This is a genomic window from Streptomyces sp. SAS_281, assembly GCF_052542855.1.
Window position 1 is genome coordinate 1 of record NZ_JBMNDO010000027.1, and the last position, 55,696, is coordinate 55,696.

Below are 55,696 nucleotides of genomic sequence, written 5' to 3' on the forward strand. Positions count from 1 at the left end.
CTTCCGGGGGCCCTGTTCCGGATGGAGCTCTCGGCGGCGTCCGTCTCGGCCGTCGCGTACTACGCCGACGGCAACGCCTCCGTACGCCTGCTGAACGACACGTCCCACCTGCGGTAACCCGGCCCGGGACAGCACTCGGCCCCACCGGCGGGGGGAAGGCCGGTGGGGCCGATGCGGTTCCGGCGGGTCGGGGGATTACCGGCCGGAACCCGGGTCACCCGGCATGCGGGCTACGTCCCCTACAAGGGTCGTGCCCCGAATACCGGGGAGCATGCGCGGTGATGTGCGACGGGTTTCCCCGCCGCCCCGCTCATCCCCTCAGCGCAGCCGCCTCGGCGGCCAGCCGCTCCACGCGCGCCCAGTCCCGGGCCGCGACCGCGTCCCCGGGAACCATCCAGCTCCCGCCCACGCAGCCGACGTTGGGCAGCGCCAGGTACGAGGGCGCGGAGGCGGCCGAGATCCCGCCCGTCGGGCAGAACCGGGCCTGGGGGAGCGGGGCGGAGAGGGACTTCAGGTACGCCGTTCCGCCCGCCGCCTCGGCCGGGAAGAACTTCATCCCGGTCACCCCGCGCTCCAGCAGCGCGACCACCTCGGAGGTGGTCGAGACGCCCGGCAGGAACGGCAGCCCCGACCCCTTCATCGCGTCCAGCAGCGCGTCGGTCCAGCCGGGACTGACCAGGAACCGGGCCCCCGCCGCCGCGGTGTCCGCCACGTTGCGCGCCGAGATCACCGTGCCCGCCCCGACGACCGCGTCCGGGACCTCCGCCGCGATCGCCCGGATCGCGTCCAGGGCGGCGGCAGTGCGCAGGGTCACCTCGATCGCCGGAAGCCCGCCCGCGACGAGGGCCCGGGCGAGCGGCACCGCGTCGGCCGCGTCCTCCAGGACGACGACGGGCACGACGGGGGCGAGGTCCAGCACGGAGGAGGTCATGCGCCCATCCTGCCCGCGCGCGCCACAGGACGCAACGAGCGTTGCATAGGGTGCAACGTACGACTAGTGGATCTCCGTGACCACCACGTCGAGCTGCCACGGCCGCCCCGGCCGGGCGGGTGCCTCGGCCTCGACGGTGTACCCGAGGTCCCGCAGGGCGGTCACCAGCTCCGCCGGGCCGGCCGGCCGGGCGCCCGCGAGCAGCAGGTCGCGCACCATGCGGCCCTTGGTGGCCTTGTTGAAGTGGCTGACCACGGACCGCTTCTCCACCCCGTCCACCAGCTGCGCGTGCAGCACCCGCACGCTCGCCGTGCGCTCGGCGACCGCCCCCTTCGGCCGCCACGCCGCCGTGTACGCGGACGAGCGCAGGTCCAGCACGAGCCCGTCACCCGCCGCCTCCGGCATCACCTCCGCCATCGGCGTCCGCCAGAACGCCCCGAGAGCGCCGGGCCCCGGCAGCTTCACGCCCATCGAGCAGCGGTACGGCGGAATCCGGTCACCCACCCGCACCGCGCCCCACAGCCCCGAGAACACCAGCAGCGACTTTCCGGCGAGGCGGCGGGCCGCCGGGTCGAGCGAGTCCAGGCCGAGGGCGTCGTACAGGACACCCGTGTACAGCTCCCCGGCCGGACGCGTCCCCGCCGTCCGCAGCTCCGCGTTCTTCGCGACCTCGCCCCGCAGCCCCTCGCTGAGCCCCAGCACCTCCCGCGCCTTCTCCTCGTCGGCCGCGCACAGCTCCACGAGCGCGTCCAGCACCTCGGCCCGCGCCCCCGCGAGACCGGGCAGCGACAGGGACTCGGGCTTCAGGGGTGCCCCGCGCCCCGAGGCGGCCTTTCCTTCGGAGGGCGGCAACAGCACGAGCACGGCGGTTCTCCTTCGTACGTACGGGGAAGAGGCGCCGGCGGTGTGCGGACCGCACGGACGCCCCAGGTCAGCGTACGGGGGCGGAAGGGGCACACCGTACGGGCGGAGCCCTCCGTTCGGAATGCCGTGATCCGCGCCCCGCCCTACGCTCGGGACCATGCCCCGCCGCCATCTGCACATGACCGGCGCAGCCGAGACCCCGCTGCGGGCGGCCCTGCGCGGCCTTCGCTCCGAGCTTTCGCTCCCCGACGACTTCCCGCCCGACGTGCTCGCCGAGGCTGCGGACGCGGCGCGGACCCCGGAGCTCGCCGGGCACGCGGACGCGACGGACATCCCCTTCCTCACCATCGACCCGCCCGCGTCCATGGACCTCGACCAGGCGATGCACCTGGAACGCCGCGCCCACGGCTACCGGGTGCACTACGCCATCGCGGACGTGGCCGCCTTCGTACGCCCCGGCGGGGCGCTCGACGCCGAGGCGCACCGCCGGGTGACGACCCTCTACTTCCCGGACGGCCGGGTGCCGCTCCACCCGGAGGTCCTGTCCGAGGACGCCGCCAGCCTGCTGCCCGGCCGGGTCCGCCCCGCGGTCCTGTGGGAGATCGACCTGACCCGGAGGGCGCGGCGGTCGCGACCCGGGTGCGCAGAGCCCTCGTACGCAGCCGCGCCAAGCTGGACTACGCGGGCGTGCAGCGGCGGATCGACGCGGGCACCGCCGAGGAACCCCTCGCGCTGCTCCGGGACATCGGCACCCTCCGCGAGGAGCAGGAGGTGGCACGCGGCGGCATCTCGCTGGGCGTGCCCGAGCAGGAGATCACCGAGCACGACGGGACGTACGGCCTGGAGTACCGCGCCCCGCTCCCCGCCGACGGCTGGAACGCCCAGGTCTCGCTGCTCACCGGCATGGCGGCGGCCCGCCTGATGGCGGAGAGCGGCACCGGCATCCTGCGCACCCTGCCGGTCGCGCCCGACGGCGCGGTGGCACGGCTGCGCCGCAGCGCCGAGGCCCTGCACATCGACTGGCCGCACCACGTCCCGTACGCCCGGGTTGTCCGCTCGCTCGACCCGGCCCGCACCGACCACGCGGCGTTCCTCCAGGAGTGCACGACGCTGCTGCGCGGCGCGGGCTACACGGTCTTCGACGGCGGCGACCTGCCGGACCCGGCCGTGCACGCGGCGGTGGCGGACCTCTACACGCACTGCACGGCGCCCCTGCGCCGCCTCGTGGACCGCTACGCCTCCGAGCTGTGCGTCGCGGCCTGCGCGGACCGGGACCCGCCCGACTGGGTGCTCGCCGCCCTGCCCGCGCTGCCCGAGGAGATGGCGGAGGGCACGCGGCGCGCCAACACGGTGGAGCGGGAGTCCGTGGACCTGGTCGAGGCGGCGCTGCTCAAGGACAAGGTGGGCGAGGTCTTCGACGGATACGTGGTGGACGTGAAGGAGAACGAACCGGCCACCGGGACCGTCCACATCGACGCCCCGGCGATCGTCGCCCGCGTCGAGGGCACCGCGCCCCTCCCCCTGGGCGAGCGCCTGCGGGTCCGCCTCGCCCAGGCGGCCCCGGGCACGGCGAAGGCCCTGTTCGTCCCGGCCTGACGGCGTCTCGTACGATCGCGAGTTCGGCCCCCGCGCCCCGCGCCCGTACGACGGAAGGACCGGCGTGACCGACCGTGCCCGCCAGCACCAGATCCTGGCCGCCGCCCGCACACTCCTGGAGCAGGAGGGCCCGGAGGCGCTGACCATGCGCCGGCTCGCGGGCCTGCTGGGCATCACGGCCCCGTACCTCTACAAGCACTTCCCGGACAAGTCATCGGTGGTCGGCGCGCTGGCCGACGCGATGCTCACGGAGACCGCCGAGGCCCTGGAAGCGGCGGAGACGGCCGCCCCTGGCTCCTTCCCGGCCCTGGCCACCGCCTACCGCGCCCACGCCCTGGCCCACCCCCACCTCTACCGCCTCACCACGTCCCGCCCGCATCCCCACCACCTGGAGGACCGGGCCGCCGCCCCGCTCTTCCGTGCCCTGGCCCCGGACGAACCCCTGGCCCGCGCGGCCTGGGCCTTCGCCCACGGCATGGTCCTGATGGAACTGAACGGCCGCTTCCCCACCCAGGAGGCCGTCACCACGGCCTGGACGGCGGGCATCACGGCGCTGGCGCCGGGCCGGTTGTGACGTCATGACGCCGTGACGCCGTGACGCCAGAGGCGGGTAGCATGGGCCCCACGGCAGACGAGCCGGGCGGACGGCCGCGTGGGGATCATCGGATCCTCCCGAGGAACGTCCGGGCTCCACAGGGCAGGGTGATGGCTAACGGCCACCCGGGGTGACCCGCGGGACAGTGCCACAGAGAACAGACCGCCCGGGACTCCGGTCCCGGGTAAGGGTGAAACGGTGGTGTAAGAGACCACCAGCGCCTGGGGCGACCCAGGCGGCTAGGTAAACCCCACCCGGAGCAAGGTCAAGAGGGGCCGCCGCAAGACGGCCCTGCGCGAACGCTTGAGGGCTGCCCGCCCGAGTTCGCGGGTAGACCGCACGAGGCCGGCAGCAATGCCGGTCCTAGATGGATGGCCGTCTCCCCGGCCGCCGCGAGGCGACCGGGCGACAGAACCCGGCGTACAGCCCGACTCGTCTGCCGCCACTCACGGCCCTTCCCGGCTCAGCCCGTCCCGAGCAGCGCCGCGGCGGCCGACCGGGCATGCCCGGCCGGGGCCGGGTCGCCGGTGATGCCCGCCGTCACGATCGCGCCCTCGGCCAGCAGGAAGACGGGGTCGGCCACGGGTGCGCCTGTGGCGTCGACCCAGGCGGCGATCTGGGCCCTGAAGGCCCTCTTGTGCTCCCGGACTTCGGCGAGCACTGCCGGTGAGGCCGCGCCGAGCTCGCCGTGCGCGTTGATCCAGGCGCAGCCGCGGAAGCCCGGCCGGGAAAACCACCGGGCCAGCCAGTCGAAGACCGCGAGCACCCGTTCGCCGGCGGCCGGGACCTGTTCCACGTACGCCGCCAGGTCTCCCCGCCACTGTCGGTCGCGCCGCCGGAGCACTGCCACCACCAGGTCCTCCTTCGTGGCGTACGACCCGTAGATCCGCTTCAGCGACAGCCCCGAGGCCGCCCGCACCTCGTCCATGCCGACCGCCTGAATGCCCCGCTCGTAGAAGAGCGCCTCCGCCGCGTCGAGCAGCGCGTCGCGGTCCCGCTCCCGCTGCTCCGCTGGGATCGGCGCCGGCATGCGGACCTCCTTGACGTTGAAAACGATCGTTCTCTACCGTGGTCATCCTAGCGCTGGAGAACGGACGTTCTCCGGCCTGTCGTCGTGGGAGGCACCATGCCAGCCGAGGACCGCCGGTCCGGGACACCGTTCACCCGCGAGACCGCCCTGCGGAAGGTCCAGGCCGCCGAGGACGCCTGGAACTCCCGAGACCCGCACCGGGTCGCGCGGGCCTACACCACGGACTCCGTCTGGCGGAACCGGGACGCGTTCGTCCGGGGACGCGAGGAGATCGTCGCCTTCCTGGCGCGCAAATGGCAGCGCGAGCGGGAGTACGCGCTGCGCAAGAGCCTCTGGGCGTTCGGCGACGACCGGATCGCCGTCCGCTTCCAGTACGAGTGGCACGACGCGAGCGGCCAGTGGTGGCGCAGCTACGGCAACGAACTCTGGGAGTTCGACGAGCACGGCCTCATGCGGCGCCGCGAGGCAAGCATCAACGACCTCGCCATCTCCGAGGCCGCCCGGCGTATCCACGGTCCCCGGCCCCAGGGCCGGCACGGAGCGGACTTCCCCATCCAGTGAGCAACTACTCGCCCAGGTAAGGCATATGAGTCACACGACGGTGAACGGAACCACCCTCCACTACGACGATCTCGGGCCTTCGGACGGGCTGCCGGTCCTGCTGGTCCACGGCCATCCCTTCAACCGCACCCTGTGGGCCCCGCAGAGCGCGGCCCTCGTCGCGGCCGGCCACCGCGTCATCACGCCGGACCTGCGGGGATACGGCGACAGCGAAGTCACGGCCGGACGCGTGTACCTGTCCGACTTCGCGGACGACCTCGTCGGCCTCCTGGATCACCTCGGCATCGGACGGGCTGTGATCGGCGGCGTGTCCATGGGCGGCCAGATCGCCATGGAGACGCAGCGCCGCCACGCCTCCCGCGTGCGGGGGCTGGTCCTGTCGGACACCTCGGCTCCCGCCGAGACGCCCGACGGCAGGGCCTTCAGGAACCGCCTGGCCGACCGGCTGCTCGCCGACGGCATGGCCGGTTACGCGGACGAGGTCATCGACAAGATGCTGGCCTCCTACAACGTCACCGCGCTGCCGGAGGTCGCCGCACGCGTCCTGGCCATGATGCGCGCCACCGACCCGCGCGGGGCGGCGGCGGCCCTGCGGGGCCGTGCCGAGCGCGCCGACTACCGCGACACGCTGGCCGCCGCGCGCTGCCCGGTGCTGGTCGTCGTCGGGGCGGACGACGTCTACACGCCGGTCGCCGACGCCGAGGCCATCGCCCGCCTCGCCCCGCACTCCGTGCTGCGCGTCATCGAGGGCGCGGGGCATCTTCCGGGCGCCGAGCAGCCGGAACGCTTCAACCGGGAGCTGCTGGACTTCCTGCGGGACCGCTTCCTCGATCCGGTCTGATCCGGCCTGATTCGGTCCGATCCAGTCCGATCCGCTGTTCCGGCCTGATCGGGCCCGATCCGGACGACGGGCGCCGCGCACCACGCGGAAGCCCCCCGCCGGTGACCGGCGGGGGGCTCGCGTCGGGCGGGGCTGTTCAGCAGGCGCCCTGGTCCTTCCAGACGCCCCAGTCGCCGGTGCTGCCGGGGGTCTCGTTCTGGGTCCACCACTGGGCCTTGTACGTGTGGCCGTTGTACGAGACCACGTTGCCCGTGTTGTAGACCGTTCCGGCCACGTACGCCGGGGCCGAGCCGCAGCCGCCGGCGGGCGGGTCCGTGGGGCCGGTGGTGGGCGGGGTGGTCGGGTCGGTGGTCGGCGGGGTGGTGGGCCCGGTGGTGGTGCCGCCGATCGCGGTGTTGATCTGGTTCAGCAGGGTCGCCTTCTCGTCCAGGCCGAGGAGGGAGTACATCATCGCGCCGGCCAGACCGCGCTGCTTGGCGTAGTCGGCCCTGGCCTGGATGGACTTCTGGTCCAGGCCCGTGAAGAACTCGCCGTCCTTGTAGAAGTAGGACGCCTTGGCCTCGTCGTCCCAGTACGTCGTCGCCGGGTTGTCGACGATGCCGCCGAGCTCCTTGTAGTGCGCGATGCCGGCCTGCTGGCTCAGCGGGCGGGGGGAGGATCCACCGGTCGCGGACTGGGCCAGGCCGTGGGTGGTCCCCTCCGGGACGCCCTTCCAGCCGCGGTAGTAGAGCTCGTAGCCCAGGGTCAGCTTGTTCGCCGGGAACCCGCCGGCGATGCCGTAGGCCGGCTTGCCGTCGAGCCAGGAGTCGACCGCGTTGTCGATCGAGTACTTCTCGGTGCCGGGCGCGACCGGGTCGGACGGGTCGTTGCCGCCCGAGTACAGCGGTGACTGGTGGTAGGTCGGCCCGTCGCCGTCCCAGGCGCCGTGCATGTCGTACGTCATCAGGTTCGCGTAGTCGAGGTACTGGCCGATCTTGTCGGTCTCGATGTTCGCGATCTTGTCCTGGCCGGCCCCGAAGGCTGCGGTGAGCAGGTACTTCTTGCCGCCGTTGGCTGCGCCGTACGCGTCGAGCTGCTTGCGGAACTCGGCGAGCAGCAGCGTGAAGTTCTGCTTGTCCTCGGGGGCGTAGTGGTTGCCCAGGTGGCCGCCCGCCGAGGCGGGGTACTCCCAGTCGATGTCGATGCCGTCGAAGATCCCGGCCGCCGAGCCGGGGCCGCCGAAGCCGCCCTCGACGGGCAGGTTGCCCTTGATGTACTGGTCGATGCAGGACGAGACCAGCTTCTTGCGGCTCGCGTCCGTCTTCGCCGCGTCGCTGAAGTACTTGGAGTACGTCCAGCCGCCCAGCGAGATGTTGATCTTCAGGTGGGGGTACTTCGCCTTCAGCTCCTTGAACTGGTTGAAGACGCCCACGATCGGCTGGTCCCACTTGTCGGCCACACCGTCGACGCTGTCCGCCGCGCCGAAGGACTTCTGGTAGTCGGCGTACGAGTCGCCGGCACCGTCGCCCGCGTTGGGGTTGTTGTCGTCGCCCGCCGCCTTGTTGGCCTCGAAGCATGTGAGGTCGGTCGGGTGGATGTTGCCGAACGAGTAGTTGATGACGTCCAGCTTGCCCGCGATGCCCCGGGTGTCGAGCTGCTTCGGGTAGAAGGCGTTGCCGTAGACGCTCCACTGGTCGTAGTACGCGATGCGCACGCCGCCCGGCGAAGCGGAAGCCGGAGCGTCGGCCGCCTGCGCGGAGCCGATGCCTACGGTCGCGGCGAGGCCGCCGGTGGCGAGGGCCGTGCTCAGGAGCGCGGCGATCAATGTCTTACGGGGGTGCACGTGCGGCCTCCAGCGGGGGAGCGGGTGGTGCTGTGGATGGGCTGGAGCAGTGATAACCGGCTCGTGACCTGCGCGTCAACGATTCCAACGAGATTAGGACTAGACCAATTTGATGGTGTGTGAGGTGTCCGGAGAGCGTCGTCGCGCCGCGCGGCGACCGGTCGGCACCGATGACCAGCGGCTTAAGGATCACTTAAAAGTGGCGCCGCGAGCGCTTCCGTGGCGAACCACTCGACGCCGAAAAGTGGAGGCGCGAACCGGCCTGCTTCACCCCCTTGACCGGACCCCGTTCGCCATTAAGGTCTAGACCTGCATCGGCCAGGCCCGGACCAGAGGTCCTCGTGTGCCGCAGGTGAACGCCCGGCCTCCGTACGAGCAGAGGAAGTGATGTGGCATGAACGCCAAGCGACGGATGGCCGTTTCCATCGGAGCGCTGGTCGCCCCCGTGCTCGCCCTCGGCGTCCAGGCGGGTACCGCCGGCGCCCACGGCTGGGTCGCCGCGCCGACCAGCCGGCAGGCCCAGTGCGCGTCCGGTGTCGTCGGCTGCGGCCAGATCACGTACGAGCCGCAGAGCGTCGAGGGTCCGAAGGGGCTCAAGAGCTGTAGCGGGGGCAACGCGGCGTTCGCCGAGCTGGACGACGACAACAAGGGCTGGCAGGTCACCCCGGTCGGCCAGAAGTTCACCTTCACCTGGCACCACACAGCCCGTCACGCCACCGAGAACTGGCAGTACTTCATCGGTGACCAGAAGATCGCCGAGTTCGCCGGCAACCACGCGCAGCCGCCCGCCGACGTGAGCCAGGAGGTGGACTTCGGCAGCTTCACCGGCCGCCAGAAGGTGCTCGCCGTCTGGAACGTCGCCGACACGGCCAACGCCTTCTACGCGTGCGTCGACGTCAACATCGGCGGCACCGGCACCGGTGGCGGCGACAACGGCGGCAACCCGGGCGGCGGCGACGGCGGCAACCCGGGCGGCGGCGACGGCGGGACCGGCGAGCCGGGTGCCTGCTCCGTGCCGCTGTGGAGCACCGAGGCCGTCTACTCCGGGGGCGACACCGTCTCGTACGACGGGCACACCTGGCGCGCGAAGTGGTGGGTGCAGGGCGACAAGCCCGGCACCACCGGTGAGTGGGGCGTCTGGGAGGACCTCGGCGCCTGCGCCTGACCGGACGTCCGGCCCGGCGGGGGAGCCCATACCTCCGCCGGGCCGTCTCCGTGGTCTCAGAAGCTCACCGGTTCACGGATCAGCGGGCACGTCATGCAGTGCCCGCCGCCCCGTCCCCGGCCGAGCTCCGCGCCGACGATCTCCAGCACCTCGATGCCGGCCTGCCGCAGCAACGCGTTGGTCTGGGTGTTCCGGTCGTACGTGAACACGACGCCCGGCTCGACCGCGACCGCGTTGTTCCCGCTGTCCCACTGCTGGCGCTCGGAGGCGTACACATCGCCGCCCGTCTCGATGACCCGGAGTCCCGGCAGTCCGAGCGCGCCGGCGACCACGTCGGTGAACGGCCGGGACCCCTCGTCGGTGATGTCGACGGGCACCGGGCCGCCGCCCGGGCGCAGCGAGAAGCTGTGGACGGCGTCCACGATGCGCGGGTAGAGCGTCACGACGTCCCGGTCCGCGAAGGTGAACACGGTGTCCAGATGCATCGCCGCCCGCAGCTTCGGCATGCCCGCGACGACCACGTGTTCCGCCGCGCCCTGCTCGAAGAGAGCGGCGGCCACCTGCGTGATGGCCTGGCGCGAGGTGCGCTCGCTCATGCCCATGAGGACGACGCCGTTGCCGACGGGCATGATGTCGCCGCCCTCGAAGGTGGCCTGGCCCCAGTCCCGTTCCGGGTCGCCCCACCACACCGTGGCGTCCGTGAAGTCGGGGTGGAAGCGGTGGACGGCCTTCATCAGCAGGGTCTCGTCGTGCCGGGCGGGCCAGTAGAGCGGGTTGAGCGTCACTCCGCCGTACAGCCAGCACGTGGTGTCGCGGGTGTACAGCGTGTTGGGCAGCGGCGGCATCACGTACTCGCGAACCCCTGCCGACTCGCGGGCCAGGGCGACGTACGGCGGGCGGTACTCGTCGGGCAGGTCCGTGGTGGCCAGGCCGCCGATCAGGAACTCGGCGAGCGCGCGCGGCTCCAGGGTCTCCAGGAACGCCCGGGTGGAGTCGATCAGCCCCAGGCCCGCCTCGTTCGCGGTGATCTTGCGGTCGAGCAGCCAGTCCCGCGCGCCCGGCACGGCCATCGTCTGTGCCAGGAGGTCGTGGAGTTCGACGACCTCGACCCCGCGCCCGGTGAGCGCGTCCACGAAACCGGCGTGGTCCCGCTGGGCGTTCTCCACCCACATCACGTCGTCGAAGAGCAGATCGGCCGCGTTGGTCGGGGTGAGCCTGCGATGGGCGAGGCCCGGCGCGCACACCAGGACCTTGCGGAGCCGGCCGACCTCGGAGTGGACTCCGAGCGGGGTGCGGGAAGTGCTGTCACCGGTCATGTGCGGTCCTTCGCATACGGGTCGGGGTGCGGTACGGCTCAGAGGCTGATCCAGCCGGCCGCCAGGGCGATCACGCCCATGACCGCACCGGCCACCGATACGACGCAGATCAGCAGCTCGCGGGGGGAGAAGGGGCGCCGGCCCTGCTCGCGGCGGGACATCACGAAGAGGATGGTGGCAGGGGCGTAGACGATGAACGAGAGCAGGACGAACCGGAGCCCGGCCGCGTACAGCAGGAACGCCGTGTAGACGGTGGCGAGCACGGCGACGACGAGGTCGCGCCCGGTCGTCCGCCCCTGGGCCAGGGGATCCCGGGTGAGCGAGATCTTCAGCGCGAACGCGGCGGCGAGCAGGAACGGGATGAGCGTCAGCGCACTCGTCATGTCCAGCGCGAAGTTGAACGCGTCGTCGGAGAGCAGCGTGACGACCAGCACCACCTGGACCAGCACGGTCGTCATGACCAGGGCCGGGACCGGCACGTCGTCGGCGGTGGCGCGGCGCAGGAAGCGCGGCATGTCGCGGTCCTGCGCGGCCACGTACAGCACCTCGGCGGCCATCAGTGTCCAGGCCAGATAGGCGCCGAGGACCGAGACGATCAGGCCGACGCTGACGAAGGCCGTGCCCCAGGTGCCGACGGCGTGCTCCAGGACGCCCGCCATCGAGGGCTGGCGCAGCGCGGCGATCTCGCTCATCGGCATGATGCCGTACGAGACGATGGTGACCGAGGCGAAGACGGCGAAGACGCTGAGGAAGCCGAGGACCGTGGCGCGCCCGACGTCCCTGCGGCGCTTCGCGTGCCGGGAGTAGACGCTCGCGCCCTCGACGCCGAGGAAGACGAAGACGGTCGCCAGCATCGTGCCGCGCACCTGGTCGAACAGCGGACCGGCGTAGTCGGCGCCGCCCCAGTTCTCCGCGAACACGTCCGTGTCCAGGTAGAACAGGGCCAGCACGACGAAGACCAGGATCGGGACGACCTTGGCGACCGTGACGATGCGGTTGATCGCCGCGGCCTCCTTGACGCCCCGGCGGATCAGCAGGAAGAAGCCCCACAGCCCGACCGAGGACAGCGCCGCGGCCAGGACGGTGTCCCCGTCCCCGAGCGCCGGCCAGACCGTGCCGATGGTCGACATGATCAGCACCCAGTACGTCACGTTGCCCACGCAGGCGCTCGCCCAGTAGCCGAATGCCGAGAAGAACCCCAGGTATTCACCGAACCCGGCCTTCGCGTACGCGTACACCCCGGCGTCCAGGTCCGGGCGGCGCACCGCGAGGGACTGGAAGGCGAAGGCCAGCATCAGCATCCCGGTGCCCGCGATGGTCCAGGCGATCAGCGCCCCCGCGACACCGGTCTCCTCGGCGAAGCGGCGGGGCAGCGAGAACACTCCCGCGCCGACCATGGAGCCGACGACCAGTGCGGACAGCGTCATCAGCGAGAGCTTCGCCGTGTGCGGCTGCTCCTCGGTCACTGCGGACATGAGCGGGGCCCTTCCAGGTGCGGGACTGCGGTCCCCGGGGGCGGGCGGGGGCACGGGACGGCACCCCCATGAGGGCGAAATGTACCTTTCGTTACGAGGGTGTGCCCCGCTGCCGGGCCGGTGTCCCCGGATCGGGGCGCGGCTTGACCCTCCCCTTGCGTCAGGCTCGATGATCGGTCGCGAGGAAAGGGCGGGTGGATGACGTATTCCGTCGGGCAGGTGGCGGCCTTCGCCGGAGTGACGGTGCGCACGCTGCACCATTACGACAAGGCGGGGCTGCTCTCGCCCAGCGCGCGCAGCCGGGCCGGCTACCGGCTCTACGGCGAGGAGGACCTGGTCCGGCTCCAGCAGATCCTCTTCTACCGCGAACTGGGCTTCCCGCTGGACGAGATCGCCGAGATCTTCAGGAACCCGCAGGCCGACGCCCTGGACCACCTGCGGGCCCGGCAGGAGCAGCTGGAGGCGGAGATCGCCAGGCTGCGGCGGCTCTCCGAGGTGGCCCAGCGGGCGATCGAAGTGCAGCGGACCGGGGTCCCGCTGACCCCCCGGGAGCGCTTCGAGGTGTTCGGCGAGATCACCGCCGACCTGAGCTACGCCACCGAGGCGGCGCTCAAGTGGGCGGACTCGCCGGGGCAGCGCGAGTCGATGGCCCGGGCCGCCGCGCACACCAAGGAGGACTGGCGGCAGCTCATGGGCGAGGCCACGGCCTGGCGCGCCGAGCTCCTGGCGGCCTTCGACGACGGCGAGCCGAGCGACGGCGACCGGGTCATGGACCTCGCCGAGGAGCACCGGCTGCACATCTCCCGCTGGTTCACCGCCTGCCCGCCCGACATGCACCGGCGCATCGCGGACGATTTCGCGGCCGATCCGCGCGCCTTCGCCCTGGTCGTACCGCCGTCCCGGCAGCGCACCGGTCTGGCCGCCTACCTGTGCAAGGCCGTCCACGCGAACGCGGCCCGCCGCACGGACGGCGGGGAGGCTGATGAGCCGGGGCGGCCCCGCTGAACCGGTGCGGACCGATGACTTCGAGGAGAACCGATGAGAATACTGATCGCCGCGGCCGGATCCCGCGGTGACGTCGCCCCGTACACCGGCCTGGGCGCCGCACTCCGCACGGCGGGCCACGACGTCGTCCTCGCCACCACGGACACCTTCGCGCCCCTCGTCCGCGCCGCCGGACCGGACTTCCGCGCCCTCCCGGGCAACCCGGCGCAGGGCGGCGGCGGGAGCGGCGGCAAACGGGAACTCATGCGGGCCGCCTCAGCGTTCATCACGGACCTGGGCCAGGGGTTCGCCGACGCGATGACCGACGGCACGGATCTGCTGCTGCTCTCGACCACGACCGCCCCCCTCGGCTGGCACCTCACCGAGGCCACCGGCACCCCGGCCATCGGCGTCTACCTCCAGCCCACCGCGCCGACCGGCGACTTCCCGCCCGTCGTCACGGGCACCCGCTCCCTGGGCCGCCCCGGCAACCGCGTGGCCGGGCGCTTCGCGCTCCGCATGACCGACCGGCTGTACGCCCCGGCGGTGACCGCGCTCCGCGAACGGCTCGACCTGCCCCCGGCCAAGCCCTCCGACATGCGCCGCCGCCGGGAGCGCGCCGACTGGCCCGTCCTCCACGGCTTCAGCACCGCCCTGGTGCCCCGGCCCGCCGACTGGCGCCCCGGCCTGAACGTCGTCGGCAACTGGTGGCCCCAGCACGACCCGGACGAGCAACTGCCCCCGGAACTGGCGGACTTCCTGAGCGCCGGGCCGCCGCCCGTTCTCATCGGCTTCGGCAGCATGGCGGCCGGCGAGGGGGACCGGCTCGGCGCGCTCGCCGTGCGGGCCCTGCGCCGCGCCGGGCTGCGCGGCATCCTCCAGTCCGGCAGCGCCGGGCTCGCCGCCGAGGGCGACGACGTCCTCACCGTCGGGGATGTCCCGCACGCCCTGCTGTTCCCGCGCCTGGCCGCCGTGGTCCACCACGCCGGGGCCGGCACCTCGGCCGCCGCGCTGCGGGCCGGGGTCCCCGCGGTGGCCGTGCCGGTGACCGCCGACCAGCCGTTCTGGGCCGGCCGCCTCGCCGCGACCGGTGCCGCCTGCGAGCCGATCCCCTTCCGCGCCCTCACCGCCGACCGCCTCGCCGACGCCCTCGACCGCGTCGTACGGCAGCGGACGTACGCGGAGGCCGCCGCGCGGGGTGCGAAGCGGATGGCCGCGGAGGACGGGGCGGCGCAGACGGTGGAGGCGGTGCGGCGGCTGACCGGAGGCTGAGGTGGCGGCCGGCGCAGGGGCCGGGGGCTCGCCTCGGCCGAGCGGCGCAAGGGGGCGGCGCCGTTGCGCGTAACCCCGCCGCCGACCCGTGACAACGCGGGATCCGGGGGTACCCCTCCCGTCGGGCGCGCACCAAGCGGGACCGGCCGACGGAGAGGCGACTCGTGCTGCTGGCGAAGAGCAAGAGGCAGATGAAGGACCGGGCGCGGAGCGCGGGCGCGAGGACGGCGGACGCCGTGGACGCCCGGCTCCCGCTCGCCGGGGCCGCCCGGTCGCTGCTGCGGAAGGCGTTCCCGGACCACTGGTCCTTCCTCCTCGGCGAATTCGCCCTCTACAGCTTCATCGTGCTCCTGCTGACGGGGGTCTACCTGACGCTGTTCTTCCAGCCGTCGATGGCCGAGTCGGTGTACACCGGCTCGTACGGCCCGCTCCGGGGGCTCCGCACGTCGGAGGCGTACGCCAGCACGCTCCGCATCAGCTTCGACGTGCGCGGCGGGCTGCTGATCCGGCAGATCCACCACTGGGCGGCGCTCGTCTTCGTCGCCTCGATCGGCGTGCACATGCTGCGGGTCTTCTTCACCGGGGCCTTCCGCAGGCCGCGCGAGGTCAACTGGATGGTGGGGGTGACGATGTTCCTCCTCGCCCTCCTGGAGGGCTTCGCCGGCTACTCCCTCCCCGACGACCTGCTCTCCGGCACGGGGCTGCGCACGGCGCAGGGGATCATGCTGTCGATCCCGGTCGTCGGCACCTATGCGAGCTTCTTCGTCTTCGGCGGCGAGTATCCGGGCGAGGACATCGTCTCCCGGCTCTACCCCGTCCACATCCTGCTGGTCCCCGGGCTGCTCCTCGCCCTGATCAGCCTGCATCTGCTGCTCGTCGTGCACCTGAAGCACACCCAGTGGGCGGGCCCGGGGCGCACCGGCCGCAACGTCGTCGGCAAACCGTTCTTCCCGCAGTACACGGCCAAGTCGGCCGGTCTCCTCTTCATGGTCTTCGGCGTGCTCGCCCTGCTCGGCGCCCTCGCGCAGATCAACCCCATCTGGGACTACGGCCCCTACCGCACCGACCAGGTCTCCACCGGCTCCCAGCCCGACTGGTACGTCGGCTTCCTCGAAGGCGCCCTGCGGCTCATGCCCGGCGTCGAGACCCGCCTGTGGGGCCACACACTGATGTGGAACCCGCTGGTCCCCGGCGTGCTGCTGCCCGGTGCGCTCTTCCTCGTGCTGTACGCGTACCCCTTCTTCGAGCGATGGATCACCGGGGGCCCCGGCGAGCGCCACCTCTGCGACCGCCCGCGCGACCGGCCGGTCCGCACGGGGCTCGGCGTGGGCGCCCTGACCGCCTACGCGGTGCTGCTGCTCGCCGGCGCGCAGGACGTCATCGCCTACGTCTTCGACGTACCGGTGCACGCCCTGACCTGGACGTTCCGCGTCGCCCTGTTCGTCCTGCCGCCGATCGCCCTCGTCGTCACCGAACGGCTCTGCCTGGCGCTCCAGGCGCGGGAGCGGGAGCTGCTGGAGGACGGCGAGGAGACCGGGGGCGTCGCGCAGTCGCTGGAGGGCGGCTACCACCCCGAGCACGTTCCGCTGCCCGCGGAGAAGCGGTACGTCCTGCTGGCGCGCGAGCTGCCCGGGCCGCTGGACATCCCCGCGCCCCGGCGGGCCCCCGCCCGCACCCGGCTCGCCCGGCGACTGCGGTCACGGCTCAGCCACTGGTACTACCGCGACCGGGTCCGCCCCGGGCTGACGCCGGAGCAGGAGCGGGAGGCCCGTGAGCTGCTGGCCGGGCCTTGCGGGGCGGAGGATCAGCGCGCCGGGTCGGGGTTCTGGAAGACGAAGCCGTAGACGCCCGGAGCCAGCACGCCGACCCCGATCAGGAACAGCCACAGCCCCTGCACGGTGCCCAGGCCCAGCAGCGCGGTGCCGGCCCCGCTGATCGCCGGGTAGTAGCTGCCCGCCGGGAAGTACCCGCGCCGGCCGCTCACCTCCTGGACGCGCGCGTCCTTGCGGTCCTCGGGACGCGGCGCCGACCGGTGCGCCTGCCGCCACAGGAACGCGGCGATCAGCGCCGACATCAGACCGGAGACGGTGAGCGCCGCGATGCCCGCCGGGTCCGGCGCGAACACCGCGTACACCGCGCAGGTCACCGCGAAGAACAGCGCCACCCCGCTGAAGAGCCACGCCTCGCCCCTCACCGGTCCGCCCTCCCCGCCGGGGCGGCCGCCGCCTCCGGGTGGTGCAGGTCGAACGCCGGGGACTCGGAGCGGATACGGGGCAGCGCGTGGAAGTTGTGCCGGGGCGGCGGACAGCCGGTCGCCCACTCCAGCGAGCGGCCCCAGCCCCACGGGTCGTCGCTCGTGACCCGCTCCCCGTACCGCCGGGTCTTCCACACGTTGTACAGGAAGGGCAGCGTGGACAGGCCCAGCAGGAACGCCCCGATGGTGGAAAGGGTGTTGAGCGTGGTGAATCCGTCGGTGGCCAGGTAGTCCGCGTACCGGCGGGGCATCCCCTGCTCGCCCAGCCAGTGGTGGACGAGGAAGGTGAGCTGGAAGCCCACGAAGAGCGTCCAGAAGTGGATCTTCCCCAGCCGTTCGTCGAGCATCCGGCCGGTGAACTTGGGCCACCAGAAGTAGAACCCGGCGAAGGTCGCGAAGACGATCGTCCCGAACAGGACGTAGTGCAGGTGGGCCACGATGAAGTACGTGTCCGTCAGATGGAAGTCCATCGGCGGCGACGCGATCAGGACCCCGGTGAGCCCGCCGAGCAGGAAGGTGACCAGGAAGCCCAGCGACCAGAGCATCGGCGTCTCGAACGACAGCGAACCGTGCCACATCGTGCCGATCCAGTTGAAGAACTTCACGCCCGTCGGCACCGCGATGAGGAACGACATCAGCGAGAAGAACGGCAGCAGCACCCCGCCCGTCGCGAACATGTGGTGCGCCCACACGGTCGCCGAGAGCCCCGTGATGGCGATCGTGGCGCCGACGAGGCCCACGTAACCGAAGGCCGGCTTACGGCTGAACACCGGCAGGATCTCCGTGACCACCCCGAAGAACGGCAGCGCCACGATGTACACCTCGGGGTGGCCGAAGAACCAGAACAGGTGCTGCCACAGCAGCGCCCCGCCGTTGGCCGCGTCGAAGACGTGCGCGCCGAACTTCCGGTCCGCCTCCAGGGCCAGCAGCGCCGCCGTCAGCACGGGGAAGGCGAGCAGCGCCAGGATCGACGTGAACAGCACGTTCCAGGTGAAGATCGGCATCCGGAACAGCGTCATGCCCGGGGCGCGCAGGCAGATGATCGTGGTGATGAAGTTGACCGAGCCGAGGATCGTGCTCAGCCCCGCGACCACGAGCCCCATCACCCACAGGTCCCCGCCGGCCCCCGGCGAGAACACCGGCCCGTTCAGCGGCGCGTAGGCGAACCAGCCGAAGGCGGCGGCCCCGTTGGCCGTCAGGAACCCCGAGACGACCATCAGCCCGCCGAAGAGGTACACCCAGTACGTGTACGCGTTCAGCCGGGGGAACGCCACGTCCGGCGCCCCGATCTGGAGGGGCATGATCGCGTTGGCGAAACCGGTGAACGTCGGGGTGGCGAACAGCAGCATCATGATCGTGCCGTGCACGGTGAACAGCTGGTTGTACTGCTCGGGGGAGACGATCTGCATGCCGGGGCGGGCGAGTTCGGCGCGCATCACCATGGCCAGCGCCCCGGCGAACAGGAAGAACACGAACGAGGTCACCAGATACAGGTCGCCGATGACCTTGTGGTCGGTCGTCGACAGCAGCCTGAGGACTCTCGCGCCCCCGCTCACCCGGCGCTCGGTCGCCCGCCGTTCCCGGTCGTCCACCGCTGCCGCACCCGGTCGCTCGTCCAACGACGTCATACACCCTCCCGATCGGCCCGGCCCGTGCCCGGCCCGGCGGCCACCGGCCATCATGGGCCCGGCGCCCGGCCGCACCGGTCACCGGCGGCGTGTACCCGGGCGAGGGCTACCCGAACGGCGCAGGGCGGGGGAACCCGGTCCCGGGCCGGCCGTTCAGCGGTGTGTCAGGACGTTGATCACGCGGCCGTTCGGGTCGCGTACGAAGAAGCGGCGCACGCCCCACTCCTCGTCGTGCGGGCCGTACACGATCTCCGCGCCCTCGCGGACGAGCGCGGCGTGCACCGCGTCCACGTCGGCGACCTCCACGCTGAGGTCCGGGTTGACCGGACCGGTCGCGTCCTTGGTCATGAAGCTGATCTGGGCGGCCGGCTGGGTGGGCGAGGCGAGGGTCATGATCCAGCCATGGTTCATGACCTCCTCGAAGCCGAGCAGGCCGTAGAACGCGCTGGTGTCCCGCAGGGCGGACGCATCCGTCCGGGTCTCGCCGCGGGTGCTTACCGGGACGTTGGGGACCACACGGTGCACGGACATGGGGCACTCCTGTCACAGCGATCACGGTCGGTAACTCCACTCACCCTAGGGGCCGACTCAAGGGGGTGGCTGGAAACTGTGGGTGAAGCCGGGGCAGACTGGCCCGGTCACAGCCGGGCCGGGGGCCTCCCGGCCCATCGAACCGCAGTCTTCCCGGGGGCACCCCATGGTCCATATCTCCTCACGCGTGACCGGGGCGGAGCTCGGACGGATGGCTCACCGCCCGGACGCGCGGGACCTCTTCCCGACCGGCGTGGCCCGGCTGAGCGACACCCGGTTCCGCGTGCCCGCGCACTGGCCGCGCGCCCACCGCTTCTTCGCCCCCGTCGGAGGCCACCAGGACCCCCTGCTGATCGCGGAAACGATGCGGCAGGCGGCGATGCTGGTCTGCCACGCCGAACTCGGGGTGCCGCTCGGCGACGCCTTCGTGATGTGGGAGTTGCACTACACCACCGACGCCGGACACCTCGTGCTCGACGACGATCCCTGGGACGTCATGGTCGAGGTGAACTGCTCCGACATCCGCCGCCGGGGCCGCGGCCTCGGCTCGATGCGCGTCGACTTCGTGCTGCGCCGGGCCGGGGCGGTGCTCGCCGTCTGCGACTCGCGGATCAGCTGCACCTCGGCCGCCGCCTACCACCGCCTGCGCGGCCACCGGTCCGCCGCCGCCCCCGTGCCCTTGCTCCCGCCGCTCGCGCCGCGCACCGCAGGGCGGGCCGCCGAGCGGGACGTCGTCCTCGGGCCCCCCGTCGCCCCCGGGCGCTGGCCGCTGCGGCTCGACACCGGGCACCCGACGCTGTTCGGCCGCCCCAACGACCACGTGCCCGGCATCCTGCTCCTGGAGGCGGCCCGGCAGGCGGCCCACGCCACCGTGCCCGGCTTCCTCCCCGTCGCCCTGCGCTCCGACTTCCTCCGGTACGTGGAGCTGGACCGCCCCTGCTGGATCGAGGCGGCGGCCACCCCGACCGGGGTGCGGGTGCGGGCGGTGCAGGAGGGGGAGACGGTCTTCACCTGCGCGCTCGGCGGGCCGGGCTGAGCGGGGATCAGGCCGGGTCCGGCAGCCGGGTGCCGGTCCCGCTCACCCGCACCCGTGCGTCGCCCGCCCCGAGCGTCACGGTGAGCGTGCCGGGGCGGCCCATGTCCTCGCCCTGGTGCAGGGTCAGCACGGCGGCCTCCGGTACGAGGGCCAGCTCCCGCAGGTACGCCCCGAACGCGGCCGCCGCGGCACCCGTCGCCGGGTCCTCCACCACCCCGCCGACCGGGAACGGGTCGCGGACGTGGAACACCGCGTCGGACGCCCGCCACACCAGCTGCACGGTCGTCAGGTCCAGCCGGTGCATCAGCGCTTCCAGGCGCGCGAAGTCGTAGTCCAGCGCGGCCAGCCGCTCCCGGGTCGCCGCGGCCAGCACGAGGTGGCGGGCCCCGGCGTACGCGATCCGGGGCGGCAGGGCCGGATCGAGGTCGGCGGCCGGCCAGTCCAGCGCCGCCAGCGCCTCCGCGAGGTCGCCCGCGTCCACGTCCTTGACGTGCGGTTCCACGCTGGTCAGCGTCGCCCGCAGCTCGTCGCCCTCGCGGACCACGGTGACCGGCACCGTACCGGCGGCGGTGGCGAACTCCACCTCGCCCGGCCCGTCCCGCTCGGCGAGCGCGAGGGCGGCGGCGACCGTGGCGTGGCCGCAGAACGGCACCTCGGCCTTCGGGCTGAAGTAGCGGACCGCGTAACCGCGCGCACCGGGCTCCGACGCCTCGGTCCGCCCGGTCAGGAAGGCCGTCTCGCTGTAGCCGAGGTCCGCCGCCACGGCCAGCATGGCGGCCTCGTCGAGACCGGAGGCGTCGAGCACCACCCCGGCGGGGTTGCCGCCCTCGGGGTCGGCGGAGAACGCGGTGTAGCGCAGGATGCCGGTTGCGGGGAGATCAGTCATGTGCGGCTCAACCCCCTGCCGGACGGCGGCATTCCCGGTGCGGCTCAACCCCCTGCCGGACGGCGGCATTCCCGGTGCGGCTCAACCCCCTGCCGGACGGCGGCACTCCCGGTGCGTCCTCAGCCCCGGCCCACGTACGGCATCGCCGTCGCCATCACCGTCGCGAACTGGACGTTCGCCTCCAGGGGCAGCTCCGCCATGTGCAGCACCGTCCGGGCCACGTCGCCGGCCGCCATCACCGGCTCCACGGCGAGTTCGCCGTTGGCCTGGAGGGTGCCCGTGCGCATCCGTTCCGTCATGTCCGTCGCCGCGTTGCCGATGTCGATCTGGCCGCAGGCGATGCGGTACGGACGCCCGTCCAGCGACAGCGACTTCGTCAGACCGGTGATCGCGTGCTTCGTCGCGGTGTACGCCACCGAGTGCGGGCGCGGCGTGTGCGCGGAGATGGAACCGTTGTTGATGATCCGGCCGCCCTGCGGGTCCTGCTCCTTCATCTGCCGGTACGCGGCCTGCGCGCACAGGAACGCCCCCGTCAGGTTGACGTCGACGACCCCGCGCCACTCCTCGTACGCCAGCTCCTCGACGGGCCCGCCGGGGCCGAACGTGCCCGCGTTGTTGAACAGCAGGTCGACGCGGCCGGCCCACTCCCGTACGGAGGAGAACAGCGCGTCCACGTCCTCGGGGCGGGTCACGTCGGCCGGGACGGTCAGCACCCGTGCGTGCTCACCGGCCAGGGCCGCCGTCTCGGCCAGCGGCCCCGGGCGGCGGCCCGCGAGCGCCACCGACCAGCCCGCGCCGGCCAGGGCGAGCGCGACCGCACGGCCGATGCCGGAACCGGCGCCCGTCACCACCGCGGTCTTCGCCGGGGGGTTCTCCGCGGAATTCAACAGACTGTTGCTCATGCTGGGGCAGCGTACGCGCAGCCCCGGCGGGGTGATTCGGGGCGGGGCCCCGGCGATTCCCGCGCCCGTGCGGCGCCGGGCGATGATCATGGATTTCGCCGCGAACGCGGAGTTTGCCCCTGGGGGCACCATCCTGCCGCACTCCTCATCCGGGCGACGCCCGCGCGACGCGAACACGTCAGCCTCCGGATGCGCCGGGCCGCTGGACTTCCCCCACACCACCAGTCAGGGGAGGGACAGATGACGCACTCATCGCCACAGCAGGAGCTGCGCGAAGCGGCCCGGCACACGGACCGCCGCCGCTTCCTCACCGTCACCGGCGCCGCCGCCGCGCTCGCCTTCTCGGTCGGCCTGCCCGCCGCCGGGACCGCGAGCGCCCGCGAGATGGAGGCCCGGCAGATCGGCGAGGACCCGTTCACCCTCGGCGTGGCGTCCGGCGACCCGCTGCCGAACTCCGTGCTGCTCTGGACCCGGCTCGCGCCCCGCCCGTTCGAACCCGGCAGCGGTCTTCCGGACGCCCGCGTCGAGGTCCGCTGGGAGCTGGCCCACGACGAGCGGTTCAGCCGCGTCGTCCGGCGCGGCACCACGTACGCCCACCCGGAGTTCAACCACAGCGTCCACGTCGAGGTCCAGGGCCTCGCCCCGGACCGCGTCCTCTACTACCGCTTCCGCGCCGGACAGTGGACCAGCCCGGCCGGCCGCACCCGTACGGCACCCGCGCCCGGCGCCCGCAAGCGCGAACTGGCCCTGGCCGCCGTCTCCTGCCAGGCGTACCACGACGGCTACTTCACCGCGTACCGGCACCTCGCCCAGGAGGACGTCGACGTCGTCTTCCACCTCGGCGACTACCTGTACGAGTACGCCGTCACCGCCGTCGGCGGCGCCCGCAAGTACACCGACCGCACGCTGCCCGCCCTGTTCAACCGGGAGACGGCGACGCTGGAGGACTACCGGCTGCGCTACGCCCTCTACAAGTCCGACCCGGACCTGCGCGCCGCCCACGCCGCGCACCCCTTCGTCGTCACCTGGGACGACCACGAGACCGAGAACAACTACGCGGGCGACACCCCGGAGAACAGCGTGCCGCCGGAGGAGTTCCTGATCCGCCGGGCCGCCGCGTACCGCGCCTACTGGGAGAACCAGCCGCTGCGCGCGCCCCAGCGGCCGACCGGCCCCGACATGCGGCTCTACCGGCGGCTGAACTTCGGCCGGCTCGCCCAGTTCGACGTGCTCGACACCCGGCAGTACCGCAGCGACCAGGCGTACGGCGACGGCTGGCAGACGCCCGGACCGGAGTCCGAGGACCCGAGGCGCACCCTGACCGGCGCCACCCAGGAGCGCTGGCTCATCGACGGCTGGCGCCACTCGCACGCCACCTGGAACGTCGTGCCCCAGCAGGTCACCTTCGCCCAGCGGCGCGACGTTCCCACCGACGCGTTCAAGCTGTCCATGGACTCCTGGGACGGCTACCCGGCCTCCCGCGACCGCATCCTGAAGGGCGCCGAGCGCGTCGGCGTGGACAACCTCATGGTCCTCACCGGCGACGTGCACGTCAGCTACGGCTTCGACATCAAGCGGGACTTCGACGACCCGGCGTCGCGGACCGTCGGCACCGAGATCGTCACGACCTCCATCACCAGCGGGAAGGACGGCTCCGAGAAGCCGTCCAACTACAGCAACCTGATGGCGGCCAACCCGCACCTGAAGTTCTACAACGGGCGCCGCGGCTACGCCGTCGTCACCCTCCAGGAGCGGGCGGCCCGCGCGGACTTCCGTACGGTCTCCGCCGTCACCACACCGGGCGCCCCCGTCACCACCGCCGGCTCCTACGTCACCGAGGCCGGCCGCCCGGGTCTGAAGCCCGCCTAAGCGGCATCCACCGGGTAGCGGACGCCGATGCGGTCACGGACCGCGTCGAGCGTCCGCATCACCGCGAGCGAACCCTCCAGCGGCACCAGCGGGGACTCCGTCTCGCCGGCGAGGACCGCCCGCATCACCTCGGCCGCCTCGTACTGCATCCCCGAGAGCCCCTGCGGGCCCGGGCCCGAGGTGATCTCCTCGGGCTCGGCGCCCGCCCGGTGCAGCACGAAGCCCTGCGGGTGGAAGAAGCTGTGCGGGATGTCGATCCGCCCGCCCGTCCCGATCACCGTGGCGGCCGTCGGGTGGTGCCCGACGATCGAGCAGGACAGCAGGGCGTTGGCGCCCGAGTCCCAGCCCAGCAGCATCCCGGTGTTCAGGTCCACGCCCTCCGGCGACAGCAGGGCGTCCGCCCGCACCCGGTCCGGCTCGCCCAGCAGCAGCTGCGCGAACGACACCGGGTAGACGCCCAGGTCCAGCAGCGCCCCGCCGCCCAGCCGGGGATCGCGCAGCCGGTGGTCCGGGCCCAGGTCGCCCGCGAAGCCGAAGTCGGCCTGCACGGTCCGGATCTCCCCGATCGCCCCGTCCCGCACCAGCTCGGTGAGGCGCCGGATCACCGGGTTGCAGTAGGTCCACATCGCTTCCATCAGGAAGACCCCGCGGTCCCGGGCGAGCTTCACCAGCTCCCGCGCCTCGCGCTCGTTCAGCGTGAACGCCTTCTCGCACAGCACGTGCTTCCCGGCCTCCAGCGCGAGCGCGGCGGCCTCCCGGTGCGCGGAGTGCGGCGTGGCCACGTACACCACGTCGACCTCGTCGTCCGCGACCAGGCCGGCCCAGTCCCCGTACGCCCTCGGTATCCCGAACCGCTCCGCGAACGCCCGCGCCGAGGCGTCCGAGCGGGACGCCACGGCCACGACCTCCGCACCGGGCATCGCCTGGAGATCAGCGGTGAACGTCGCCGCGATCCCACCGGTCGCCAGCACGCCCCAACGGACAGTCCTGCTCATGCACGCTCCCAAAAGGTGTCGACCATCCCCGCCGAGCTGAGAGCATAGAGCCGGATTCAACAACTATGGAGATGAGAATGCCGGAGAGCGGCGTCAGCCGAGCCCAGCACATACGCACCACCGACACCACCCCGCGGAGCGGGGCCCCTCTTCCCGGCAGAGCCGCCACCCCCGCCGCCCGGCGCACCGGACTCCTCGTCACCCTCGTCCTCGGCGGCCTCACGGCGCTCCCGCCGCTGTCGATGGACATGTACCTCCCGGCCCTTCCGGCCGTCACCGACTCGCTGCACGCCCCCGCCGCCACCGTCCAGCTCACCCTGACCGCCTGCCTCACCGGCATGGCGCTCGGCCAGGTCGTCGTCGGACCGATGAGCGACCGCTGGGGCAGGCGCCGCCCGCTGCTGCTCGGCATGGCCGTCTACGTACTCGCCACCGCCCTCTGCATCTTCGCCCCGTCCGCCGGGCTCCTCATCGCCTTCCGCCTCATCCAGGGCCTCGCCGGCGCGGCCGGCATCGTCATCTCCCGCGCCGTCGTCCGCGACATGTACGACGGCGTCGCGATGGCCCGGTTCTTCTCGACGCTGATGCTGATCTCCGGCGTCGCCCCCGTCATCGCCCCGGTCATCGGCGGCCAGGTCCTGCGCCTCACCGACTGGCGCGGCATCTTCGGGGTCCTGACCGCCGTGGGCATCCTGCTCACGTTCGTCGTCTGGAAGTGGCTCGGCGAGACCCTGCCGCCCGCCGAGCGCCACACCGGCGGCGTCGGCGACGCCCTGCGCACCATGCGCGGCCTGCTCGCCGACCGGGTCTTCACCGGCTACATGATCGCGGGCAGCCTCGCCTTCGCCGCGCTCTTCGCGTACGTCAGCGCCTCGCCGTTCGTCGTCCAGGAGATCTACGGGGCGTCCCCGCAGACCTTCAGCCTGCTCTTCGGCATCAACTCCATCGGCCTGATCGCCGTCGGCCAGATCAACGGCAAGCTGCTCGTCGGCCGGGTCAGCCTGGACAAGGCCCTCACCTTCGGACTCGTCGTCATCGTGGCCGCCGCGACCGCGCTGCTCCTGATGACCTCCGGGGTCTTCGGCGACGTCGGCCTCGTGCCGGTGGCCGCCGGGCTCTTCGTGCTGATGTCGGCGATGGGCCTGGCGATGCCCAACACCAACGCCCAGGCGCTGATGCGCACCAAGCACGCCGCCGGATCGGCCTCCGCGCTGCTCGGCACCTCGCAGTTCCTGATCGGCGCCATCGCCTCCCCGCTCGTCGGCATCGCGGGAGAGGAGACCGCGGTCCCCATGGCCGTCGTCCAGCTGACCTGCGCGGTGGGCGCCCTCGCCTGCTTCCTCGGCCTGTGCCGGCCCTGGCAGCGCACCTCCGAGATCTGACGGCCGCCCCGGCCCGCCTACAATTCCTCGGTGAACGCCACCCTCCCCACCGCGGACGCCCTGCGCGCGGCCCTCGCCGGACTCCTGGACGGGCTGCCGCCCAAGCAGGCCGGCCAGGCCGTCGACCGGCTCATCGCCCACTACCGGGGCACGATTCCCACCGACGCCCCGGTGCTCCGCGACCGCGCGGACGTGGTCGCGTACGCGGCGTACCGGATGCCCGCCACCTTCGAGGCGGTACGGGCCGCCCTCGCCGCCCTCCGCGAGGCCGCCCCCGACTGGGCGCCCGCCACGCACACCGACGTCGGCGGCGGCACCGGGGCGGCGAGCTGGGCCGTCGCGGGGGAGTGGGAGGGCCACCGCACCACCGTCCTGGACTGGGCCGAGCCCGCGCTCGCCCTCGGCCGCGAACTGGCCGCGGGCGGCCCGGACGCCCTGCGCACCGCCGACTGGCGGCGGGCCCGCATCGGCCAGGACCTCGACCTCGCGCCGGCGGACCTCGTCACGATCTCCTACGTGCTCAACGAACTGACCGGCCCGGCCCGCACCGCGCTCATCGACGCCGCCGCCGCGGCCGGCCAGGCCGTCGTGCTCGTCGAGGCCGGCACCCCGGGCGGCTACGCCCGGATCATCGAGGCCCGCGACCGGCTCGTCGCCGCCGGGCTCACCGTCGCCGCGCCCTGCCCGCACAGCGGCGCCTGCCCCATCGAGCCGGGCACCGACTGGTGCCACTTCTCGGCCCGGGTCAGCCGCTCCTCGCTGCACCGGCAGGTGAAGGGCGGCTCACTGGCGTACGAGGACGAGAAGTTCAGCTACGTCGTCGCCACCCGGTTCACGCCCCTGCCGGTGGCCGCCCGGGTCGTCCGCAGGCCCCAGATCCGCAAGGGGCAGGTGCTCCTGGACCTCTGCACCCGCGAGGAGGGGCTGCGCCGGGAGACCGTCACCAAGCGGCACGGCGCCCTGTACCGCGCCGCCCGGGACACCGACTGGGGCGACGCCTGGCCGCCCCCGGAGGAGAGCCCTTAGCCGTTCGGATCACGGCCGCGCAGCTCCTGCGTACAGCACTTCACGCTGCCGCCGCCCTTCAGCAGCTCGCTCAGGTCCATCGGCACCGGCTCGAAACCCCTCGCCCGGAGCGGGTCGAACAGCCCCGTCGCGGCCTGGGGCAGCAGGACGTGGAGCCCGTCGCTCACCGCGTTCAGGCCGAGCGCCGCCGCGTCCGCCTCCCCGGCGGTCAGCGCGTCCGGGAAGAGCCGCGCCAGGACCGCCCGGCTGCCCGGCGAGAAGGCCGGCGGGTAGTACATGACCTCGTCGGCCGCGTCGTCGAGCACGCACAGGGCCGTGTCCAGGTGGTAGTAGCGCGGGTCCACCAGGTCGAGGCCGATCACCGGGCGCCCGAAGAACTCCTGCGCCTCCGCGTGCGAGAGCGGCGACGACCGGAACCCGCGGCCCGCCAGCACGTACGAGGCGGTCACCGCGAAGTCGCCCTCGCCCTCGTTGACGTGGTCCGGCTCGTGGACCTCGGTGAAGCCGTGGCCGAGGAACCAGTCGCGATGGGCGGCCGCCTCCTCGAACCGTTCCTGATACGCGAAGCGGGCGCCCAGCACCCGGCCGTCGATCACCGTGGCCCCGTTCGCCGCGAAGACCATGTCCGGCAGGTCGGGGCGCGGCTCCAGCAGGTCGACGGTGTGGCCGAGGGCGCGGTAGCGGTCGCGCAGGTCCTCCCACTGGGTCTGCGCCAGCGGCAGGTCGACCGGCTTGGTGGGATCCATCCACGGATTGATGGAGTACGTCACCTGGAAGTGGGCAGGGGCACACATCAGATAGTGCCGGGGTGTGGCTTCACGAGGCATCGAGGCTCCCCACGAATCGTCGCGGCGGCTGGTGGCCGCTGCGGCCGGTGCGTCGCACGGGTGTGTGCGTGAGCTCATGGTGCGCCGTACGGGGCCCCGGCGCTGTGGTCCGAACGGGTGGTTCGCGCGCACGCGGACCCCGGGCGCGTGGCGCGGCCCCGCCGGGACCGGTCGTCACACGGGTTTTTTCATGACAAAGCGTGTGATAGTGCCCCCGGTGCGGCATCGGCCGTCCCACCCCGCTTCCGGACTCTGGCCACCCGAGGCGCAGGATGGTGGGACCATGGGCAGGGGCAACGCAAAGGCAAGGGGATAGATGGGCGCCGATTTCGGCCGTAATCGCGGCTCAGAGAGCAAGATTTCCCAGTGGCTGCGGCGACGACCCAAACCGCAGCGGCGCGAGGTCGACGACACCGCACGGGAGGCGCTGCTCCTGGCCGTCGCCGAGGCCGGAATGCCGATCGCACCCGCCGCCCACCCGGTCGGCTACCGATGTTCGTGCGAACGCATCGGCTGCCCCACCCCGGCCCGCCATCCGCTCTCCTTCGCCTGGCAGACGCAGTCCACCACCGACCGCGCCCAGATCGAGCGCTGGGCCCGCAGCCAGCCGCAGGCCAACTTCATCACCGCGACCGGCATGATCCACGACGTCCTGGACGTTCCGCTGGCCGCCGGCGAGCAGGCCCTCGAACGGCTCCTCGCCGCCGGGGTCGAGGTCGGCCCGGTGGCCCGCTCCGGCGACGACCGGATGCTGTTCTTCACCGCGACCCGCGGCACCCCGGAGGACGAGGACGAGTGGTGGCCGTGCGAGCTGGACTGCCACCCCGAGACGATGGACGAGCACCCCGGCCTGCGCTGGCACTGCCGCGGCAGCTACGTCCTGCTGCCCCCGGCCCAGCTCCCCGGTGAGCTGGACGTCGCCTGGCTGCGCGGCCCCGAGCACCCGCTGCCGGACCCGCTGACGCTCCTGGAGACGCTGACCGACGCCTGCGCGCGGTTCGTCGGCTCCGAGGGCCAGAGCGAGGTCGACCACGAATCGGTGGCCTGGCCGCTGCGCAGGTAGCCGGGACCGGGGGCCTTCGCGGCCATTACGAGCCCTCCGCCGAGGTCAGCCCGGGCAGCCGGCTGAGCACGGACACCTTGCCCGTGCCGGCGCCCTTCTTCGGCACGTACACGAGCTGGCTGGAGACCCGCTCCTTGGTCAGCGTGCTCTTCACCTCTCCGGTGAGCAGCGCCTCCACATCGGGATCGACCGCCGGGCGCAGCCCCTGCGCGGCGGTCTGCCGTTCGTAGTGCCTGCTGCTGAAGAAGACCAGCGCCCCGCCGTCCTCGGTGGCCAGCCCGAGCGGGGCGTACGCGCCGCCGTCCAGCGCCTGGTCGGCGTACTGGTACGAGAACCCGGCCCGCCGGGTGTTCAGCCGCGCCTCCCGCCACTGCGAGGTGGCCGCCCCCGGCGCGAAGACGTCCGGGGTGCCCTTCTGGAGGTACTGCGCGTACCGCGTGCCGAGATCGCGCGGGGCGACGGCCAGACCCGTTCCTTCCGCCGCGACCGGTGCGGCGTCCTTCGCGAGAGCGGGCAGGAGGTCCGGGGCGACGACCGACAGATAGGCGGCCTTCCAGCCCGCGGCGGGGCCGGTCTTCGTGAACGCCAGCAGCCAGCGGCTGTCCCGCTCGCCCTGTCCCGTGTCGCGGTTGGCGTCCGTGTCGGCGAGGAACCAGCGCGGCCAGCCCGCCTTCTCCGGGATGACGAAACGGGCGTCGGTCAGCTTCAGCGGCCGGTGCCGGGAGTTGCCGGTGGGTGCTATCCGGTGCCGGGCCTTCAGCCCCGCCTGGTTGATGGCGCCGAGCGAACCCGTCACCACGTCCGCGTCCAGGGCCGGATCGTACGCCTTGTCGGCGGCGTTGTACGCGGCGGTGAAGTCCTTCAGGGCCCGGGCGGCCTCAGCCCTCGTCGCCGCCGGCACGACTGCCCGCTCGCCGTGCACCGTCACGCACCCGCTCGCCGTCAGGCTCAGCACCGTCGCCACCGCGAGCCCCGCCACCCGCCGCACCGGCCCCAGACTTCTCATCCGCTGCTTTCCGCGCCTTCTGATCCGTCGCCACTGACCGTCCGAACCCTACCGGGGACAGGAACAGCGCGAGGGCCGGGACGAGATACAGCGCCCAGACGGTGAGTTGGAGGACGGTGGGGTCGGGCTGGAAGTTGAACGTGCCCTTCAGCAGCGTCCCGTACCAGCTGTCCGGCGGGATCGTGGAGCTGATGTCGAACGCCCGGTTTCCCAGACCGCCCAGGAACTCCGCCTCCTGGAGGTCGTGCACGCCGTACGCCAGCACACCCGCGGCGACGACCACCAGCATTCCGCCGGTCCAGGTGAAGAACTTCGCCAGGTTGATCTTGAGCGCGCCCCGGTAGAACAGCCAGCCCAGCACCACCGCGGCGGCGATGCCGAGGACCGCGCCGATCATCGGGTGCCAGCCGTCGTCCGCCGCGTGCACCGCCCGCCACACGAACAGCGAGGTCTCCAGCCCCTCCCGGCCGACCGCCAGGAGCGCGGTCGCGACGAGCGCGCCGGTTCCCATGGCGAGCGCGGCGTCCAGCTTGCCGTGCAGCTCCGCCTTGAGGTGGCGGGCGGTCCGCCGCATCCAGAAGACCATCCACGTCACCAGGCCCACCGACACGATGGACAGCGAACCGCCCAGCGCCTCCTGCGCCTTGAACGTCATCTCCTGCGAGCCGAACTCCAGCCCGGCGCCGAAGCCCAGGCTGACGACGACCGCGATCGACACACCGATCCAGATCGGCACCAGCCGGTCGCGGTGGCCGGTCTTCACCAGGTACGCGATGAGGATGCAGACGACCAGGCTGGCCTCAAGCCCTTCACGCAGCCCGATCAGGAAGTTGCTGAACACGTCTCGGTTCCCTTTCCGCTTCGAGTCCCGTTACGAGAACAGCGCCCGGCCCCACCAGTCGTCCTTGTCGCGGACGCCCGGCGGGACGGCGAAGTGCGCCGAACCCACGTGCTGGATGTACTCGTTGAGTGCGTCGTGTGCCGCCAGGCGTCGTTGCAGGGGAACGAACGCCTTGCGGGTGTCGCGTTGGTAGGCCAGGAAGAACAGCCCCGCGTCGAGCCGGCCGAGGCCGTCGGTGCCGTCCGTGAAGGAGTAGCCCCGGCGCAGGATCATCGCCCCGTCGTTGCTGTCCGGGTGCGCGAGGCGCACATGTGCGGTCGGCAGCATGGCCTTCAGGAACGGCTCGTCGCGCTCCTTCGCCTTGCCGACCGGGGCGCCCTCGCCCTTGTCGCGGCCGAAGACGTCCTCCTGCTCCTGAAGCGGGGCGCGGTCCCAGGTCTCGATGTGCATCCGGATGCGCCGGGCCACCAGGTACGAACCCCCGGTCATCCAGGCGGGACCGTCGCCTTCCCCGACCCAGACATGCGTGCCGAGGGTGGCCGTGTCGGTGCCGGAGATGTTCCGGGTGCCGTCCTTGAAGCCCATCATGTTGCGCGGGGTCTGGGCGTCCGGCGTGGTCGAGGACGTCTTGCCGAAGCCCAGCTGCGACCAGCGGATCGCGGTGCGGCCCATGCCGATCCTGGCCAGGTTGCGGATGGCGTGCACGGCGACCTGCGGGTCGTCCGCGCACGCCTGGACGCACAGGTCGCCGCCGCTGCGGGCCTTGTCGAGGTTGTCACCGGGGAACTTCGGCAGGTCCACCAGCGCCTCGGGGCGCCGCTCCGCCAGCCCGAACCGGTCCTTCGCGAACAGCGAGGGCCCGAAGCCGATGGTCAGCGTCAGCCGCGACGGCTTCAGCCCCAGGGCCTCGCCCGTGTCGTCCGGCGGCGCCTCGGGCAGGCCCCCGTACGCCCCGTCGCCGACCGCGTGCCCGGCGGTCATCCGCTCGGCCGCCCTGGTCCACTCCTCGAGCAGCGCGACCAGTTCGGCCCGGTCCTTCGTCGTCACGTCGAACGCGGCGAAGTGCAGCCGGTCCTGGACGGCGGTGGCGATACCGGCCTGGTGCGCGCCGTGGAACGGCACGGCGGCGCCGCTGTCCGCGGCCGTGGTCCGGCCGCCGTCGTCGGAGCGGGCCGCGGCGACGCCCACCCCGGCGGCGGCTGCGCCGAGGGCCAGCCCGGCACCGCCCCAGCCCAGCAGCGCGCGCCGCGACGGGGCGCTGCCGTCGACAGACGCTTCGCGGGTCTCCTCGCTCATCCCGGAGCCTCTTTCCGGCCGGTTACTTCGTGACCGCGGCGGCGAGCCTGGACAGCGGCTCGGCCAGCGCGTTGACCGCGTCCGACAGCTCCTTGCGCTCCGCCTTGCCGACCTTGTCGTAGGAGGTGAAGTCGTACGTGGAGGGGTCCTCGCGGTACTTGTCGAGCAGCTTGTTCAGCTCCGCGAACCGCTTGTCCAGGGTGGCGGTGAGCGCGGCGTCGTTCTTGGACGCGATCGCCTTCAGCAGGTCGTAGGACTGCTCGGCGCCCTCGACGTTGGCCTTGAAGTCGACCAGGTCGGTGTGGCTGTACCGCTCCTCCTCACCGGTGACCTTGCCGGTCGCGACCTCGTCGAGGAGCTCCTTGGCGCCGTTGGCCATCGAGGTCGGGGTGATGTCGGCGGTGCCGACGCGCTTCTGCCAGTCGACCAGGTCCTTGTAGAGGACCGGCGCGAGGGCCTTCTCCTCGGCGCCGAGCTTCTTGTCCTTCCACAGGGCCTTCTCCAGGCGGTGCCAGCCGGTCCACTTCTGGCCGTCCTCGAGACCGTCCTCGCGGACGTCGACCTTGGGGTCGATGTCGCCGAAGGACTCGGCGACCGGCTCGGTGCGCTCCCAGCCGACGCGGGAGTTCGCGTACGCCTTCTTCGCGGCCTCGATGTCCCCGGCGGCGACGGCGTCCGTGAAGACCTTGACCTTCGGCAGGGTCTCGTCGGCCTGCGCCTGCACATAGGTGCGGTACCCGGCGACGGCCTTGTCCATCTCGGGGCTGCGCTTGGCCGCCTTGCCGCCGCTGACCTCGATCTTCTGCCGGATGCCGTGGCCCTTCATGCCGGGCTTGCAGGCGATCTCGTACGAACCGGCCTTGATCTCGGCCGTGATGGTGGCCTTGGTGCCGGGGCCGATGTTCTCGCGCTCGGCGACGATGCGGTCGTCCGGGAACAGGACGTAGACCTCGGTGACCTTGGAGCCCTTGTTCTGCACGGCGAGCTCGATGTGCCCGGCCGGCAGCTTCTTCTTCGAGACCTCGCAGGAGTCGTCCTTCGCGACGACCTGGACGGCCCCTTCGCCCTTGCCGTCGCTCTTCTCGGCGCAGCCCGTGACGGCGGTCAGAGCGGCCGCGGTGGCGGCTGCGGTGACGACGGAGAGACGAACGGCTCGCATGCGGGCTCCACTTGAGGATGAAGGAGTAGGTGGTGAGAGGCCGGACAAAGCCGGGTGAGGCGGACCTAACTTAGCCGAGGCTTATCTGTCCGATACCCACCCGTGCAGTGATTCAGCTCTCACTGCGAGGGCTCGGCAACAGTGCGGTCACGGACGACCCATGGACGTACCTCGCACAGGTAATGCACAGGTCAAGCGAGGCGGCCGGTGCGGCCTCCGGCGCGATCACGGCGGCCGGTGTCCGTGCGGGTGCTTGAATGCCGACGTGAGCGACTACGACGTACCCGCCGGCACCGACATCCTCCGCGTGTTCTGCGGCCCGGACGGCCGCCACGGCAACGCCCTCGGTGTCGTACGCGACGGGCGCCGCGTCCCCGGCCGCGCGGACCGGCAGGAGCTCGCCGGGAAGCTCGGCTTCAGCGAGACCGTGTTCGTGGACGACCCCGAGCGCGGCCGGCTCGACATCTACACCCCGGGGCTCCGGCTGCCGTTCGCCGGGCACCCCGTCGTCGGCGCCGCCTGGCTGCTCGACCTGGAGATCCTGGAGCTGGAGGTGGGTGACGTGTTCGCCCGTCACGACGGGGAGTTCACCTGGATCACCGCCCGCCCGGAGTGGGCCCCGCCGCGCACCCTGGAGCAGTACGCCTCGGCCGCCGAGGTCGACGCGCTGCCGGCACCGCCGCCCGGCGAGGGCCGGCTCTACGCCTGGGCGTGGGAGGAGGAGGCGGCGGGGCGGGTCAGGGCGCGGGCGTTCCCGCGCCGGGACGACGGCATCACCGAGGACGAGGCGACGGGGGCCGCCGCCCTGCTGCTCAGTGCGCACCTCGGGCGCGCGCTCAACATCGCACAGGGCCGCGGCTCCCAGATCCTCACGGCGCCCGCGCCGGACGGCACGGTGGAGATCGGCGGCAGGGTCGTCCTGGCCCACCACGGATAACGGGGACCCTCCGCCCGGGCGGCCGCCTGCGCGCAGGCGCCTTCCGTCAGGCGTGCTCGTCCGGGGCGGCCGAGATGCGGTCGAGCAGTTCGGTCAGCAGGGCGCGTTCGCCCGTCGTGAGGGCGCCGGTCCGGGGGAGAAGGGCCTGGAGCGCCACGGCCGCCGCGGCCGGGCCGGGGGGCGGGGAGGCGGGCGCCTCGGTGGTGATCGCGGCGATGACGGCTTCCCTGGCCAGGTGGGACACGCTCATGTCCCGCCGGTCCTCCGGGGTGGCGATGAGCGAGAGGGTGGTGCCGCCGCCCACGGCGTGCACCAGGTGGGTGGCGCGTGCCTCGTCGATCCGCAGGCGTCCCGCCTCGGCGATCCGGTGGACGTGCGCGGCGAGGATCTCCAGCGCGGCGACGGCGGCGGGGGAGGGGGTGCCCGGGCTGGGCTGGGCGTACATCAGCGTGTACAGGGCCGGGTTGGCCAGGCCGAACTCCGTGTTGAAGTTCCAGCCCCTGCGCAGGTCCTCCACCGGGTCGCCGGTGAGCTCCAGTGCGGCCTTCTCGTCGATGTGGCTGGCGAAGCCGTCGGCGGCGACGGCGTCGAGCAGGCCCTGCTTGTCGCCGAAGAGCCGGTAGATGGTCGGCGCCTGGACGCCGGCCGCGGCGCCCACGGCCCTGGTCGACACCGCCTCACGCCCCTTCTCCGCGAGCAGCCGGGTGGCGGCGGCGATGATCCGCCGGCGGTTGCTCTCGGCGGGGGCGGGGCGCTCGGTCTCCATGGTTTCCGATGATAACGGACTCGTGTTAGCGCTTTGCGTTATCGACGCTACCGTGCCATTGTTAGCGATGGAAACGGTGAGTGGCCGGCGACCGGCCGGCGCGCCGTTCCCGCGTCCACAGCCATGCAAGCTTCGGAGGTTCCCGTGATCGTCGTTACCGCCCCCACCGGCCGGATCGGCCGCCAGGTGCTCGATGCGCTGCTCGACGGCGGTGAGAAGGTGCGGGTGATCGCCCGCGACCCGGCGAGGATCGCCCCGGAGGCGCGCGAGCGCGCCGAGGTGGTGCGGGGCTCCCACGGCGACCCGCGGGTGCTGAATGAGGCGTTCGAGGGGGCCGACGGCGTGCTGTGGCTGGTCCCGCCCGACCCCCGCGCCGAGGACATCCGGGAGCACTACCTCGGCTTCACCCGCCCGGCCTGCGAGGCCCTGCGGGAGAGGGGCGTGCGCCGGGTCGTCGGCATCAGCAGCCTGGGCCGCGGCTACGGGGCGCACGCGGGACAGCTGTCGGCCGCGTTCGCGATGGACGAGATGATCGAGAGCACCGGGGTCGGCTACCGCGCCCTGGCCATGCCGTTCTTCATGGAGAACCTGCTCCACCAGGCCGGAGCGCTGAAGGCGGAGGGCGTGCTGTCCGTGCCGGTCGCCCCGGACCGCGCGCTGCCGCTCGTGGCCACCCGCGACATCGCCGCCGTGGCCGCCCGGCTGCTCGCCGACCGTTCCTGGTCGGGGCGGGAGACGGTCCCGCTCATCAGCCCCGACTCCCTGACGCCCGTCGGGATGGCCCGGGTCCTGTCCGAGGTCCTGGAGCGCCCGGTCCGCTTCGAGCGGCCCGACGGGCAGGCGTACAAGGCGGCCCTGACGCGGTACGGGATGCACGACGCCTGGGCCCAGGGTCTGCTCGACATGGCCGCCGCCCAGGACGACGGCATCTACGAGCCCGAGTGGCGGGCCCTGACCGCCCCGGCCCCCACCGGCTTCCGCCAGTGGTGCCGGGAGGTGTTGCTGCCCGCCGCGGAGGCTACGGCAGCGTGAGGATGTCCGCGCCGGTCTCCGTCACGACGAGCGTGTGCTCGAACTGGGCGGTGCGCTTGCGGTCCTTCGTCACCACGGTCCAGCCGTCGTCCCACATGTCGTAGTCGTGGCTGCCGAGCGTCAGCATCGGCTCGATGGTGAACGTCATGCCGGGCTTCATCACGGTGGTCGCGTGCGGGCTGTCGTAGTGCGGCACGATGAGCCCCGAGTGGAACGAGGTGTTGATCCCGTGCCCGGTGAAGTCCCGCACCACGCCGTACCCGAAGCGCTTCGCGTACGACTCGATGACCCGCCCGATCACGTTGATCTGACGCCCGGGCCTCACGGCCTTGATCGCACGCCGCAGCGACTCCTCGGTGCGCTCGACGAGCAGCCGCGACTCCTCGTCCACGTCGCCGCAGAGGTACGTCGCGTTGTTGTCGCCGTGCACCCCGTTGATGTACGCGGTCACGTCGAGGTTCACGATGTCGCCGTCGCGCAGCACGGTGGAGTCCGGGATGCCGTGGCAGATCACCTCGTTGAGCGAGGTGCACAGCGACTTGGGGAAGCCGCGGTAGCCCAGCGTCGACGGGTAGGCCCCGTGGTCGCACATGAACTCATGCGCGACGCGGTCGAGTTCGTCCGTCGTGACGCCCGGGGCGATGTGCTTGGCGGCCTCGGCCATCGCCTGCGCGGCGATCCGTCCCGCGATGCGCATGCGCTCGACGGTGTCGCTGTCCTGCACCTCCGGCCCTGTGTACGGCGTCGGAGCCGGCTTGCCCACATACTCGGGGCGCCGGATGTTTCCGGGCACGGAACGGACGGGAGTGATCTCCCCTGGTACGAGCAGCGACTGGCCAGACATGCCAGCGAGTCTAACCAGCGCTTCCGGGGCACCATGGCACAGAGGAAAGGATCCGATGATGGCCCTGTTCAAGAAGCGCACGGTCGGCAAGCCGGGCGAGTGGTTCTACTGCCTGGAGCACAAGAAGGTCGAGGAGGGCCCCGACTGCCCGGCCAAGGACCGCTTCGGTCCGTACGCCTCCCGGCAGGAGGCGCAGCACGCCATGGACACCGCCCGGGAACGGAACCTGGAGTGGGACACCGACCCCAAGTGGCACGACCGCAAGGGCCCGGACGAGGACCAGGCGGCAGGCTGACGGGGCCGCCGGGGCGCGCCGCCGCTCATGGCCGTACGCCCCGGCCTCAGGCCGCCGGTTCCACGGCCGGCCCCTCCGTGTGCCGGGCCCGCCTGCGCAGCGCGTCCTCGTCCGTCCCCGAGTCGTAGGTGAGGAGCTTCGGGAGCGCCGCGGCCAGCAGCGCCACCGAGGCGACGCAGGCCACGCCGCCGGTCCAGATCGCGGGCCTGGTCCCCGTCCACCCCGCCATGCCACCGGCCCTGACCTGGCCGAGCTGCGGGCCGACGCTGTACGAGAGCACCTCGATGCCCGCGAGGCGGCCGCGCAGCTCCTCCGGGATCGTCTGGTTCCAGATGGTCGACCGGCCGAGCCCGCTGAGCATGTCGCCCGCCCCGGCGAACCCGAGGCACACCAGCACCAGCCACACATGGCCGAACCAGCCGGCCGCCGCGATCGAGAGCCCCCAGACGGCCGCACCGAACACGACGAACAGCCCGTGCCGGCGCACCCGCGACGTCCACCCGCTGGTCAGGCCGAGCACCAGCGAGCCGACCGAGCCCGCCGCGTACATCAGGCCCAGCGACCAGTCGGCGTCCAGCTCGTCCGCGAGGAACGGGAAGATCGTGTTGGGGAACGCGAAGAACATCGCGGCCATGTCGATCGCGTACGTCCCGAGCAGCACCGGCCTGCTCCAGGCGTACCGGGCGCCCTCCACGATGCCGCGCAGCGACGGCTTCCGTCCCGTCTCGGCCGGCGGCGCGGGGGCGAGCCTGCGGCACATCAGCACCGAGGCGGCGAAGGTCACGACGGTGATGGAGTACGCGGTGGCGTGCCCGGCGTAGGCCACCACCAGACCGGCCAGCGAAGGGCCCATGATCGCCCCGGCCTGCCAGCGCAGCGAGTTCAGCGCGGCGGCGGCCGGAAGCTGGTCGTGCGGCACGATGCGGGCCATCAGCGAGTCCAGCGCGGGCCGCTGGAGCCCGGCGAGCGCGGAGACCCCCGCCGCCACCCCGTAGAGCGGCCACAGCATCGGGTCCGGCAGCGCCGCGTTCACCAGCAGGACCACCGCGAGCAGCCCGAGCCCGGCCTCGGTGGCCAGGATGATCTTCCGCCGGTCGGCGGCGTCGGCGAGGGCGCCCCCGTACAGACCGCATATGACGAGCGGCACCAGCTCCACCGCGCCCATCGCGCCGACGGCGAGGGGCGAGCCGGTGAGGTCCTTGATCTGGAGCGGCAGCGCGATCAGCGCCATGAAACTGCCGAAGTAGGTGACGATCCCCTGCACCCACAGCAGCCGGAAGTCGGCCGACGAACGCCAGGGCGAGAGATCGGGAAGCAGTGCGGCCAGCCTGGCGGCGAGGGAGGAGCGAAAGGTCACGAGGAGACATGGTCCGTCGCGGTACGTGGAGGAGGCAAACGGGTTTCCCGGCAGCCGGGCCCGCTCACCAGCGCGGCGGGGGCGGCGCCGTCAGCTGGTCGGCCAGCCGGGACAGGCGGTCGCGGAACGTGCGTCGGCCGGCCCGCGGAACGGGCGCGCCGTTCTCCCCGGCGGCGGCGCTGACCAGGTGCTGGACGGTGTCCAGGTCCACGTCGTCGCCGTCCGTCACGGACAGCGCCTCATGGGCGAGCCCGCGCACCTGCGGATCGCCGTTGTCCAGCGACAGCACCGTCGCCCCGGCCCGCCGGGCGTCGTGCACCCGCTCCAGCAGCCCCTCGCCGGGCCGGTCCGGCGTCACCACGAGCAGCGTCTCGCCGCGCCCGGCCGCCTCGATCCGGCCGAGGCCGACCGCGAGGTGCGCCGGGTCGCCGGGCTCCACCCGGTGGCGCACCAGGGTCGGACGGAGTTCGGGCAGCCCGGACCAGGTGGACTCGTCCACCAGATGAGCGGCGAGGTGCCAGGGCTCGTACGCCTCGGTCCCCACCAGCAGCAGCCCGCCGCCGTGCGGGACCACGGACGAGCGGAGCGCGCCGGCGAACCGGCGGGCGGCGGCGGGCCACTGGGTCCTGGCGAGCACTTCACGCAGCAGCGCCACACGTACGGCATCCATGGCCCGGCATCCTGCACCATGCGGCGGCCCGGGCACCGGCGAAAGGCCGGACAGCCATCCGTACGGGTGGCGGCCCGGGCCCACGGGCTCCGCCCCGTACCTGGCAGTAGTGTCGGGGCCATGACGACGAATGACAGCAGCAGCGCGCCCAAGCCCCCCGCCAAGGACCCCTGGGACCTGCCCGACGTGTCCGGCCTGACCGTCGGCGTGCTCGGCGGCACCGGACCGCAGGGCCGCGGCCTCGCGTACCGCTTCGCCCGCGCCGGCCAGCAGGTGGTCATCGGCTCCCGCGCGGCGGACCGCGCGGAGGCGGCGGCCGAGGAGCTGGGGAACGGCGTGCGGGGCGCCGACAACGCCACGTGCGCGCGGGAGAGCGACGTGGTGATCGTGGCGGTGCCGTGGGACGGGCACGCCAAGACGCTGGAGTCGCTGCGCGAGGAGCTGGCCGGGAAGATCGTCGTCGACTGCGTCAACCCGCTCGGCTTCGACAAGAAGGGCGCCTACGCGCTGAAGCCGGAGGAGGGCAGCGCCGCCGAACAGGCCGCCGCCCTGCTGCCGGACTCCCGCGTCACGGCCGCCTTCCACCACCTCTCGGCGGTGCTGCTCCAGGACGAGACGATCGACGAGATCGACACCGACGTCCTGGTGCTGGGCGAGGCCCGCGCCGACACGGACATCGTCCAGGCCCTGGCCGGCCGCATCGCCGGCATGCGCGGCATCTTCGCGGGCCGCCTGCGCAACGCCCACCAGGTCGAGTCACTGGTCGCCAACCTGATCTCGGTCAACCGCCGCTACAAGGCGCACGCAGGACTCCGTACGACGGACGTGTGACCCGGGCCCGCGCCGGACGTCCCGGGGCATGGGGGAGACTGGACGGGACCACGTACCACCCCCGACAGGAGCCACCCATGCCCCGCCTCGCCCTCTACGCCCTCGTCGTCTGCGTCCTGGCCCTCGCCGCGGCCGTGACGTCCTTCGTCCAGGGCAGCGTGCTCATCGGCGTCGTCTGGGTCCTGCTGGTCGGCCTCTCCTCGAACATGGCCTGGTACTACCTGCGCCGCCGGCGGGCGGGGGCCGCGTCCGCGGAGTAGCCCGACGCGCCGGTCTCACCGGTCCCGGACCCGCGCGTGCAGGTGCATGTCATGGCGTCCGTCGTCGTGCACGGCCGCACTGCGCCTGACACCCTCCAGGGCGTAGCCGCACTTCGCCGCGACCGCGCACGAGGCGGCGTTCCCCGTCGAGTGGTCCAGTTCGAGGCGCCAGAAGCCCTCGCCCAGAGCCCACGAACTGAGCGCTGCGAGGGCCCCGGAGGCCACGCCCCTGCCGCGTGCGGCGGGAAGCACCCAGTAGGCGGCTTCGGCGGTCCCGTCGTCGAAGTCCATGCCGCGCAGGGCGATCCGCCCGCACACCTCGCCGTCGTGGCCGGTCACCGCCCAGTGACCACCCTGCTCCCGCTGCCAGTCCTGCCGGTACGCGTCGAACCACTCCCGGACCTGATCCTCCGTCGAGGGCCGGCGGGTGTGCCAGCGGCGGATCTCCGCGTCCCCGTAGGCGGCGAGGAACACCGGGGCGTCGGCACGCTCCCAAGGCCGCAGCGACAGCCCGCCGGCGGTGCGCAGCACCGGTTGGGGCGAGCCGGAGAGCGAGCCGGGGGCGAGGGCGGGCGGTGTCGACAGGTCACGGGTCACGGCCCATGGTCACCCGCCGCCGGTGACCCGCGTCAAGGGCGGCCGGACGGCCTCACCCGCCCATCTCGCACACCGGACTCGCCCCCTGCCAGAACCGGTACGCGTCCAGGCCGCAGTCGGTCCAGAACCCGTGCACGCCCAGACCCCGCAGCAGCGCGTCGACCGCGTCGAAGAAAGCCCGGTTCAGTTCGGGCACCCACAGCAGGGCGAAGACCGCGATCAGCCCGAACGGCGCGATCGGCTCGACCGCGCGCCGCGCCGAGTGCGACAGCCACGGCTCGATCACCCCGTAGCCGTCGAGCCCCGGCAGGGGCACGAAGTTCAGGATGGCGGCCGTCACCTGGAGCATCGCCAGGAACGCCAGCGCGTTGCGGAAGGCGGGAGGCACCCCGTCCAGGGCGTCCAGCCAGAACGGCGCGGTGCACACGACCGCGAACAGCACGTTGGTCAGCGGCCCGGCAGCCGAGATCAGGCTGTGCCGCCACCGGCCGCGGATTCGCCCCCGCTCGATGAACACCGCACCACCGGGCAGCCCGATCCCGCCCATGATCACGAACAGCACGGGCAGCACGATGCTCAGCAGCGCGTGCGTGTACTTCAGCGGGTTCAGCGTCAGATAGCCCTTGGCCCCCACCGAGATGTCCCCGCTGTGCAGGGCGGTCCTGGCGTGCGCGTACTCGTGCAGACACAGCGACACGACCCACGCCCCGGTCACGAACAGGAACGTCGCGAACCCCGGCTGCGCCGCGAAGTCCGTCCACACCCCCCACCCGGCCACGGCCGTCACGGCGGCGATCCCGAGGAAGACCGGACTGATCCGCTGCTGCGCTGCGCTCGCCATGGGCCAGAGCGTAGCCGTCCCCCTCGGGCGGAACGCCCCTGCTAGCGTCCCCCCACGTGAACGACAACGTATACGTGGGCAACGCCGGCAAGGACGCGGCGCTCGACCGGGGATGGATCCTCGGGCACTTCAAGGACGCGGGCGATCCCCGGCACAGCGAGGACGTCGAGATCAAGTGGGGCGTCCATCCCGTGGGCGACGAGCGGGCGCAGTGGGTGCGCGGCGAAAGCCGGACCGCGTTGCTCGTGCTCATCAGCGGGCGGTTCCGGGTGGAGCTGCCCGGGCGCAGCGTGCTCCTGGAGGAGCAGGGCGACTACGTGGTGTGGGGCGTCGGTGTCGACCACTCCTGGATCGCCGAGGAGGAGTCCGTGGTGCTCACCGTCCGCTGGCCGTCCGTACCGGGTTACGCGGTCGGGCCGAAGGCGCCCACGACGCCGGAGGGCTGACGGCGACACGGCGGAAACGGTTCGCTTCCCGGCCCGGGACCGGAAAGGCTGGGGGCCATGACGAGCGGGGGCGGGACGGCTGTGCGGGCACCGGGGCGGGTCGCGGAGAATGGGCGCGTGCGCTACGGCATCCTCGGTACCACCCAGGCACTCCGCGACGACGGCACGGCCCTCTCCGTCGGCGGGGCGCGGCTGCGCGCGCTGCTCACCGTGCTGGCGCTGCGGCCCGGCCGGACGGTCCCGGTCGCCGTGCTCGTGGACGAGGTGTGGGACGGCGAGCCGCCCGCCGACGCGGCCGGCGCGCTCCAGGCCCTGGTGGGGCGGCTGCGGCGGGCCATCGGGCACGACGCCGTCGCCTCGGCGGAGAGCGGGTACCGGCTGGCCGCCGAGCCGGAGGCCGTCGACCTGTTCCGCTTCGAACGGCTCGCCGGCGAAGGCGCCCGGGCCCTCGCGGCGGGCGACCCGGCCCGCGCGACGGCCCTCCTGGGCGACGCCCTCGCCCTCTGGCGGGGCCCCGCGCTCGCCGACCTCCCCGACCGGCACGCCGCCGCCGCGCGCTGGACGGCCCGCCGGCTCGACGCCCGCCGGGACCGGCTCGCCGCGGAGCTGAAGCTCGGCCGGGCCACCGAGGTGCTGCCCGAGCTGACCGCGCTCTGCGGCGAGCACCCCCTGGACGAACCCCTCCAGGCGCTCCGCCTGCGCGCTCTGCGCGACGCCGGGCGCACCGCGCAGGCCCTGGCCGCGTACGACGAGGTCCGCAACGTCATCGCGGACCGCCTCGGCACCGACCCGGGCCCCGAACTGACCACCCTGCACGCGGAGCTGCTGCGGCAGGAGCCCGCGCCGCCCGCGCGGATACCGGCCGCCGCCCCCCTGGGCAACCTCCGCGCCCGGCTCACCAGCTTCGTCGGCCGGGAACACGAGATGGAGGCCCTGCGCGGCGACCTCTCGCAGGGAAGGCTGGTCACCCTGCTCGGGCCCGGCGGGGCCGGCAAGACCCGGCTCTCGCAGGAGGTCGCGGACACCGTCGACGCCGCCACCTGGCCCGACGGCGTCTGGCTCGCCGAGCTGGCCCCCGTGGACGACCCCGAGGCGGTGCCGGAGGCGGTGCTCGCCGCGCTCGGGGCACGCGAGACCGTGCTGAGCGGGGCCGGCTCCGGGGAGCTCCGGGCCGCCGAGCGGGCCTCCGGCGACGAGCGCGCGGCCGGTGAGTCGCTGGCCCGGCTCACGGAGTACTGCTCCCGCCGCCGCATGCTGCTCCTCCTCGACAACTGCGAGCACGTCATCGAGGCCGCCGCCGCCCTCGCCGACCACCTGCTGGCCCGCTGCCCCCGGCTCACCGTCCTCGCGACCAGCCGGGAACCCCTCGGCGTGCCGGGCGAGGCGGTGCGGCCGGTCGACCCGCTGCCGAACCCGACCGCGCTGCGCCTGCTCGCCGAGCGCGGCGCCGCGGCCCTCCCCGGCTTCCGGGTGGACGCGGACGAGGCGACGGCGGCGGCCACCGCCGAGATCTGCCGCCGCCTGGACGGCCTGCCGCTCGCCATCGAGCTCGCGGCGGCCCGGCTGCGGATGCTCACGCCGCAGCAGATCGCGGACCGGCTGGACGACCGCTTCCGCCTGCTTACCAGCGGCAGCCGGACGGTGCTGCCCCGCCAGCAGACCCTGCGGGCCGTGGTCGACTGGTCCTGGGAGCTGCTGGACGACGACGAGCGCATCGTCCTCGGCCGCCTCTCCGTCTTCGCCGGCGGCTGCACCCTGGAGGCCGCCGAGTCCGTCTGCGCCGGCACACCCGGCCGGTCCGGCGACGTCGCCCGCCTCCTCGGCTCCCTGGTCGACAAGTCGCTCGTGGTCGCCGCCCCGGCGGACGACGGCCGGATGCGCTACCGGCTCCTGGAGACCGTCGGCGAATACGCGGCGGAGCGCCTCGACGAGTCGGGGGAGCGGGACGCCGTCCAACACCGCCACCTGGTGTTCTTCCGCGAGCTGGCCCGTACGACCGACCCGTTGCTGCGCGGCTCCGGACAGCTCGCCGCGATCCGGCTCCTGCAACGCGAGTACGAGAACCTGCGCATCGCGCTGCGCCACGCCGTCGCCGCCCGCGACGAGCAGGAGGCGCTGTGCATGGTGCTGTCCCTGTCCTGGTACTGGCAGATCCGCAACCTGCGCGGCGACGCCCTGCACTGGGCCGACGCGGCGGCGTCCCTCGGCCCCGACCCGTTCGCGGAGCCCGTACGGCCCGCGCCCTCCATCCACGAGCGCTGCACCGACGCGCCCCCGCCCATGCGGCAGGAGCTGCTGGAGGAGGCGCGGCGGCAGGTGACCCTGGTCCAGCTGGTCAGCATGGACCACGCGATGGACGAGTGGACGAAGGAGGCCAGCCTGGCCCGGCTGCGCGCCGTCGTCGCCACGTACCGGGCCGGCCAGCCGCAGACCTGCCGCAGTCCCGCCTCGCTCTGGTTCTACGCCGTGATGCTCACCGGCGGCGTCTCCGACCTGCGCCACCTGCTGGACGAGACGGTGCGCGGCGCGCGGGAGTTCGGTTACGAGTGGGAGCTGGCCGCCGCCCTCCAGATGCGGGCCAACGTGCTGGCCAACCGCCCCGACTGGGCCGGGGAGGCCCACCGGGACGCCGACGAGAGCCTGGCGATCTTCACCCGGCTCGGTGACGAATGGGGCATGGCGGAGGCGCTCTCCTCGCGCGGCGAGGCCAACGAGAAGCGGGGCTCCTACGCGCGGGCGGCCGAGGACTTCCAGGCCGCCATCCGCTCGGCCGGGAAGCTGGGCGCCCTGGCCCAGGTCTCGGTGCTCCGCATCCGCCACGCCTCCGTGCTCACCGAGCTCGACCGGGGCGCCGAGGGCGAGGCGGTCATGCGCGAGGTGCTGGCCGACGAGCGGCAGACCGGCCATGAGGCCAGGCCGGCGGCCCGGCTGTTCCTCGCGATGTGGCTGGGCCGGTGCGGCCGCACCGCCGAGGCGCGCGAGCAGCTCACCCATCTCCAGGAGGAGTTCGCGTCCGAGACCATGGCGGTGTTCGAGGGCTTCGTCCTCGGCGGCCTGGCCTGGCTGGACAACCAGGACGGTGAGTACGCCCGCGCGCTGGAGAAGAGCCGGCAGTCCCTGAAGGGCGTACGGGACCCGCTGACGCAGATGGTCGCGCCGCAGATGGCGGTGATCAACCTGGTCATCCTGGCCTGGGCGCTCGGCGGACTCGGCGGCGAGGAACGGGCCGGGATCGCGGCGCGGCTGCTGGGCGCCGGCCGGACGCACCTGCCCGACGGCCACTTCATGAACGCGATGGAGCGCGAGAACCTCGCCCGCGCCGAGGAACTGGTCCGGGACCGGCTCGGGGACGCCGCCTACGAGGCCGCGTACGCCGAGGGCGGCGGCCTCTCCCTGGAGGAGGCCGCCGCCCTCGTGGACGCGTATCCCGGGCAGGACGCGTAGCGTCAGGACTTCTTGCGGAACCTGGAGACCGCGAGCGGCGCCACGGCCGCCGTGATGACCACGGCCCAGCCGAGCGTCAGCCAGACCGAGTGGCCGAGCGGGGTGCCCATCATGAGGCCGCGGGCCGCGTCGGCCAGGTTCGACAGCGGGTTGTAGTCGGTGAACGACTGGAGCCAGCCCGGCATCGTGGTGGGCGGGGCGAAGATCGAGGAGCCGAACTGGAGCGGCATCATGACCAGCATCCCCATGCCCTGAACCGCCTGGGCGGTCTTCATCGCCAGGCCGAGCAGGATGAAGATCCACATGATCGCGGCGCCGAACGCGGCCGACAGGCCGATCGCCCCGATCAGGCCGAGCACGGAGCCGTGGAGGTCCATGCCGAGGGCGAAGCCCATGCCCAGCAGGATGAGGGTGGCGACCATCATCCGGCCGAGCTCGACCACGATCTTGGCGATGAGCACCGAGGAGCGCGCGATCGGCATCGTTCGGAAGCGGTCCATGACCCCCTTGCGGAAGTCGTCGTTCACACCACTTCCGACGGCCATGGCGATGTTCATGCCCATCATCGCCATCAGACCGGGGATCAGGTAGTCGAGGTACTCCTGCCGGCCGCCGCCCATGCTGCCGCCGACCGAGCCGCCGAAGACGTACACGAACAGCAGCACGAAGATGACGGGCATCAGCAGCGCGTCGAACATCGACTCCGGATCCTTCTTGATCTGGAGCAGGTTGCGCCGGACCAGGGCCCCGATGTGGCGCAGGTTGTTCCGCAGTCCGATGGAGCCCTCGTCGTGGAGCTTCGTGGCCGGCGCGGAGACGGGCGTGTGGGTGGGGGTGGGCTTCAGAGTCGTCGTGCTCATGCCGCGACCTCCTCGGGAATTGTGTCGGTGACGGTGGCCTTGTCGCCGGTGATGGCGAGGAACACCTCGTCCAGGCTGGGCAGCGCGGTGGCGACGTGCGCCAGCGAGAAGCCCCGGGCGCCGAGCAGGCCGATGACGGCGGTCAGCTGCTCGTCGCTGAGGATCGGTACGTAGAGCAGGCCCTCGTCCGGGACCGCCTGCGCGCCGGCGACACCGTCGAGACCGGTCTCCCGCAGCGCCTGCGCCATCGGGGCCAGCTCGGCCGGGTCCGAGGGGCGGATCTGCAGGGTGCGGCCGCCGACCTTGGCCTTGAGCTCGTTCACACCGCCGCGGGCGATGATGCGGCCCTTGTCGATGACGGTCAGCTCGTTGGCCAGCTGTTCGGCCTCTTCCATGTACTGGGTGGTGAGGAGCACGGTCGCCCCCTCCGCGACCATGCGCTGCACCTCGTCCCAGACCTCGTTGCGGGTCCGGGGGTCGAGCCCGGTCGTCGGCTCGTCCAGGTAGAGGACGGCCGGGCTGCCGATCATGGAGGCGGCCAGGTCGAGCCGGCGGCGCATCCCGCCGGAGTACTCCATCGCGGCCTTCTTCGCCGCGTCCGTGAGCGAGAAGCGCTCCAGCAGCTCGTCGGCCCGGGCCCGCGCCTTCTTGCGGGGCAGGTCGAGCAGCCGCCCGATCATGTAGAGGTTCTCCCAGCCGGAGAGCTTCTCGTCGACCGAGGCGTACTGGCCGGTGAGGCCGATGGTGCGGCGCAGCGCGCGGGGCTGCTTCACCACGTCGAAGCCGGCGACGACCGCGGTCCCGGCGTCGGGCGTGATCAGCGTGGAGAGGCAGCGTACGAGGGTGGTCTTGCCGGCGCCGTTGGGGCCGAGCACGCCGAGGACGGTGCCCTCGCGCACATCGAGGTCCACGCCGTCCAGGGCCTTGGTCTCGCCGTAGTGCTTGACCAGTCCCCGCACCTCTACGGCGTTCCCGCCGTTCCCGCCGTTCCTGGGGGTCTTGTCGATTCGCGTCATGCCGACCATCAGACCAGTCGCCACCGACAGGCCGCCGACAGCCGGCCGACAGCCCGCTCGTCCCCACCGACAACGGCCGACAGCCCGCCGATGGGGGAAGTCGGCGGGCTGTCGTCGTTACCGGTGGTGGTCGTCGGGCGCGTACCCCCGCGAACTCAGTGGAAGGTGTGCTCCGGGGCCGGGAACGTGCCGCCGACGACCTCCTCCGCGTACGCCTTCGCGGCGTCGCCGAGGATCTGCCGCAGGTCGGCGTACTGCTTGGTGAAGCGCGGCACCTTGCCGCCGGTCAGCCCGACCATGTCGGTGTAGACCAGCACCTGGGCGTCGGTCTCCGGCCCCGCGCCGATCCCGATGGTGGGGATGTGCAGGGTGCGGGTGACCTCGGCGGCCAGCTCGGCCGGTACGAGCTCCAGGACGACGGCGAACGCGCCGGCGTCCTGCACGGCCTTGGCGTCGCGCAGCATCTGCTGGGCGGCCTCCTCGCCCCGGCCCTGGACCCGGTAGCCCATCGCGTTGACGGACTGCGGGGTCAGGCCGATGTGGGCCATGACCGGGATCCCGGCGTCGACCAGCAGCTTGATCTGCTCGTGGCTGCGCTCGCCGCCCTCCAGCTTGACCGCCCCGACACCGGACTCCTTGATGAGCCGGGTGGCGTTGCGCAGGGCCTGGACCGGGCTCTCCTGGTACGCCCCGAAGGGGAGGTCCGCGACGATCAGGGCGCGCTTGGTGCCCCGGACGACGGCGGCGGACAGGATGGCGATCTCGTCCATGGTGACGGGCACGGTGGTCTCGTAGCCGAGATGACAGTTGCCCATGGAGTCGCCGACGAGCATGACGGGGATGCCGGCCTCGTCGAAGACGGACGCGGTCATCGCGTCGTAGGCGGTGAGCATGGGCCACTTCTCGCCGCGCGCGGTGGCGGCGGCGATGTCGTGGACGGTGACCCGGCGGTTGCTCTTGCCCCCGTACAGCGCCTTGCTGCTGTCGGAGGGGGCACCCGCGGGGGTGGCGGACTGGTTCTGCGCAGCCTGAAGCGACATGGCAGGTGGCTCCTTCGTCATCTCGAGGCGCCCTGACGGCGTCCCCGGACCGCTTCCATGGTGGCATCCCGGAGCCGGTCGCGGGAAGTGGGCCGCGCGGCCTTGCCCTCGGACTGGCCCTCGGTAAAGAATTTACAATACGAGACGGTCTCGTATCGCAATGCGCCTAGACTGCTCCTCATGTCCACAGGCTCCGGCGCTCCTGCCGTGCCCCACATACCGGAGGCGGTCCACCGCCGCCGCTGGGCGATTCTCGTGGTCCTGATGTTCAGCCTGCTCATCGTGGTGCTGGACAACTCGATCCTGAACGTCGCCGTCAAGACGATCGCCTCCCCTTCGCCCACGGGCATCGGCGCCACCCAGAGCGAGCTGGAGTGGGCGATCAACTCCTACACGCTCGTCTTCGCCGGCCTGCTCTTCACCGCCGGTCTGCTGGGCGACCGCCTCGGCCGCAAGAAGATCCTGCTCTTCGGCATCACCCTCTTCGGCATCGGCTCCGCCCTCGCCGCCCTGTCCGACTCGCCCGGCCAGCTCATCACCTGGCGCGCCCTGATGGGCTTCGGCGCCGCCTTCGTCATGCCGGCCACACTCGCCGTCCTGATGAACGTCTTCGAGCGCGACGAGCAGCCCAAGGCGATCGGCATCTGGGCCGGCAGCGTCGGCCTCGGCATCGCGATCGGCCCGATCACCGGCGGCCTGCTCCTCGAACACTTCTGGTGGGGCTCGATCTTCCTGGTCAACGTCCCCGTGGTGATCATCGCCCTGGTCGCTATGGTCCTGCTGGTGCCGGACTCGAAGGACCCGCGGCCCGGCAAGCTCGACCCGCTCGGCGTGGTGCTGTCCATCATCGGCCTGGTGCTGCTCGTGTACGGCATCATCCGGGGCGGCGAGCTCGCCGACTTCACCGACGTCACCGTCCTCCTCCCGGTCCTCGGCGGCCTCGCCGTCCTCGTGGTCTTCGTCCTCCACGAGAAGCGCAGCGCCAGCCCGGCCATCGACGTCTCGTACTTCAAGAAGCCCGCGTTCTCCGCCGCCGTCGCCGCGATCGCGCTGATCTTCTTCGCGCTGATGGGCGTCACCTTCTTCTCCGCCTTCTACATGCAGAGCGTCCGCGGCTGGAGCGCCCTCCAGTCCGGGCTGCTGATCCTGCCGCTGGCCGTGGCCCAGATGCTCTTCGCGCCCCGCGCCCGGCTCGTCGTCGCCCGCTTCGGCGCCCGCGCCGTCTGCACGGCGGGCATGCTGGCCGTCGCCCTCGGCCTGGCCGCCTTCGCCCTCTTCGACGCCGACACGCCCGTCTGGGTGATGTGCGTCGTCTTCTTCGTCCAGGGCACCGGCATGGCCCACGTCATGCCGCCGGTCACCGTCGCCGTGATGCAGGCGCTGCCGCGCGAGAAGGCGGGCTCCGGCTCGGCCGTCAACAACACGTTCCGCCAGGTCGGCGGCGCGCTCGGGATCGCCGTGCTCGGCTCGGTGCTGTCCACCGTCTACCGGGGCGACATCGAGAACCACCTCGGCGCGCTGCCCTCAGGGGCCCGGGACGCGGCGGGGGAGTCCATCGAGGCCACCCTCGCCATCGCGGAGAAGCTGGGCCCCGAGGGCGCCCCGCTGGTCACCGCCGCGCACGACGCCTTCATGGGCGCCATGCACGTCACGGCCCTCGGCTCGGCCGCGGTCGCCCTCATCGGCACGCTCGTCGTCGCCCTGTGGCTGCCGGGCCGCGAGCCCGCCGCGCCCCGGTCCGCACGCGAGGAGGAGCGCCCCGCTCCGGCGGGCGCCGAACGATGACGTCCGGCTGAACCTTCCGGGTGAACCGGGCCGTGTCGCGCGGACCGGTTCACCCGCAGGGGCCGGCCCTCTTCCGCGTCGGCGAGAATCGGGGGCGGCGAAAGGTGGTTTCACGTGCAGGATCAGGCACCGGACGAGCGGCCCGGCGAGGTTTCCGGCCCCCCGGAACCCGGCGACGACCCCGAGCCGCGCCGGGGACGGCCGCGCAGCGCCGCCGCCGAGGCGGCCATCCTGGACGCCGTCGTGGAGCTGCTGGAGGCCGGTGAACCCCTCGCCGCGCTCTCCATCGAGCGCATCGCCCGCACCGCCGGGGTCGGCAAGGCCACCATCTACCGGCGCTGGGCGGGCAAGGAGGAGCTCTTCGTCGACGTGCTCCGCGCCATCGAGCCCCCGGAACCCGAGGTCTCCGGCACCGGCGGCCTGGACGACCTGCGCCTCCTGCTCGAATCCATGCGCAAACGCGGCCTCGCCCAGCGCTCCTCCGTGCTGCTGCACAACGTGTTCGCGCAGATGAAGAGCCATCCCAAGCTGTGGCACGAGTACCAGTGCAACGTGATCGCCCCCCGCCGCCTCGCCATGGTCGCCGCCGTCCGGCGCGCCGTCGAGGCGGGCGAGCTGAGGGACGACACGGACGTGGAACTGATGGACGACCTGTTCCTCGGCCCGATGCTCGTGCGCACCATCCACCGGCCCGACGCGCCGCTGCCCGAGGACCTCGCCGACCGCATCATCGCCCTGGCGATGGAGGGTCTGGCGCCCCGGCGCGGACAGATGTGATCGTTTCGTCACAGACGCCGTGATTCACCTCTCCTCCGGAACTGCCGGAGCCGCCTCCCACGTCCTCGTGGCAGTACGACCGCCACGGGCGGCATGAAAGGCATCGCGCATCCCCTAGGGTCGGGGGCGCGGCGATGTGTACGGCAAGGCAGTGAGGACAGCGCGATGGTGCAGGCGTACAGGGCGGACACCGGGAACGGCGTGGGACCGCAGCGCACCGGCTCCCGCTTCCGGGACCTGCGCGACAGACTCGCCCGGACCTTCCGGGACCCCGGAGTCTGGCGGCGCGGGATCGTCCTGGCCTGCTGGTCGCTCCTGCTGACCCTCGTGATGGCCTTCCACGCCCAGATCCCGAACACCATCGGCAACCTGGGCAGCCTCACCGAGACGTTCCTGCCGTGGTTCGGCGTGCTGATCCCGCTGCTGCTGGTCCTGGGCCTGGTGCGCCGCTCGGCGACCGCCCTGGTGGCGCTCGTGCTGCCGGTCGCGGTCTGGCTCAACATGTTCGGCGGCCTGTTCTTCGACAAGTCGGGCGCCGGCGGCGACCTCACGGTCGCCACGCACAACGTCAACGCCGACAACCCCGACCCGGCCGCCACCGCCGACCAGGTCGCGGGCTCCGGCGCGGACGTCGTCGCCCTCCAGGAGCTGCCCGCCGGCAAGGTGGCGGCGTACGAGAAGGCGCTCGCCGGCCGCTTCCGGTACCACTCCGTGCAGGGCACCGTCGGGCTCTGGAGCAAGTACCCGCTCAGCGACACCCGGCCGGTGGACCTGAAGATGGGCTGGGTCCGCGCGATGCGGACCACCGTCGCGACCCCCGAGGGCCCCCTCGCGGTCTACGTGGCGCACCTGCCGTCCGTGCGGGTCAAGCTCCACGCCGGCTTCACCGCCAACCAGCGCGACCAGAGCGCCGACGCCCTCGGCAAGGCCATCTCCCACGAACCGCTCGCCCGCGTGACCCTGCTCGGCGACCTCAACGGCACGATGAACGACCGCGCCCTCAAGGCGGTCACCTCGCAGCTGCGCTCCACCCAGGGCGCGGCGGGCGACGGCTTCGGGTTCAGCTGGCCCGCGAAGTTCCCGATGGCCCGGATCGACCAGATCATGGTCAAGGGCGTCGAGCCGATGTCCTCCTGGACGCTCCCGGCCACCGGCAGCGACCACCTCCCGATCGCCGCCCGCGTCAAACTCTGACGCAACGGACCGTTCGTCCGACGCAACGGGCCGTTTACCGGATGGCACCATTCCTCTGAGAGACTTTGTTCCGTACGGGAACAAGGTCGCCGGCGACGAGGCCGGTCCGCCGCCGTGCGCCCCGCCGACCGGCGGACCGCGCGGGCGTGCGTACGACCACGTCCCCTCCCGCCCCTTCCGCACGTCCGCAGGCCCCGACCGGGTCTCGCCGGGCTGCGGCGGGGGCCTGAAGCGGAAAGGTCTCTCCTCATGCCCCTGGCCCTGCTCGCGCTGGCCGTGAGCGCCTTCGGCATCGGCACCACCGAGTTCGTGATGATGGGCCTGCTGCCCGACGTCGCGGACGACCTGGGCACCTCCGTCCCCACCGCCGGCTACCTCGTGTCCGCGTACGCGATCGGCGTGGTGATCGGCGCCCCGCTGCTCACCGCCCTCGGCTCCCGCGTCCCGCGCAAGCGGATGCTCCTGCTCCTGATGGCCCTCTTCACCGTCGGCAACCTCGCTTCCGCGCTCGCCCCCGACTTCGGCTGGCTGGTCGCGGGCCGGCTGCTGGCCGGTCTGCCGCACGGCGCGTTCTTCGGCGTCGGGGCCGTCGTCGCCTCCCGGCTGGTGCCCGAGGGGCGCCGGGCGCGGGCCGTCGCCACGATGTTCCTCGGCCTGACCGTCGCCAACATCGTCGGCGTACCCGCCGCGACCCTGCTCGGCCAGCACCTCGGCTGGCGGGCCACCTTCCTGGTCGTCGCCGCCATCGGCGTCTGCGCGATGGCGGCCCTCGCCCGGCTCGTCCCGCAGATCCCCGTCGAGGCCCGGCAGGACGTACGCCGCGAGCTGCGGGCGCTCGGCAGCCGGCAGGTCCTGCTCGGACTCCTCACCGCGGTCTTCGGCTTCGCCGGCGTGTTCGCGGTCTACTCGTACCTCTCGGCGATGACCACGAAGGCCATGGGCTTCGGAGAGTCCGCGGTGACGCCGGTGCTCGCGCTCTTCGGCATCGGCATGACCCTGGGTGCGCTGGCCGCCGGTCCGCTCACGGACCGGGCGCTGCGCCCGACGCTGTACGGGTCACTGGGCGCCCTCGCCGTCGTCCTGGCGGTCTTCCCGCTGGCCGCCCAGGTCAAGTGGGCGGCGCTGCTGATGGTGGTGCTGCTGGGCGCGGTGGGCTTCATGACGACCACGCCGCTCCAGATGCTGGTGATGAACAAGGCCAAGGACGCCCCCACCCTGGCATCGGCCTCCAACCACTCCGCCTTCAACCTGGCCAACGCGGGCGGCGCGTGGCTGGGCGGCGCGGCGATCGCCGCGGGCTGGGGCTGGACGTCCCCGGCCCTGGTGGGCGCGGTACTGGCCCTGGCGGGCCTGGCCATCGCCGTCACAGCGGGCACCCTGGACCGGGACGGCGGCACGTCGAAGGTGGTGGCGCGACGCGTTCGAGCCCGGGCCGCGCAGAATCCAGCCCGTCCGGCGCTTGAGGACAAGGCGTCGGCCGGGACGGGCCGCGACTGATCAGCGGCGACCGGCCAGGACAAGCCCGTCCGGCGCTTGCGGACGGACCTCCGCCCCGAGCGGGCCGCAGCTGACCAGCGACGTCGGCCGAAAACAAGCTGTCCGGAGGACGGACCTCGGCCCCGAGCGGTCCGCACCCGACCAGCGACGTCGGCGACGTCGGCCGAAAACAAGCTGTCCGGGGCCGAGGACAAACCCTCAGCCCCGGACGGGCTCACGTATCAGAGATCCGCGGGCTTCAGACCGCCTCGCGCCAACGATTCGTGATCGGCAGCCGCCGGTCCTTCCCGAACCCCTTCGGGGAGATCTTCGTCCCCGGCGGGTACTGCCGCCGCTTGTACTCCGCCGTATCGACCATCCGCAGCGTCTTCGCCACCAGCGCCCGGTCGAACCCGGCCGCGACGATCGCTTCGATGCCCTGGTCCCGGTCCACGTACAGCTCCAGGATCCGGTCCAGCACGTCGTAGTCCGGCAGCGAGTCCGTGTCCACCTGGCCCGGCCGCAGCTCGGCGCTCGGCGGCTTCGTGATGGACGCCTCCGGGATCGGCGGGGTCTGCCCGCGCTCCTCGGCGGCCCGGTTGCGCCACTTCGCCAGCCGGAACACCGACGTCTTGTACACGTCCTTGATCGGCCCGTACGCCCCGACGGAGTCCCCGTAGAGCGTCGAGTAGCCGACCGCCAGCTCCGACTTGTTGCCCGGAGCCAGGACGATCTGGCCCTCCTGGTTGGAGATGGCCATCAGCATCGTGCCGCGCAGCCGCGACTGCAGGTTCTCCTCGGCGAGCCCGGTGAGCCCCAGCGACCCCATGTACGCGTCGAACATCGGCTCGATCGGGACGGTCCGGAAGTTGAGCCCGGTGCGCCGGGCCAGCTCGGCCGCGTCGCCCTTGGAGTGGTCCGAGGAGTACTTGGACGGCATGGAGACCCCGTACACCTGCTGCGCGCCCAGCGCGTCGCAGGCGATCGCGGCGACCAGGGCCGAGTCGATGCCGCCGGAGAGCCCGATGAGCACGCTGGTGAAGCCGTTCTTCGCGGCGTAGGCCCGCAGGCCGACCACGAGGGCGGTGTACAGCTCCTCGTCGTCGTCCAGCCGGTCCGCGTAACCGCCGGCGAGCTCCGCCTCGTACGGCGGCAGCGGCTCCTCGGAGAGGACCACGTGGTCGATCCGCAGTCCGTCGGCGACCACGCCGGACGGCGCCTCGGCCGGGGCGGCGGGCAGGTCCAGGTCCAGGATCACGCTGCCCTCGGCGAACTGCGGGGCGCGGGCGATGACCTCGCCCTCCCGGTCGACCACGATCGAGTCGCCGTCGAAGACCAGTTCGTCCTGGCCGCCGATCATCGCGAGGTAGGCGGTCGTGCAGCCGGCCTCACGGGCGCGCTTGCGGACCAGTTCCAGCCGGGTGTCGTCCTTGTCCCGCTCGTACGGCGAGGCGTTGACCGACAGCAGCAGCCCGGCCCCGGCGGCGCGCGCGGCAGGGACCCGGCCGCCGTCCTGCCACAGGTCCTCGCAGATCGCGAGGGCGACATCGATGCCGTGCACGCGTACGACCGGCATCGAGTCGCCCGGTACGAAGTACCGGAACTCGTCGAAGACGCCGTAGTTCGGCAGGTGGTGCTTGGCGAAGTTCAGCGCGATCCCGCCGCGGTGCAGCACCGCGGCGGCGTTGCGCGGAGACCCGGCCGGCTGGCCGTAGCGCTCCGCCGCGAACTCCGATCGGTCGAGGTAGCCGACGAGGACGGGGATCTCCCCGAAGCCCTCCGCGTCGAGGCGGGCGGCGAGCGCGCGCAGCGCCGCGCGTGACGCCTCGACGAAGGACGACCGCAGGGCCAGGTCCTCGACGGGGTAGCCGGTCAGCACCATCTCGGGGAACGCCACGAAGTGGGCGCCCTGTTCGGCGGAGTGCCGGGTCCAGTGGACGATCGCCTCGGCGTTTCCGGCGAGGTCGCCGACGGTCGAGTCGATCTGATTCAGTGCGAGGCGTAGTTGAGGCACGCGACCCACTCTAATCGTCTGACTGACGCGATGTCCCGGCGGGCCGTGCGAAAGGGGGACC

50 protein-coding genes, 1 other RNA gene and 1 pseudogene are annotated in these 55,696 nt (G+C 72.7%); 25 read left to right on the plus strand and 27 right to left on the minus strand.

What is annotated here, in order from left to right; genetic code table 11:
• Positions 1-310: 310 nt before the first annotated feature.
• Complete coding sequence (eda, locus tag ACN6LM_RS12810) at positions 311-931, minus strand: bifunctional 4-hydroxy-2-oxoglutarate aldolase/2-dehydro-3-deoxy-phosphogluconate aldolase (protein WP_445065463.1); 621 nt, start codon at positions 929-931, stop codon at positions 311-313.
• Between the two features lie 63 nt (positions 932-994).
• Positions 995-1,795, minus strand: coding sequence for a peroxide stress protein YaaA (yaaA, locus tag ACN6LM_RS12815; RefSeq protein WP_445065464.1), 801 nt, complete (start codon positions 1,793-1,795; stop codon positions 995-997).
• 178 nt (positions 1,796-1,973) lie between these two features.
• Between yaaA and ACN6LM_RS12820 the strand changes: the two are divergent.
• The 3 genes and pseudogenes from ACN6LM_RS12820 (at position 1,974) to rnpB (ending at position 4,425) form a co-directional block, all read left to right on the plus strand.
• Positions 1,974-3,391: pseudogene (locus ACN6LM_RS12820) on the plus strand (RNB domain-containing ribonuclease).
• 64 nt (positions 3,392-3,455) lie between these two features.
• Positions 3,456-3,965 carry a TetR/AcrR family transcriptional regulator gene (locus tag ACN6LM_RS12825; protein WP_445065465.1) on the plus strand — a complete coding sequence of 170 codons (510 nt, stop codon included), beginning with the start codon at positions 3,456-3,458 and terminating at the stop codon, positions 3,963-3,965.
• A gap of 58 nt (positions 3,966-4,023) precedes the next feature.
• Positions 4,024-4,425: RNase P RNA component class A (rnpB, locus tag ACN6LM_RS12830), an RNA gene on the plus strand.
• A gap of 24 nt (positions 4,426-4,449) precedes the next feature.
• Here the strand turns inward: rnpB and ACN6LM_RS12835 are convergent.
• The gene (locus ACN6LM_RS12835) at positions 4,450-5,016 is read right to left on the minus strand and encodes a TetR/AcrR family transcriptional regulator (RefSeq protein WP_445065466.1); all 567 of its coding nucleotides are present in this window, start codon (positions 5,014-5,016) and stop codon (positions 4,450-4,452) included.
• 96 nt (positions 5,017-5,112) lie between these two features.
• Between ACN6LM_RS12835 and ACN6LM_RS12840 the strand changes: the two genes are divergently transcribed.
• Together ACN6LM_RS12840 and ACN6LM_RS12845 are read left to right on the plus strand one after the other, a co-directional pair.
• The gene (locus ACN6LM_RS12840; RefSeq protein ID WP_445065467.1) at positions 5,113-5,577 is read left to right on the plus strand and encodes a nuclear transport factor 2 family protein; all 465 of its coding nucleotides are present in this window, start codon (positions 5,113-5,115) and stop codon (positions 5,575-5,577) included.
• Between the two features lie 25 nt (positions 5,578-5,602).
• Complete coding sequence (locus ACN6LM_RS12845) at positions 5,603-6,418, plus strand: alpha/beta fold hydrolase (protein WP_445065468.1); 816 nt, start codon at positions 5,603-5,605, stop codon at positions 6,416-6,418.
• Positions 6,419-6,554: 136 nt separating this feature from the next.
• Here ACN6LM_RS12845 and ACN6LM_RS12850 read toward each other — a convergent pair whose 3' ends face one another.
• Positions 6,555-8,240, minus strand: coding sequence for a glycosyl hydrolase family 18 protein (locus ACN6LM_RS12850; RefSeq protein WP_445065469.1), 1,686 nt, complete (start codon positions 8,238-8,240; stop codon positions 6,555-6,557).
• A 394-nt stretch (positions 8,241-8,634) separates the two neighbouring features.
• On the opposite strand from ACN6LM_RS12850, the gene ACN6LM_RS12855 reads away from it, so the two are divergent.
• Positions 8,635-9,405 (plus strand): lytic polysaccharide monooxygenase, encoded by a 771-nt coding sequence (locus tag ACN6LM_RS12855; protein WP_445065470.1) that lies wholly within the window; start codon positions 8,635-8,637, stop codon positions 9,403-9,405.
• A 56-nt stretch (positions 9,406-9,461) separates the two neighbouring features.
• Here ACN6LM_RS12855 and ACN6LM_RS12860 read toward each other — a convergent pair whose 3' ends face one another.
• On the minus strand, positions 9,462-10,721 hold the full coding sequence (locus ACN6LM_RS12860) for an arginine deiminase (RefSeq protein ID WP_445065471.1): 1,260 nt from the start codon (positions 10,719-10,721) through the stop codon (positions 9,462-9,464).
• 38 nt (positions 10,722-10,759) lie between these two features.
• Positions 10,760-12,196 (minus strand): basic amino acid/polyamine antiporter, encoded by a 1,437-nt coding sequence (locus ACN6LM_RS12865; protein WP_445065472.1) that lies wholly within the window; start codon positions 12,194-12,196, stop codon positions 10,760-10,762.
• Between the two features lie 198 nt (positions 12,197-12,394).
• Between ACN6LM_RS12865 and ACN6LM_RS12870 the strand changes: the two genes are divergently transcribed.
• The 3 genes from ACN6LM_RS12870 to qcrB all read left to right on the plus strand — a co-directional run bounded on the left by ACN6LM_RS12870 (position 12,395) and on the right by qcrB (position 16,296).
• A complete protein-coding gene (locus ACN6LM_RS12870) occupies positions 12,395-13,201 on the plus strand; it encodes a MerR family transcriptional regulator (protein WP_445065473.1) in 807 nt (268 codons plus the stop codon).
• A 33-nt stretch (positions 13,202-13,234) separates the two neighbouring features.
• On the plus strand, positions 13,235-14,452 hold the full coding sequence (locus tag ACN6LM_RS12875) for a glycosyltransferase (RefSeq protein WP_445065474.1): 1,218 nt from the start codon (positions 13,235-13,237) through the stop codon (positions 14,450-14,452).
• A gap of 164 nt (positions 14,453-14,616) precedes the next feature.
• Positions 14,617-16,296 carry a cytochrome bc1 complex cytochrome b subunit gene (gene qcrB / locus ACN6LM_RS12880; protein ID WP_445065475.1) on the plus strand — a complete coding sequence of 560 codons (1,680 nt, stop codon included), beginning with the start codon at positions 14,617-14,619 and terminating at the stop codon, positions 16,294-16,296.
• On the opposite strand, the gene ctaF is transcribed toward qcrB, so the two are convergent.
• The 3 genes from ctaF to ACN6LM_RS12895 all read right to left on the minus strand — a co-directional run bounded on the left by ctaF (position 16,257) and on the right by ACN6LM_RS12895 (position 18,865).
• Complete coding sequence (gene ctaF, locus ACN6LM_RS12885; protein ID WP_445065476.1) at positions 16,257-16,646, minus strand: aa3-type cytochrome oxidase subunit IV; 390 nt, start codon at positions 16,644-16,646, stop codon at positions 16,257-16,259. The two genes, qcrB and ctaF, sit on opposite strands and share 40 nt — an antisense overlap.
• Positions 16,643-18,334 (minus strand): aa3-type cytochrome oxidase subunit I, encoded by a 1,692-nt coding sequence (gene ctaD, locus ACN6LM_RS12890; protein ID WP_445065477.1) that lies wholly within the window; start codon positions 18,332-18,334, stop codon positions 16,643-16,645. The genes ctaF and ctaD overlap by 4 nt, the downstream gene beginning before the upstream one ends.
• A 153-nt stretch (positions 18,335-18,487) precedes the next feature.
• Positions 18,488-18,865 carry a VOC family protein gene (locus ACN6LM_RS12895; protein WP_445065478.1) on the minus strand — a complete coding sequence of 126 codons (378 nt, stop codon included), beginning with the start codon at positions 18,863-18,865 and terminating at the stop codon, positions 18,488-18,490.
• 211 nt (positions 18,866-19,076) lie between these two features.
• On the opposite strand from ACN6LM_RS12895, the gene ACN6LM_RS12900 reads away from it, so the two are divergent.
• Positions 19,077-19,901 carry a ScbA/BarX family gamma-butyrolactone biosynthesis protein gene (locus ACN6LM_RS12900; protein ID WP_445065479.1) on the plus strand — a complete coding sequence of 275 codons (825 nt, stop codon included), beginning with the start codon at positions 19,077-19,079 and terminating at the stop codon, positions 19,899-19,901.
• 7 nt (positions 19,902-19,908) lie between these two features.
• Here ACN6LM_RS12900 and ACN6LM_RS12905 read toward each other — a convergent pair whose 3' ends face one another.
• Both ACN6LM_RS12905 and ACN6LM_RS12910 read right to left on the minus strand, forming a co-directional pair.
• Entirely contained in the window at positions 19,909-20,787 is an 879-nt protein-coding gene (locus ACN6LM_RS12905; RefSeq protein ID WP_445065480.1) for a PhzF family phenazine biosynthesis protein, read from the minus strand.
• Between the two features lie 119 nt (positions 20,788-20,906).
• Positions 20,907-21,689: an SDR family oxidoreductase gene (locus ACN6LM_RS12910; protein WP_445065481.1), complete on the minus strand. Its 783-nt coding sequence runs from the start codon at positions 21,687-21,689 to the stop codon at positions 20,907-20,909.
• 240 nt (positions 21,690-21,929) lie between these two features.
• Here ACN6LM_RS12910 and ACN6LM_RS12915 point away from each other — a divergent pair, with 240 nt between their 5' ends.
• Positions 21,930-23,558, plus strand: coding sequence for an alkaline phosphatase D family protein (locus tag ACN6LM_RS12915; RefSeq protein ID WP_445065482.1), 1,629 nt, complete (start codon positions 21,930-21,932; stop codon positions 23,556-23,558).
• Here the strand turns inward: ACN6LM_RS12915 and ACN6LM_RS12920 are convergent.
• Positions 23,555-24,553, minus strand: a complete 999-nt coding sequence (locus tag ACN6LM_RS12920; protein WP_445065483.1) for a Gfo/Idh/MocA family protein — start codon at positions 24,551-24,553, stop codon at positions 23,555-23,557. The two genes, ACN6LM_RS12915 and ACN6LM_RS12920, sit on opposite strands and share 4 nt — an antisense overlap.
• 77 nt (positions 24,554-24,630) lie before the next feature.
• Here ACN6LM_RS12920 and ACN6LM_RS12925 point away from each other — a divergent pair, with 77 nt between their 5' ends.
• Together ACN6LM_RS12925 and ACN6LM_RS12930 are read left to right on the plus strand one after the other, a co-directional pair.
• A complete protein-coding gene (locus tag ACN6LM_RS12925; protein WP_445065484.1) occupies positions 24,631-25,935 on the plus strand; it encodes a multidrug effflux MFS transporter in 1,305 nt (434 codons plus the stop codon).
• Positions 25,936-25,965: 30 nt separating this feature from the next.
• Positions 25,966-26,961 (plus strand): small ribosomal subunit Rsm22 family protein, encoded by a 996-nt coding sequence (locus ACN6LM_RS12930; protein ID WP_445065485.1) that lies wholly within the window; start codon positions 25,966-25,968, stop codon positions 26,959-26,961.
• Here the strand turns inward: ACN6LM_RS12930 and ddaH are convergent.
• Entirely contained in the window at positions 26,958-27,788 is an 831-nt protein-coding gene (gene ddaH / locus ACN6LM_RS12935) for a dimethylargininase (RefSeq protein ID WP_445065486.1), read from the minus strand. The two genes, ACN6LM_RS12930 and ddaH, sit on opposite strands and share 4 nt — an antisense overlap.
• Positions 27,789-28,104: 316 nt before the next feature.
• Between ddaH and ACN6LM_RS12940 the strand changes: the two genes are divergently transcribed.
• Complete coding sequence (locus ACN6LM_RS12940; protein ID WP_425819759.1) at positions 28,105-28,851, plus strand: bifunctional DNA primase/polymerase; 747 nt, start codon at positions 28,105-28,107, stop codon at positions 28,849-28,851.
• A 25-nt stretch (positions 28,852-28,876) separates the two neighbouring features.
• Here the strand turns inward: ACN6LM_RS12940 and ACN6LM_RS12945 are convergent, their stop codons facing one another.
• The 4 genes from ACN6LM_RS12945 to efeO are packed head-to-tail and all read right to left on the minus strand — an operon-like array spanning position 28,877 to position 33,153.
• Entirely contained in the window at positions 28,877-29,779 is a 903-nt protein-coding gene (locus ACN6LM_RS12945; RefSeq protein ID WP_445065524.1) for a hypothetical protein, read from the minus strand.
• On the minus strand, positions 29,730-30,698 hold the full coding sequence (efeU, locus tag ACN6LM_RS12950) for an iron uptake transporter permease EfeU (RefSeq protein ID WP_445065487.1): 969 nt from the start codon (positions 30,696-30,698) through the stop codon (positions 29,730-29,732). The genes ACN6LM_RS12945 and efeU overlap by 50 nt, the downstream gene beginning before the upstream one ends.
• Before the next feature lie 30 nt (positions 30,699-30,728).
• A complete protein-coding gene (efeB, locus tag ACN6LM_RS12955; RefSeq protein ID WP_445065488.1) occupies positions 30,729-31,994 on the minus strand; it encodes an iron uptake transporter deferrochelatase/peroxidase subunit in 1,266 nt (421 codons plus the stop codon).
• A gap of 22 nt (positions 31,995-32,016) precedes the next feature.
• Entirely contained in the window at positions 32,017-33,153 is a 1,137-nt protein-coding gene (efeO, locus tag ACN6LM_RS12960) for an iron uptake system protein EfeO (protein WP_445065489.1), read from the minus strand.
• 265 nt (positions 33,154-33,418) lie between these two features.
• On the opposite strand from efeO, the gene ACN6LM_RS12965 reads away from it, so the two are divergent.
• On the plus strand, positions 33,419-34,090 hold the full coding sequence (locus ACN6LM_RS12965) for a PhzF family phenazine biosynthesis protein (RefSeq protein ID WP_445065490.1): 672 nt from the start codon (positions 33,419-33,421) through the stop codon (positions 34,088-34,090).
• Between the two features lie 46 nt (positions 34,091-34,136).
• Here ACN6LM_RS12965 and ACN6LM_RS12970 read toward each other — a convergent pair whose 3' ends face one another.
• Complete coding sequence (locus ACN6LM_RS12970; RefSeq protein ID WP_445065491.1) at positions 34,137-34,856, minus strand: TetR/AcrR family transcriptional regulator; 720 nt, start codon at positions 34,854-34,856, stop codon at positions 34,137-34,139.
• A 144-nt stretch (positions 34,857-35,000) separates the two neighbouring features.
• On the opposite strand from ACN6LM_RS12970, the gene ACN6LM_RS12975 reads away from it, so the two are divergent.
• A complete protein-coding gene (locus ACN6LM_RS12975; RefSeq protein ID WP_445065492.1) occupies positions 35,001-35,888 on the plus strand; it encodes an NmrA family NAD(P)-binding protein in 888 nt (295 codons plus the stop codon).
• Here ACN6LM_RS12975 and map read toward each other — a convergent pair.
• Positions 35,875-36,732 (minus strand): type I methionyl aminopeptidase, encoded by an 858-nt coding sequence (map, locus tag ACN6LM_RS12980; RefSeq protein ID WP_445065493.1) that lies wholly within the window; start codon positions 36,730-36,732, stop codon positions 35,875-35,877. The genes ACN6LM_RS12975 and map overlap by 14 nt on opposite strands.
• A gap of 58 nt (positions 36,733-36,790) precedes the next feature.
• On the opposite strand from map, the gene ACN6LM_RS12985 reads away from it, so the two are divergent.
• Positions 36,791-37,027: a hypothetical protein gene (locus ACN6LM_RS12985; RefSeq protein WP_445065525.1), complete on the plus strand. Its 237-nt coding sequence runs from the start codon at positions 36,791-36,793 to the stop codon at positions 37,025-37,027.
• 46 nt (positions 37,028-37,073) lie between these two features.
• Here ACN6LM_RS12985 and ACN6LM_RS12990 read toward each other — a convergent pair whose 3' ends face one another.
• Together ACN6LM_RS12990 and ACN6LM_RS12995 are read right to left on the minus strand one after the other, a co-directional pair.
• Entirely contained in the window at positions 37,074-38,384 is a 1,311-nt protein-coding gene (locus tag ACN6LM_RS12990; RefSeq protein WP_445065494.1) for an MFS transporter, read from the minus strand.
• A 64-nt stretch (positions 38,385-38,448) separates the two neighbouring features.
• On the minus strand, positions 38,449-39,054 hold the full coding sequence (locus tag ACN6LM_RS12995; RefSeq protein WP_445065495.1) for a hypothetical protein: 606 nt from the start codon (positions 39,052-39,054) through the stop codon (positions 38,449-38,451).
• Between the two features lie 120 nt (positions 39,055-39,174).
• Between ACN6LM_RS12995 and npdG the strand changes: the two genes are divergently transcribed.
• Both npdG and ACN6LM_RS13005 read left to right on the plus strand, forming a co-directional pair.
• Entirely contained in the window at positions 39,175-39,885 is a 711-nt protein-coding gene (gene npdG, locus ACN6LM_RS13000; RefSeq protein ID WP_445065496.1) for an NADPH-dependent F420 reductase, read from the plus strand.
• Between the two features lie 77 nt (positions 39,886-39,962).
• On the plus strand, positions 39,963-40,145 hold the full coding sequence (locus ACN6LM_RS13005) for a hypothetical protein (protein ID WP_445065497.1): 183 nt from the start codon (positions 39,963-39,965) through the stop codon (positions 40,143-40,145).
• A gap of 15 nt (positions 40,146-40,160) precedes the next feature.
• Here the strand turns inward: ACN6LM_RS13005 and ACN6LM_RS13010 are convergent, their stop codons facing one another.
• Positions 40,161-40,742 carry a GNAT family N-acetyltransferase gene (locus tag ACN6LM_RS13010; RefSeq protein WP_445065498.1) on the minus strand — a complete coding sequence of 194 codons (582 nt, stop codon included), beginning with the start codon at positions 40,740-40,742 and terminating at the stop codon, positions 40,161-40,163.
• 52 nt (positions 40,743-40,794) lie between these two features.
• Positions 40,795-41,583: a site-2 protease family protein gene (locus ACN6LM_RS13015; RefSeq protein ID WP_445065499.1), complete on the minus strand. Its 789-nt coding sequence runs from the start codon at positions 41,581-41,583 to the stop codon at positions 40,795-40,797.
• Positions 41,584-41,639: 56 nt separating this feature from the next.
• On the opposite strand from ACN6LM_RS13015, the gene ACN6LM_RS13020 reads away from it, so the two are divergent.
• Together ACN6LM_RS13020 and ACN6LM_RS13025 are read left to right on the plus strand one after the other, a co-directional pair.
• Positions 41,640-42,029, plus strand: a complete 390-nt coding sequence (locus ACN6LM_RS13020; protein ID WP_445065500.1) for a signal peptidase I — start codon at positions 41,640-41,642, stop codon at positions 42,027-42,029.
• A gap of 117 nt (positions 42,030-42,146) precedes the next feature.
• Positions 42,147-45,473 carry a BTAD domain-containing putative transcriptional regulator gene (locus ACN6LM_RS13025; RefSeq protein WP_445065501.1) on the plus strand — a complete coding sequence of 1,109 codons (3,327 nt, stop codon included), beginning with the start codon at positions 42,147-42,149 and terminating at the stop codon, positions 45,471-45,473.
• A 2-nt stretch (positions 45,474-45,475) separates the two neighbouring features.
• Here ACN6LM_RS13025 and ACN6LM_RS13030 read toward each other — a convergent pair whose 3' ends face one another.
• From ACN6LM_RS13030 to panB, 3 genes are all read right to left on the minus strand, one after another.
• Entirely contained in the window at positions 45,476-46,333 is an 858-nt protein-coding gene (locus tag ACN6LM_RS13030) for an ABC transporter permease (protein WP_445065502.1), read from the minus strand.
• Positions 46,330-47,358, minus strand: a complete 1,029-nt coding sequence (locus tag ACN6LM_RS13035; RefSeq protein WP_445065503.1) for an ATP-binding cassette domain-containing protein — start codon at positions 47,356-47,358, stop codon at positions 46,330-46,332. The genes ACN6LM_RS13030 and ACN6LM_RS13035 overlap by 4 nt, the downstream gene beginning before the upstream one ends.
• Before the next feature lie 146 nt (positions 47,359-47,504).
• Positions 47,505-48,389 (minus strand): 3-methyl-2-oxobutanoate hydroxymethyltransferase, encoded by an 885-nt coding sequence (gene panB / locus ACN6LM_RS13040; protein ID WP_365679536.1) that lies wholly within the window; start codon positions 48,387-48,389, stop codon positions 47,505-47,507.
• 180 nt (positions 48,390-48,569) lie between these two features.
• Between panB and ACN6LM_RS13045 the strand changes: the two genes are divergently transcribed.
• The 4 genes from ACN6LM_RS13045 (at position 48,570) to ACN6LM_RS13060 (ending at position 53,642) form a co-directional block, all read left to right on the plus strand.
• A complete protein-coding gene (locus ACN6LM_RS13045) occupies positions 48,570-50,174 on the plus strand; it encodes a DHA2 family efflux MFS transporter permease subunit (protein WP_445065504.1) in 1,605 nt (534 codons plus the stop codon).
• A 114-nt stretch (positions 50,175-50,288) separates the two neighbouring features.
• Positions 50,289-50,951: a TetR/AcrR family transcriptional regulator gene (locus ACN6LM_RS13050; RefSeq protein ID WP_445065505.1), complete on the plus strand. Its 663-nt coding sequence runs from the start codon at positions 50,289-50,291 to the stop codon at positions 50,949-50,951.
• Between the two features lie 165 nt (positions 50,952-51,116).
• Positions 51,117-52,145 carry an endonuclease/exonuclease/phosphatase family protein gene (locus ACN6LM_RS13055; RefSeq protein WP_445065506.1) on the plus strand — a complete coding sequence of 343 codons (1,029 nt, stop codon included), beginning with the start codon at positions 51,117-51,119 and terminating at the stop codon, positions 52,143-52,145.
• Between the two features lie 249 nt (positions 52,146-52,394).
• Complete coding sequence (locus tag ACN6LM_RS13060; protein ID WP_445065507.1) at positions 52,395-53,642, plus strand: MFS transporter; 1,248 nt, start codon at positions 52,395-52,397, stop codon at positions 53,640-53,642.
• A gap of 238 nt (positions 53,643-53,880) precedes the next feature.
• Here ACN6LM_RS13060 and ACN6LM_RS13065 read toward each other — a convergent pair whose 3' ends face one another.
• Positions 53,881-55,635 (minus strand): NAD+ synthase, encoded by a 1,755-nt coding sequence (locus ACN6LM_RS13065; RefSeq protein WP_445065508.1) that lies wholly within the window; start codon positions 55,633-55,635, stop codon positions 53,881-53,883.
• Between the last annotated feature and the right edge of the window lie 61 nt (positions 55,636-55,696).

Excerpts from the sequence above, each read along its gene's own strand:
- eda (WP_445065463.1), bottom strand. The coding sequence starts at position 931 with ATGACCTCCTCCGTGCTGGACCTCGCCCCCGTCGTGCCCGTCGTCGTC.
- ACN6LM_RS12835 (WP_445065466.1), bottom strand. The coding sequence starts at position 5,016 with ATGCCGGCGCCGATCCCAGCGGAGCAGCGGGAGCGGGACCGCGACGCG.
- ACN6LM_RS12840 (WP_445065467.1), top strand. The coding sequence starts at position 5,113 with ATGCCAGCCGAGGACCGCCGGTCCGGGACACCGTTCACCCGCGAGACC.
- ACN6LM_RS12845 (WP_445065468.1), top strand. The coding sequence starts at position 5,603 with ATGAGTCACACGACGGTGAACGGAACCACCCTCCACTACGACGATCTC.
- ACN6LM_RS12855 (WP_445065470.1), top strand. The coding sequence starts at position 8,635 with ATGAACGCCAAGCGACGGATGGCCGTTTCCATCGGAGCGCTGGTCGCC.
- ACN6LM_RS12860 (WP_445065471.1), bottom strand. The coding sequence starts at position 10,721 with ATGACCGGTGACAGCACTTCCCGCACCCCGCTCGGAGTCCACTCCGAG.
- ACN6LM_RS12865 (WP_445065472.1), bottom strand. The coding sequence starts at position 12,196 with ATGTCCGCAGTGACCGAGGAGCAGCCGCACACGGCGAAGCTCTCGCTG.
- ACN6LM_RS12870 (WP_445065473.1), top strand. The coding sequence starts at position 12,395 with ATGACGTATTCCGTCGGGCAGGTGGCGGCCTTCGCCGGAGTGACGGTG.
- ACN6LM_RS12875 (WP_445065474.1), top strand. The coding sequence starts at position 13,235 with ATGAGAATACTGATCGCCGCGGCCGGATCCCGCGGTGACGTCGCCCCG.
- ctaD (WP_445065477.1), bottom strand. The coding sequence starts at position 18,334 with ATGACGTCGTTGGACGAGCGACCGGGTGCGGCAGCGGTGGACGACCGG.
- ACN6LM_RS12895 (WP_445065478.1), bottom strand. The coding sequence starts at position 18,865 with ATGTCCGTGCACCGTGTGGTCCCCAACGTCCCGGTAAGCACCCGCGGC.
- ACN6LM_RS12900 (WP_445065479.1), top strand. The coding sequence starts at position 19,077 with ATGGCTCACCGCCCGGACGCGCGGGACCTCTTCCCGACCGGCGTGGCC.
- ACN6LM_RS12905 (WP_445065480.1), bottom strand. The coding sequence starts at position 20,787 with ATGACTGATCTCCCCGCAACCGGCATCCTGCGCTACACCGCGTTCTCC.
- ACN6LM_RS12910 (WP_445065481.1), bottom strand. The coding sequence starts at position 21,689 with ATGAGCAACAGTCTGTTGAATTCCGCGGAGAACCCCCCGGCGAAGACC.
- ACN6LM_RS12915 (WP_445065482.1), top strand. The coding sequence starts at position 21,930 with ATGACGCACTCATCGCCACAGCAGGAGCTGCGCGAAGCGGCCCGGCAC.
- ACN6LM_RS12920 (WP_445065483.1), bottom strand. The coding sequence starts at position 24,553 with ATGAGCAGGACTGTCCGTTGGGGCGTGCTGGCGACCGGTGGGATCGCG.
- ACN6LM_RS12925 (WP_445065484.1), top strand. The coding sequence starts at position 24,631 with ATGCCGGAGAGCGGCGTCAGCCGAGCCCAGCACATACGCACCACCGAC.
- ddaH (WP_445065486.1), bottom strand. The coding sequence starts at position 27,788 with ATGCCTCGTGAAGCCACACCCCGGCACTATCTGATGTGTGCCCCTGCC.
- ACN6LM_RS12940 (WP_425819759.1), top strand. The coding sequence starts at position 28,105 with ATGGGCGCCGATTTCGGCCGTAATCGCGGCTCAGAGAGCAAGATTTCC.
- efeB (WP_445065488.1), bottom strand. The coding sequence starts at position 31,994 with ATGAGCGAGGAGACCCGCGAAGCGTCTGTCGACGGCAGCGCCCCGTCG.
- efeO (WP_445065489.1), bottom strand. The coding sequence starts at position 33,153 with ATGCGAGCCGTTCGTCTCTCCGTCGTCACCGCAGCCGCCACCGCGGCC.
- ACN6LM_RS12970 (WP_445065491.1), bottom strand. The coding sequence starts at position 34,856 with ATGGAGACCGAGCGCCCCGCCCCCGCCGAGAGCAACCGCCGGCGGATC.
- map (WP_445065493.1), bottom strand. The coding sequence starts at position 36,732 with ATGTCTGGCCAGTCGCTGCTCGTACCAGGGGAGATCACTCCCGTCCGT.
- ACN6LM_RS12985 (WP_445065525.1), top strand. The coding sequence starts at position 36,791 with ATGGCCCTGTTCAAGAAGCGCACGGTCGGCAAGCCGGGCGAGTGGTTC.
- ACN6LM_RS12995 (WP_445065495.1), bottom strand. The coding sequence starts at position 39,054 with ATGGATGCCGTACGTGTGGCGCTGCTGCGTGAAGTGCTCGCCAGGACC.
- npdG (WP_445065496.1), top strand. The coding sequence starts at position 39,175 with ATGACGACGAATGACAGCAGCAGCGCGCCCAAGCCCCCCGCCAAGGAC.
- ACN6LM_RS13005 (WP_445065497.1), top strand. The coding sequence starts at position 39,963 with ATGCCCCGCCTCGCCCTCTACGCCCTCGTCGTCTGCGTCCTGGCCCTC.
- ACN6LM_RS13015 (WP_445065499.1), bottom strand. The coding sequence starts at position 41,583 with ATGGCGAGCGCAGCGCAGCAGCGGATCAGTCCGGTCTTCCTCGGGATC.
- ACN6LM_RS13030 (WP_445065502.1), bottom strand. The coding sequence starts at position 46,333 with ATGAGCACGACGACTCTGAAGCCCACCCCCACCCACACGCCCGTCTCC.
- ACN6LM_RS13035 (WP_445065503.1), bottom strand. The coding sequence starts at position 47,358 with ATGGTCGGCATGACGCGAATCGACAAGACCCCCAGGAACGGCGGGAAC.
- panB (WP_365679536.1), bottom strand. The coding sequence starts at position 48,389 with ATGTCGCTTCAGGCTGCGCAGAACCAGTCCGCCACCCCCGCGGGTGCC.
- ACN6LM_RS13045 (WP_445065504.1), top strand. The coding sequence starts at position 48,570 with ATGTCCACAGGCTCCGGCGCTCCTGCCGTGCCCCACATACCGGAGGCG.
- ACN6LM_RS13055 (WP_445065506.1), top strand. The coding sequence starts at position 51,117 with ATGGTGCAGGCGTACAGGGCGGACACCGGGAACGGCGTGGGACCGCAG.
- ACN6LM_RS13060 (WP_445065507.1), top strand. The coding sequence starts at position 52,395 with ATGCCCCTGGCCCTGCTCGCGCTGGCCGTGAGCGCCTTCGGCATCGGC.